The sequence below is a fragment of the Paenibacillus sp. Root52 genome (assembly GCF_001426865.1).
Lineage (GTDB): Bacteria > Bacillota > Bacilli > Paenibacillales > Paenibacillaceae > Paenibacillus.
The window spans coordinates 1-57,671 of the sequence record NZ_LMFO01000002.1; the positions used below are offsets into that span (position 1 = coordinate 1).

Genomic DNA, 57,671 nt, shown 5'->3' on the forward strand with positions numbered 1-57,671 from the left:
TAAACTGTACCCTATAGAGTAGACACTTTAAAAAAGTCTCTCTATGGGGTATTTTTTATGTATGCCACCAAAGAGACCGGAATGGAGATACAACAATGAGTAAAAAAACCTTTACAGCAGGCGAAGTGAAGCAGCTTTCTGCAAACCCATATGTGAAGTCCGTATCTACGAAAGGAATTACGTATACAGACGAGTTCAAACAACTCTTTATTGCATCAAATCAGCAAGGAAAGCTACCTAGAGATATTTTTGAGGCATGTGGATTCGACGTTCAGATCATTGGAATGACTCGCATCAAAGCCGCTGGAACACGGTGGAGAGCCAGCTACAGAGAACAGGGCTCCCTAGGCTTACACGATGCAAGAGCCACACATTCAGGGAGACCTCTAAAGCGGGAATTAACTTTGGAAGAAAAAAATGCGAGGCTCGAAGCACAAATTCACCTGCTTCAAGCAGAGAATGAACTCTTAAAAAAGATTCGCATGGCCGAACGGGGGTGGAAGCACGAGTAAAACAGGCAGCCAGCTGTGTCTACCAAATCATTCGAGCCGTGATTCAGAAATACCATCTAAGGCGGATGGTGAGTGTTCTTTGCGAGGTTGCAGGCGTCTCCAAAAGTGGATACTATCGGTACTGGACGGCTTCGGCCATCCACAGACGCTATCAGAACGAACAAGCCGATGAAGAGCTTCGCGTTCACATCAGCCGAGCCTTCCATTTTAAAAAGCGTAACAAGGGAGCACGCTCCATCAAGATGACACTGGAAGGACAGTTTCAGATCGCCTGGAATCTCAAGCGGATCCGGAGAATCATGAAAAAATATGATATCGTATGTCCWATTCGAAAGGCTAATCCGTACAAGCGAATGATGAAGGCGACCCACGAACATCGAACCGTGCCTAACTTGTTACAACGAAATTTCAAACAGGGAGTGCCTGGGAAAGTGCTTCTAACCGATATTACCTACTTAGAATATGGTAAAGGAAATCGAGCCTATTTGTCCACGATCAAGGATAGCTCCACCAATGAAATTCTGGCTTACCATGTGTCGGAACGAATCACCATGGAGCTCGCGACAAATACCTTGCTTCACTTACAGAAGAATCGAAGATTGAAGAAGACCAAAGATGCCTTCATTCATTCTGATCAGGGAACCCACTATACCCATCCGGATTTTCAGAAGAAAGTGAAACRTATGGGTCTTGGGCAATCCATGTCTAGACGAGGAAACTGCTGGGATAATGCTCCGCAGGAGTCGTTCTTTGGTCATTTTAAGGATGAAGTTTCGCTGAAGAACTGCACTACGTTAGATGAGGTTAAACGAGAAATTAAAGCCTATATGACCTACTACAACCACTACAGATACCAGTGGAACTTAAAAAGGATGACCCCTGTAGAATACAGAGATCACCTTCTTCAAGCCATGTAGGTCTTTTTTAGAAATGTCCTTTACATAGGGTACAGTTTANGGAACTTAAAAAGGATGACCCCTGTAGAATACAGAGATCACCTTCTTCAAGCCATGTAGGTCTTTTTTAGAAATGTCCTTTACATAGGGTACAGTTTAGTGTGGCAACGCTGTTTTTTTCATTTATTTACTTGAATGTTACTTCTAATTACTTGAATGTTACTACGTTACTCGTCTTCGTAATTTTCGTAATTTTCGTTATTTCGTGAGTTGGTTAAGGACCTCCAACAATTCAAGCCTCATACTTTTGGAACACTAATACCGCGTTATGTCCACCAAAACCAAACGAATTAGACATCCCGATGCTCATGTTGGCTTCTCTAGCTTCATTAGGGACATAATCTAAGTCACATTCAGGGTCTGACTGTTCCTGGTTAATTGTTGGTGGAATAACCCCATGTCTCAACGTCTGGATTAGAGAGATCGCTTCCGCACCACCGGCCGCACCGAGCATATGCCCAGTCATCGACTTATTCGCAGTCACAGGAATCCGGTAAGCCGTTTCGCCAAATAGCTTCTTGATCGCCCGGGTCTCGGAAAGATCACCTGCTTCTGTGCTTGTCGCATGTGCATTAATGACATCCACATTCTCAGGCTCGAGCTGAGCATCCTTCAATGCAGCCCTCATCGCCAAAAATGCTCCTCTTCCTTCCGGATGGGTGGCAACCATGTGGTATGCGTCTGAACTCGCGCCATATCCAACAACTTCAGCCAGAATATGAGCACCTCTAGCAAGGGCATGAGACAGCGACTCCACCACAACGATTCCTGCACCCTCAGCCATAACGAAGCCATCTCGACCTGCATCAAACGGACGACTCGCTGCCTTCACCTCTTCATTACGCGTAGATAATGCCGTTGCGTTAGCAAAACTCGCCAAAGCTACCTCAGTCACAGCAGCCTCAGTGCCTCCTGCAAAAATAACATCAGCTCCGCCATGTCGAATTAACCGAAATGCCTCTCCAATCGCGGTATTACCGATAGAGCAAGCGGTCACTGGCGAGAGCGTTGGCCCCCAACAACCAAACCTCATGCTGATCATCGATGCCGCCATGTTCGAGATCATCATGGGCACAAGGGTAGGACTGACTCTTCCCGGACCTCGCGCAGTAAGCAGGTTACTCTGTTCAACCAAGGTTTGAATTCCCCCAATGCCGGAACCAACATACACACCCACTCGCTCTCGCTCTAGCTTCTCCAGATCTAGACCCGATTGCATTAAGGCCTGTTCTGCTGCTGCAACGGCAAATTGGGTGAAGCGATCCATACGGCGAGCCTCTTTACGTCCGAATTGCTGCTCTCCATCAAAATCTCGAACCACACCAGCCATTTTAGATTTATATTGTGTCATGTCATACGTATCAATCATTGAAATTCCTGATTTACCCTGAACGAGGTTATTCCAAAATGGTTCCACATCATTTCCCAAAGGAGAGATAATTCCCATTCCTGTAATTACAACACGCTCCATCTTCTTTCCCTCCAGCATGTATACAAAATTAAGTTCGATTTAATATTGTCATGGGTGTTATCCTATTACAAGTTGTTGTTTATCCTAGTATAATGACCACTAGGATATTGGATTAGATGGAGGGTGAATTCGTGAATCATGACGCCAGGCTTCAAGCACTATCCTCATTTATGAAAACCCAGCGTGCCAAAATATCGCCAGAATCCGTCGGTCTGCCTGCAGGCACGCGGCGAAGAACACCTGGTTTAAGACGGGAAGAAGTAGCTCAACTAGCTGGGGTAAGTACCACTTGGTACACCTGGCTGGAACAGGGACGGGATATCCAGGTATCTCATTCCGTGTTGGATAATATCTCGACGGCTCTCAAGTTAACGCCCGATGAACGCAAATACTTGTTCTCGCTAGCATTGGAACGTCAAGCTGCAGCACATATTGCGGAAGAAGAACCCTTGCAGATCAGTCCACCACTACAACGGATTCTTCGCGATCTGGAGCATTGTCCGAGCATTATCTCTGATCGCCGATGCTACATTGTTGGCTGGAACGATGCAGCGAGACATGTATTTATCGACTTTGACCTCATTCCACTTGAACAACGCAATATGATTCGTCTGTTATTTGAACGTAAGGAGTTCCGCAGACTTGCGGTGAACTGGGAGCATTTTGTTAGCGGTTTTCTGGCGATATTCCGTGCCTACTATGGTCAGTATGTGGAGGATGAATGGTATAATTTGTTTTTGGAGGAGATGATGGATCAATATCCAGACTTTCGCACACTGTGGAAACAGAGTAGTGTCAGCAGCGCCCCTGACGTTCTCATTGAGTTTAGACACTCTAAGGCAGGTAAAATGTTATTTGACCTTACATCCTTGCAGATCCATGGCAGTTCTGACCTGCGCTGTAGCATCTATACACCGGCAGCGGACACAGCAACTGAACAGAAGCTTATGCATCTCATGGAACGTGATCCGAGGAACCTCAGCGGCTCAGTATAACCTGATTTGATGCTACATTTACATCAGCATGGCTCTAGCCAATATCAAAATCAACTAGGATGAAAACTACATTTCGGAAAGCGTCCATCCTATCCTTGACATCATCCCCTCGTAAGTATAGATTATCAGGTAGATTAAGGTGAATTTAGGACAGTTAGCCCACTTCCACATTGTGGATTTTAGAAAGGAACATCATGACCAAAGTGCTTATAATAGAAGACGACAATATGTTAGGTGACACATTATCCCTATATCTTCAAGGGGAAGGATATGACGTAATTCGTGTCGATAACGCAAGAGATGGTCTTCTACAGCTTCAAGCGCTGCCTGATATCATTCTTCTTGATTTAATGCTCCCTGACCTGGGAGGTAAGAACCCTTGTCTACTCATTCGAGAGCATACAACCACACCTATAATCGTCATCTCATCATTAACCGATATCTCTGAACGAATTCGTTCCTTATCGGATGGAGCCGATGACTATGTATGTAAGCCCTTTAGCATGCAAGAGCTCAAAGCACGCATAGAAGCTGTGCTGCGCCGAACGGCAATACATCATAACTCCATCATGTCTAAAGAGCAGCCAGGAATCTCTCTTGATTTGGAACGCAGAACGATTCTGCTCAATCATCGGAAGATTGAAACTACATTTTCTGAATTTGAAATCATGAAATTATTTGTACTTAATCCAGGCAGGGTATACAGTCGCTATGCCTTGATTGAAGCTATTCGGGGTTTGGATGCCTATATTAATGATCGTACCATCGATGTTCACATTGCAAAATTACGCAAAAAAATCGAAATCAACCCAAAAAACCCCCAATACATTCATACCATCTGGGGGGTGGGATATAAGTTCACACCTTAATGTGAACCATCATCTATCGTTTTACTTCACCATGGCAAAGACGTAGTGATCACATCTATTTCTTGTTGCACCTTCTCTAGTTGTGCAGCCACATCGGCTCTAGGTGACAGATTAACTAAACATGTCTCTAGTTCAAGAACAAGCTCCAATAACCTTTCGGCATGCAGGTTTGCAGCAACACCTTTGAGTGAATGAACATTGCGAATGACATCATCCAGCCGATGATATTGAAGCTGCAACTCTACCCTTTTCTGAAACATACTGTACTCCGCCTTAAACTTCGTAAGCGCATATTGTAAGATATGCGGCTTATCGCCCATCTGGTTGATGGCCTGCTCCACATGCATACCCCTGATCTCTTTCATACCTCTCAGGTTGATCCATAGTGATAATTTCTCTGCTATTTGTTGCTCATTGATTGGTTTAAACAAGATGCTATTCATACCCATTTCAAGGCATTTCTCATAATCGCTTTGTAACCCATTTGCCGTTAGTGCAAGGATCGGCGTATGATCATACTGCCTAATCTGACGGATATGACGTACTGTATCGAACCCATTCATTTCAGGCATATACAGATCCAACATAATGAGTTTCCATCTCTGTTCATCCAGCTTCTTCATGACCTCTTGCCCATTAGCTGCCAATGTGACCTCAAACCCCATATGTTCGAGTGTTGCACGTATGGCGAGTTGATTAATTTCATGATCTTCTGCCACAAGAATATGTCCCTTATGATGTATCTTCGAATCAACTAAATCATAGTCGACCCTCTGTTGCTCTATTGACCCATTTCCCTGGAGGGTAAGCAACGCTTCGAACAAGCCTAGACGAGTAATCGGTTTGAACAGCATGAGATCAGGGCGGCTTAAATTTCCCTCTTCCCAGATATCATGATCGCTGAACGGATGGGTATATCCGAGCACCTTAACTTTTGATCGATCGAGACTATCGATAAAGCGGTTCCAATCCGTCCCGTTACCCGTCTCTATGATGTCCATATCAATCATAAATACCGAGTATGTGCCATCATGATCGGAAGTGAACTCACGACCTGCTGCTATCTCAACTAGTTCAGGATATAACACTGCATGGACACCAAAGGAATGCATCATCTGAATCAAGCTTTCACCCAGTCGTTGATTGTCTTCAATGATCGCCGCACCCATCAGAGGCTGCAGTTGAGGATACATGTGAAGGAAGAAGTTCTCTTCCGTATCCGCCAAATCCATTACCAACTCGAAGGAAAAACGACTATATGCTCCTTGTACACTATCCACTTGTAAGATTCCTCCTAATGAGCTCACCAAATGATAACAGATGGTTAAGCCCAGACCGGAACCTCCATATTTACGATACGTTGATGGATCTCCCTGTGTGAAGGGTACAAATAACCGCTCCATATGTTCTGGTGCTATACCGATCCCCGTATCCTCTACAACAAACCGAACAACGGCCTGCTCAGTATCCAGCGATATGAGCTCAGCCGTAACAAGAACATGACCATACTCTGTGAATTTGATTGCATTGCTGAGTAAATTCAGCAGAATCTGTTCAAGTCTCACCGGATCACCGAATACACGCAAAGGCAGATCTGGATCTGTATTGAAGATAACATCAATATTTTTGTAACCCACTGCCGCGCCCGCTTGATCAGCAATACCCTTGAAGAAATTTTCTAGAGAAAAGGGGACTCTCTCAATGGTAAGCTTGCCTGCTTCGATTTTGGAAAAATCGAGGATATCATTCACTAAGGTAAGCAGGGATTGAGATGACGTATTTATTTTATTCAGATATTCCATTTGCATGGTGTTTAAGCCTGTACGTTGAAGCAATAATGTAAAACTGATGATGCCGTTTAGCGGGGTACGAATCTCGTGGCTCATCCATGCGAGAAAATTACTTTTTGCCTGACTAGCCTCGTCAGCCTTCAAGCGTTGAACCTGATCCGTAATATCATGAAATACACCCTTGATACGTTCTGTAGAGTTCACCATCTGAACGGGATGTAAGTGCACCCGATAGTGTTGTAGCTGCCCATCTCCGAGCCTCAGGCTAAGCTCCATCTCTTGAGAAGACTGATTATACAAGGATTGTTGCAATAGTAATGACCAGCTCTCCAACTCCTCAATCGTAATCAAGTGCTCAAGCTGCTGTGCGAAGACCTGCTCCTTGCTGGTCTGAAGCGCGTCGAGAAACCTCTGATTCACCGACACAATGCGTTTATTTGCATCAAATCCAACAAACCAATCCTGTGAGACACGCTCCAACGTTCGATACCGCTCTTCACTCTCTTGAACTCTTCGCTTCACGGCATGATGTTCCGTAATATCAAGCCCGTGACCAATGATATACTTCACTTCACCGTCTTCCAGTAGAGGCTGCATCTTCACAATTGCATAATAACCCCTATATTCAAACTCATAAAATAAGGACTCTCCTTGCCAAGCCCGCTCATATTGTTCCTTTAGAAAATCCATTTTTTCCTTAGGTAGAAGGCTCGTTCCTCCACGTTTGTTATTTTCCATTACGCTTTTCATGTCCAAGCCCATGCGGGAGAGCATTTCTCCTTCTAATACAACATATTCAAAATTAGCATTTCGCTTCTGTATTTTAAAGGCAAAGCCAGTCTGCATACGCAGCATCTCTAGCATTTCCCGATCTTTCTGAATAACGAGTAGTCGATAATTATGGTTCTGATTGAGATAATGCAGAAATAATGAAACTAATAAGATACATGCATTCTGAAATGACAAATGTATGCCTAAAATGGGCAGAGACAGTGACTGTATTTCACCCACAGTGAAGACATACACCGAGTTCAACAGCACGGCTCCACATATCCATTTGAGCACAAAATGCCTAACATACTTAAAGACCAGATATATGACGATGACAAACATGATCTCAACAATTAAATATTCTAAATTACCGAATTCAGGGGTAATGCCTATAACCAATCTAAGGCTTAACATTAAAGCAAAGGTGACAAGTGCAGAAAGACCTCCACCAAAATAAGTGGCTAAAAAATAGACAATGGCCCTAAAATTTAATAATGAGCCATCGTTAATTTGGATACTAAAATAATATAAAGCCGTGCCAAGAATGCTATAAAGGACACCAACAACCACTCGATTAACAATGAAGGAAACACGCTTCGTACTCGTCTGGTGCAGATAGTAATGTGTGAGAAAAACGAAGATCAGAATCAACGTAATATTCAGTACAAGATCGCGCAGCAATAGGTCACCGTCCAAATCGCGGATTCTGGTATGTGCATTCATGAATTTGTCTGGATTCACGTGTGCAGCTTCCAAGTTAAACAAATCATATTATGCCAATCTCTCTTAATCAATTAAACTATTTTTAATCTTACCCAAACGACGCCTTACTCACACAAATCATTGAAGATACTAATATAAAAGAGAGAATCGTCCAGATAAACAGAGGTGATCGTCACTTCAGCTTCCCAAACTTCTTGGTTAGCTCTTGCAATATGGGCAACACCCGACCAAGTCTGATTCCCTCTCCAATGTGTATCAATCTCTAAGCGAGCAGGCTGGCCGATCATATGCTCCCTAATACAACCTGTTTTGGCCTCATAGATCGAGTTCACCTCCAGAATTACACCATGTTCATCAGTAATCATGACCGCATCCTCTAACAATAAAAAAGTTTTAAGTTCCAGTTGCATCGCAACTACCTCCCCTTGATGTAACATGATGTAAACTAACTTATCCCTTCGGAGAACACTCCTATATCCTAATACGGGTTTAATATTTGAATTTCTGAATCATTCCTTGTAAATGCTCCGCCATGGACGTTAAGCTTCGTGCTGAAGATGAAATCTCTTCCATCGCTGCTAGTTGCTCCTCTGACGAGGCCGCAACTTCTTCGGACGTTGCCGCATTAGCCCCAGCAATGCCTGCCAACTCTTTAGAGATCGCTGCTACTTCCTGCACACCTGCTGTAATCTGCTGTGACGTCGCTGCAATCTCTTCAATCTGTGGTGTTGTATCTCTCATGCTATTCAAAATATATTCAAACTTCTGAATCGCTTCTGTTGAGATGGTCATACCATCACCAACCTCTGTTGTTACCTTTGCCATCATACGAACCGAGGCAGCCATATCCTCCTGAACAGCATTCGTGAGAGCCGTAATTTCACTCACAGATTGTTGGGATTGTTCCGCCAATACGCGTACTTCACCCGCTACGACGGCAAAACCATTACCGTGTTCACCTGCACGAGCAGCTTCAATCGATGCATTAAGGGCAAGCAAATTCGTCTGCTTGGCTATGTTACCGATCAGTTCTGTAATTGCAGAAATCTGGTTAGAACGTTCATATAATGCCTGAATCAATTGATTGGTCTCTTCTACGGTGTCCTGGATAGAATGCATTTGGCTGACGGTCTGTTTGACCGCTTCCCCGCCCTCTTCCGCCTGAACGGTTGTATGCTTCGCTAAGTCGGCGACACGCATAGAGCTTTCGGAAATACGAGTAATGCCTACGGTCATTTCACTCATCGCTCCATGATTATGTTCGATGCCATTCGTCTGTCTTTCTGCACCGCTCGCAATTTCCTGGATAGCCCGTGCAACCTGCTCACTAGCGGCACTAGTGGATTCTGCACTCTGTGTCATTTCCTCTGAGGAAGCAACAACCTCACTTGCGCTTTTCTCGACATTTTGAATCAACAATCGCAAATTGCCCTGCATTTTTCCAAATGCATCACTTAGCTCACCGATCTCATCATAACTTGTACTAACAATGGTCTGGGTAAGATCCCCCTCGCTCACTTGGATCGCTTGGTCTTTCAGACGGCGAATCGGTCGAACAATAGAACGCATGACCAACACGATAATGACGCAGCCTACGATAAGACAAGCTGAAATGATAATAATCATCCGATGCAAGATAGGTGCAGCCGCAGTGTCAATTTCAGAGGAATACATCGTTCCAGCCACTTTCCACTCTGTCGATGCGTTAGTATCGAAATACATAATTTTCTCGTCTTGTCCCAGTGTATAGTTGAATTGCCCTGAAGCATTCTCGTACACCTGTGTCCACAGATCCTCTGTCGCATCTGTTCCAGCAGGCTGAGTTGGATGGTAAATATACTTTTTACTGCTATCCAGCAAAATCATATATCCTTCTTCCCCTACCTTAATTCCGCTAACCAAACCACTAATGTCGGTCAAATCCAGATCCAGCTCTACCACACCAGATCTGTCACGAAGCGCCTTCGCAATGGTGATGGTAACATCGTTCGTCTCAACAGAAGTATACGGATCACTTACAATAACTTCATCCGGGTTTCCCATCGCTTCGATATACCATGGTCTTGTTCTTGGATCATAGCCATCCGGCATGTCGCCGTCAGATGACATGAGATACACACCTTCCTCCGTCCCCAAGCCGATGGTTATAATATCTGGATTTTGCCCAGCATAGTCCTTCAATTCATCAACAATCGATGTCTCCGCATCTTCTTGACTCATTACTCCTGTGAGCTTATCTGCATAGAATTCGATGTGGCTACGCTTAGCATGTATCACAATATCAATGGTTGAATTAGCCAGGCTAACATTCTCTATCGCACTATGTAAAATTTGTTTTTCTATTTCGCCTCTCGCATTGTTATATGCTAATATTCCAACCAAGAACGAAGGTATGACCAAAAAAGCGATTAATGACAACGCTAGTTTAGCCTTAAAGTTTTTATGGATTTTTGCAAATGAAATCAACTTCCTCTTTTTTCTCACCAAGTTTCTCTACCTCTTCCGACATATATTTAATTTAAATTATTTCATTCCTTTAGATTTTCGTTCTACTCCTTTCTTCTAACACATGACAATGCTCGGTCTGCTAGACGTACTTCACCCAATCCCCATAAATAGGTCTAACAACTGAAAAACGACACCTTTCTCATCGAAAAATCTCTTGTTTTTCACATTTTCTAATGCTAAAGAACTATTTTTCAAGATAATTATAAGAAAAAGTTATTAAATAAAGTAAATTAGCGATATGACTAAAATGTTAACTTTTTAAACACATATTAAGAAAACTGTCTATTACTCAACAGCCAACAAAAAAAGACCTGAGCATCAGCGCTCAGATCTTCAAGTTTGTTTTATTAAATTTACGTATTCAGGTTCACACCTTATTAAAATGCTGGAATTGCGATATCTGCATAGTTCTCTTCGAAGAATGCTTTTACCTCAGGACCTGCCATACGTTTCGCCAATTTCTGAATTGCTTCAGAGTCCTTATTATCTTCACGAGCAACCAATGTGATGGCAAAATGAGAATCATCCTTCTCCGTGAAAAGTGCATCCTTCTTCGGCGTAAGACCCAGTGGGCTTGCATAAGCAGGTGTCATCGCAACCAGATCTGCATCATCCAACATACGAGCCAACATCAGCAGATCCACTTCCTTAAACTGTAAGTTCTTAGGATTCTCAATAACATCCGATGGTGTAGCATCGAATCCTACGCCCTCTTTCAACTTAATCAAACCATTCTGCTCCATCATGACTAATGAACGTCCTGTGTTCGAAGCATCGTTGGCAATTGCAACCGTCGCTCCGTCTGGCAGTTCGTCAATTGACTTGTATGTTTTGGAATATGCTCCATAGATCGCATTGTAGATTGGTTGAACGCCGACCAGATTGGAGTTATGCGCTTCATTATATTGAGTCATATAAGGCAAATGCTGGAAAAAGTTAGCGTCCACCTCTTTGTTCGCCAGTGCTGTATTCGGCTGCACATTATCGGACAAAACCACAACTTCCAGATTCACGCCATCTTCTTTCAACAATGGTTTTACAATGTCCAACACATCTGTCATTGGTGGAATCAGTGTAGCCACTTTCAATGTAACTTCCTGTGTTGCTTCGTTGTCTGTGTTCGTTCCTTCCGCCGCAGGTGCTGCTTCCTTCTGACCGCAACCGGCCACTACAAGCATCACTGCAAGCAGTGTGAGCATTAATTTCGCTTTCATTTCATCTTTAACCCCTTCATTATGTAGTCTGTGTGTGACATGTTCATTTCGATCTCATTATACGCTCAAGATCGACGATCAAGCCAGCGTGATAACCTGCTGCCTGTATATTGAATCGTCTGTACCAAGATAATCATAATGATAATCGTAAATACCATAATATCCGTTTCATACCGCTGGTAACCATACCGAATCGCAAAATCACCAACACCGCCTCCCCCAACAATCCCCATCACTGTGGAGTAGGAGATAAAACTGATGGTCGCCGTCGTAAGACCCAATACAAGACTTGAACGCGCCTCCACATATAGGAATTTCACGACAAGTTGTATGGTTGATGCTCCCATCGAGGTTGCCGCTTCAACCACGCCTTTGGGTACATCAAGCAACGCCTGTTCAACGAGTCTAGCGTAATACGCAATGGCAATGACCGCTAGTGGAACAGATGCCGCAATCGTACCCATGGAGGTTCCCACGACAAACCGTGTGAACGGAATCATGAATACAACCAGCAGTAGGAAGGGAAACGAACGAATAATATTAACCAAGCTTCCGAGAATCGTAAACAACAGTTTATTTTCGTATCGTTGACCCCTTCTGAACAAATAAAGCAACGTTCCTAGAGGCAACCCGATCAGAAGTGCTGCAGCAATGGAGATGCCAACCATGACAAAGGTATCGCCTATCGCTTGCCATATTTCATCCTGATACTTGATCACGGATTCAGGTATCATGGCGATGTCCCCCTTGTTCCGTGTGATCTGAGGCTGAGACATTCCGGTCTGTCATATCCACCGCCGAATCATGCAGCAATAGCGATGTCAGCATGTCAGGCTGAGGTTCTGGAATGCTACTGACCTCCGCTTCAGATAAAGTTCTGATGATGCGGCCTTCTTTCATGACTGATATTTGATGGCAGAGCCTGCGTGCAACCTCCATCTCATGGGTAACCACAACAATCGTCACACCTAACGTCTGGTTAACATGACGAAGTACATCCAGGATTCCACTCGTCGTCTGTGGGTCGAGTGAGGATGTAGGCTCATCACAGAGGAGAACACTGGGACGACTCGCAAGCGCTCTGGCAATCGCTACACGTTGCTTCTGCCCGCCGCTTAACTGTGCAGGATACTGCTTCGCTTTATCCTCAAGACCGACAAATCTCAAGACTTCCATGCCTCGGGCAGTCCGTTCAGCACGGGATGACCCACCTGCCAGCTCCAAAGGCATACAGACATTACCAATCACGGTACGATTGCTAACCAGATTAAAATGCTGGAAGATCATACCGATCGATTGACGAGCCTGACGAAGATGTTGTTCACTCATCCCCGTGAGGTTCTGTCCATTGACAAGCACGTCGCCTTCATCCGGTTTCTCCAGCCCATTAAGCAGTCGTAGCAGCGTGGATTTGCCGGCACCACTGGCACCGATAATGCCATGGATCTTCCCTTGTCCTATCTCAAGCGAGACAGAGCTTAACGCCTCGAACCCCTGATCTGCACGTTCGCCCCGCTCGTAATAACGTTTGCTTACTCCGTATAATGAAATCATGGAGATTCCTCCCGCGATTAATCGTGCATGGTTCTTCGCGAACACATGAAGAAAGCCCGCACAGCCGATAACCGGAGCGCGAGCAATCCTGTTTATTTATAATAAATCAACATGCACTATGAGACAACCCTTAAGGCGCAACCTCTATGAATGAGAGTTCAAAAGGGACGGTTATTGAACCATCTCTGATAATAAGTCTTGTGATTTATATAAACTGAATCGCCCATTGGAAGAGCCAATATAGACCTCATCTCCAATGCGGTTTATCGCTCCGTTCTTGGCCTGTCGATCTCTATGCTCTGGCTGGCCTGTAACAATATCATTCACCCTGCCTATCAGTTCTCCGTTTTGCGCGTTGAAGACGAGCAGATCTGCCCCCGTAGGCAGCAGTAACTGATCATTAATGAGCGTGTAACTCCCCTGATTGATAAGGTGCCGCACCGTTCCTAACGTCTCTTTAACACTCCAGCGTAATTTTCCCGTCTTATAATCCAGTGCAGCAGGAGAGCCATTCCTGATCACGTATACTTGATCCCCTTCTACCAGACCACGTTCAATCTTAGCGTTCACACTCCAACGTTTCTGGCCACGCTGTGGATCATAGAGTGTTGTTGTGAAATCTTCGTATTCACCATATTGATCTCCATGTTTATTTTCACGAATCAATACCATCCCATCATTCAATACCTCGATCTGTTGTTCTTGTTTAGCAGCAAAATGTTCCCGCTTCTTGCCTGTATTCAAATCGACTAGCGTCCACTGATCTGCAAGCAGCATCCAGCGTTCAGGTTTGGCACTCTGAAACGGATCTTTACGATATATCCCATCAAAGTACGGATTGTTCTCTGGGTGATCTACCGTAGACTTTTTAGCTACGATATTCCAAACGACACGCCCTGTTAAGGGGTCAGCAGCCGTCAATTTACCTTTGTCCCAATAGAGTACATAAGGATCTTCAGCACGCTGGTTCAACAATTGGTAGTCCTTGTTAAGCTTACGTGTCCACAATATCTTGCCATTCTTACTATTAAGTACGGATAGATGCCCACCATTGGATGTTTCGCTCAGACGACTATCCACAACGACCACATTTTTCGCTGCAGTTATATAGTTCACTTCATATCCCCGCTTAGGATTGAAACCCCACATCACCTTACCATCGTTCAGTCTGAGTTGACGGACACGATCGGTATAGCCTTTCTTAACCGGATCATAGTCTGTGAACAAGGTTACATGCTCACGTTCAATATCCATCTGAGCCTGCTGTATACCATAACCGGCATTGACCTCCCACAGTTTCTCTCCAGAGTCTCGATCCAGGGCATACATTGAACTTTCGTAATGGAAACCGCTAAATCCACCATCGTCACCTTCCATTAAAAGCACATCCTCATTCGCCGCCTGTAAGAAGGTATAATTAATTCCGCCCTGGTTCGTCCAGATTGGCTTCCATGGCAACGTAGCTGGCAGCACTTTGGCGTCTGTCTTGTTCGTATGTTCATACTCTTCACCGGTACTAAAATAATACTTATCCCAACTGTAAGTCTGTCCACCCTGTAAAATACGCCACTCTGTTCGAGCAATCTTACCCGCTTGAGTAAAGGTAACAAGAAACTGACTATCCTCACGTTCATACCGCCAAGTCTCGCCAATACTCATCTTCTGGCCTGTATCGGAGAGATTGCTTGAATGCTCTTTCCAATCCGGTTCACCTAGCCATCGCTTCACCTGATTGGAAGTTTCTTCTCTATTGAACTTTAGATAGGTTAGATGCCTTATCGATGTAGTGGTCAGCGAAGAATTCTGCTGCAACCAACCATCCTTTATATTTTCATGTTGGTCAATATCCTCTGCCTTAACCCAGAGCAGAGGAGGAAGGTAATCCAAACTATTCTTCGTCCAGTTGCGCGGCGTTATTGAGACACCATACCATCCATTCCATTCTTTTATTAGAAATGCTTCTTCAGCACCGATTGGCCAGCTTGTTGTGCTCCCTGGAGACAAATATAATTTACGGTCTGGATGCAGCTTAAAAGTCTGTGGAGTGACCGCTTCAATACTACGACTCTCTTTCGATGCATACCACGCCGGGAACCACACCGTTCCCCGATTCTCATCCTGAACCTTAATCCATTCCCCTTCTGCAGACCGCACTTTCCATTTCTCCATATGGGTCGTGTACGATTGCAGTTTCACACTGTCTAGATCTTCACGACGATCTACTCTCTGGATGTACAAAGGTGTATCTGACACAACCGTCACGGCTTCGCCTTGTTTATAAGCAACATTCGCAGGATTAACTTGTTTTACTACACTAGAGCTTGGTTCTACAGTTCCGACATCCGTGCGGTTATCCAATAACGTACAACCTGTGACGAGCATGAACGAAATTCCCATAACGGTAACCCATGCATACCTTGCTTTTCTTCCATTTGGCCCAGTCTTCACCATATTCACTCCACTCAGGTAGAAGTTATTTCCATTAAAGACGTTTGGAACCAGGGAAAGTTACTAACTCATCACAACTTTTTTTTCTCGCGAAACTATCTGACGTCCACCAGATGAGGGTGATAAGGATACAGGATTCCCATAGCAAAGGCGGTGGATAACAGGATAACATAATACAATGTGAACCATAGATCCGCACGCGAGTAACCAACCTGCACGTAATAGGTGCGACTCTGTCCTTCTGCGAACCCTTTTGCCTCCATCGCAATCGCCATTCGTTGTGCGCGACGGATGCTCTGAGCGAGTAGAGGAATGGCGTACCGTTTCAACGTGCCATATAGGTTCCAGCGAGAACTACGCTGCTTCGTACCTCGAATACGAATGGCATAGCGTAACGTCTGAAATTCATCCAATAGAATCGGGATCATACGCATCGCCGCAAGAAAGCTGTACGCGTACTTGGCTGGCAACCGCCATTGCTGCATTAACGAATAAAATAAACGAACAGGTTTGGTCGTAAGTCCAAATAACAAACCCGCTGCTGCCATGCTTAAAGAACGGAACCCCAGATGCATCCCACGATAGAAACTTTCTTCTGTAATATGAATAAGCCCCGAGCGGAACCAAGTGGTTTCCCCCGTACCAAACATCATCATCCCGGTTGAAGTAGAGATGAACACCAGGATGAAGGGCGAGGCGTACAAAAGCAGCCTATACCACGGGTGACCTGACCAGCATAGTAGTAGCAGCATGACAATCGCTACATTAGCCATAACATTCAGATTATGTATGAGAATAACCATAATAAACATCAGTGTCAGAATAACGAGCTTGAGACCCGGGTTAACCGCATGGAGCCAGGTTTCACGGTATGGAAACGAGATCTGCATTGGTCAACCTCCCCTTATCAATCGTCCAGACATGTGTGCAATACCTCTTCACGATTTCTCGATCATGTGTGACCATAATGATTGCTGTTCCTTGGCGACGTAGACGCTCCAGTTGTGATAACATCGCAAACGTATTACGGGCATCCTGACCAAATGTTGGTTCATCCAGCAACAGAATGCGTTGCTCACGTACCAGAGCGGAAGCAACACTTAACCGCCGTTTCTGTCCCATGGATAATTGATACGGATGTCGATCCGTTAAATCCTGCAGGTTAAATTGCTCCAGCATGGCGTACGTCTGCTGATGCCGCTCTTCCGCAGAGAGCGTTCCAGACAGAAGTGAAAATTCCACTTCATCCTTGACGGAATGAGCAACAAATTGAAATTCTGGATTCTGGAATACAAACGCAATATGATCAGCCAATTTCTCTGTTTTACCAGGTAATTGCCCTTCTACGCGATAATAACCTGTTGTTTTCAATATGTTCATGAGAGCTAATAACAAGGAGCTTTTGCCAGCACCGTTAGCTCCAACAACCGCGATCCAATCCCCATGCCACACCTTTGCCTGTTCAATCTCAATAAACGGCGTTTTCCCTCGCCATCCGGTGAAATGCTGTAATTCAAGTGCAGGCTTAGCTTCTGGTGTACTCACCTTCACAGGATCATTTAGTGAATCTGTCTTGCCAGGTTCCGTGTCGGCCATCACTCGGTAATCCTCTAATGCTAATCTATTACTTGATCGATGCAACCCTTGCTCTTGTTTCTGATTTTGCCCATGTTCTTGTTCATGCTCATCCCATACCCCTGAGTACCAAATTCCATAGTCTCGCAGCATTTCACGATGATTCGCAAAGATCTGCGCTGCACGGTCGTCCGCGACAATCTTTCCGTCTGGTGACAGCACGATAATTCGATCAACTAATTCCACAATCTCATTAATTTTATGTTCCACAATAATCAGCGTTTTGTTCTGCATGATCTGCTTCACCGTATCCCACACTTGCGTAGTTCCCTCGTCATCCAGCAATGCTGTCGGTTCATCTAGAAACAGCACATCCGGTTGCATCGCCAGCATGGAGGCCATAGCTAGGCGTTGCTTCATACCCTGGGACATCGAGTGGATCAATTGGCGATTCCTTTCGAACTTTAATCCCACTTGGTTCAGGTATTGGCTAATCAGCTCAGGCATATGTTCTCGCGGTATATTCCGGTTCTCCAGCACAAAGGCAATTTCTTCATCTGTATAGGACATGCAAAACTGGGTGTCCGGATCCTGAAAAACAAACCCGGCTTGCTTCGGCACCTGAATATCATCACATTTCATCGGAATCTCTACTGAATTCGGGATGATGCCACTCAATATTTGCAATAATGTTGACTTGCCAGAGCCACTCGGCCCAAGCAACAGTACCTTTTCCCCCTGGCGTATAGAGAGAGACAAGCCTTGAAATAACAAGGCCTGCTCTCCAGGGAACTTACATCTTAGATTGGTTACCCCTACAACCTGCGAACGCTCTTCTTCATGCATTTAGTCCAATGCCTCGTAATCCTGTTTGGATACAGGTCGGAGTGAACGTGTCACGCCTGTAAGCTCAAGCGCTTTGGCTAAATAATAAGCGAACACACCTGCGATGATAATACTTCCAAGGAAGCGGAAACCGATAAACAAGGTGTAATTCCATGCCGATAATGAATCGATGTAGCCATATTGGTAATCCAGTATAAGTGAAGCCGCTGCTGCACCAACTGCTGCTAGGCAGGTTACCATCAGGTTTGTAAGACGATAGCGAAATGCTGCGAAAAAGACCTCGGCACCTAATCCCTGCAGTAATCCATAGACTAGCGTAGACATGCCCCATTCACTTCCCAGAAAAGCACTTACCGTTGCTGCGGCAACCTCGGCTAAGATCGCTATGCCGGGTTTACGAATCACAATAAATGCAAAGGTGCCCGCCATAAACCACATGCCATAGATCATCTGCTCGGCATGTATTCCGAAAGGCTTCATTAGATCATAAGTAGGCCCCCATATTTTGTAGATCACGCCAAACACAACCGCAATCACAATCGTTACCAAAATATCCGTCAACCTCAACTTATTACTGCGCACTGCATTTCCCATGTAAACAACTTCCTTCCTTTGTCTTGTTTAGGGCGTGCCCGAAAACTCCACGTCCTAGATTGGTAGAACACAAAAAAAGCCTCCCCGGTTTCCAGGCAGACCTACGTATCGTCATGGTGATCAGCAGTAGACAATGTACCAAAAATATAACAAGTGCATTTCATTACGTGATCGGACTCACATCCGTCATTTTATTTTGCATAAGTTTACAGCGACCCTCTTTAAACAGGATCAAAATTGTACATCCATAGATGATTGCAAAATAACTAGGCTTCGAAATGATACTCATTACGCTATTTTCAACGTCTTGTTCACTGTGATTCTATGTTCTCTACGCTGGCATTACCCAGATCAGATATTACGGTCAGCAGCATAAGGCCGCCCTCTCAGCCCAACTTCATTGAGCACCCGGTTCACTTATTTCATTGCCTCTAATGTACACTATATGGGTAATTGTAGCAATGCTATGTTCACTAAAAATACCTTGGTACGCTTACTAGTCTAGTGACCGAATCCACCTGCGAGCATTGTTTCGCTATAGATACGTTAGGTTAATGACAGGATGTGATTTACAACTATATGAAACTTTTGGGATAACTATTCCGTCTGTACACTTAGAAGGGAGATTGATTATGATGAAAAATATCCACTCGGTTTGGCAGCAAAAAAAATGGAAGCTGATTCTTGCCGCTTCGATTCTCACCGCAGGTACGGCACCCGCACTGCTGTCACCCCACGTCGTAGAAGCAGCTACCAACCACAAACCCACAGCGTATATTAATAACATCCCAGCTTCCTATGACGTCGTCATTCGGCAAGGTGTCACCTATGTAGCACTGACCGAACTTCAATTCTTGGGCAACTATACATTCGGCTATAACAACAAAACTAAAGAAATTAGTATCCAGACCGATCGCGACAAATACATTCTTGCGCCTAACACCAAAACGATAACGAAAAATGGTCAAACAGCGACACTTGCAGCAGCTCCTATTCTGGTCAATGGCAAAGCTATGCTTCCACTCCGAGCCATTGGCGATGCCTTTGGCGCCCAGGTTAGTTGGAATCAGGCCGCAAAGGAAGCTTACATCTATCAAACGGATACTGCCCTCGTTAAAGCATATAACGGCAACGATCTCGTGACTGCGCGCGAGGCTGCAATTCATCTACCACGTTTCTCGAAGTTGGGACAACCTCGTCTGGAGCTACGTGAAGAACGTGGTGATGTGGACTCCACCACAGCCTATATATTTGAACAAGGCAAAAAAGATCGCTTCTTCATTAACGAAAACAACAATCTAATCAGTTATTATGAGGTCAAAAACGGTCAGGCCTTACTGAAATGGCAAGCAAACTTAGGTAACGGTTCCGGGACTCTTGGTGATCTGTTCTTCGTCAAAACGAAGCCATATGCTGAAGCTGGAACACGCCCTTCATTAGCTGGTAAAACGATCGTGTCATTCCGGTACTCACTCATGGCCGAGGAAACCTCTTATACGGTCACCAACAAAGCCGGCTCGGTAGCTGAAGGGGCGGCTGTACCATCTAAAGGAAGTATCTTTGTTAACGTGCCGGATGAAAAGTAGAAGTAGGAGCCTTATGGACATGCATGCTACCTCATCTAGCTGAAACTATAGGAAAAGGCATCCCGCGGGATGCCTTTTATCTGTTCGCTGCATTAATACTGCGTATTCCCTGATTGACTTGTATTGCCTGAAGAGAACCCTTTGAATAACGTAGGTACCTTCGAATATCTGGTGTTCGTTATTTTCCCCTTCGTACTGCCGCTGTCTGTTCGCAAAATGGAATCCTTCACATTGGAAATGTTCGAATTATCTACATTCATGGTCACGGCATACGAGGTGCCTCCATTTTGACGAACGAGCTTGCCAATATCATCTGCTCTGAAATTTTTGATGTTAATAGTTCCGGATGCATTCATCTGAAATACTTTGTCATATGCTTTGTAAGCTGCTCCACCCGTAATGTTCACCGTTCCTGACGATTTCAAGGTCAATGCATCCTCTCCAACATCCTTCCAGGTGACATTCTCAATGTTACAGCTACCATAACAGTGCACGCCATCAGCTGCTGGCGCTTCAATGACTACGTTCTTCAATGTGGCGCCTGCCTCAAGGCGAAAGATAGGCTTTTGATTTTCCTTCTGACTGCCATCACCGAGTGTATTCGGATCGGCAGCGACGCTTTTCCCTTTTCCATCATACGTCTTGCCTTTCTCTACAATGATGGTTGTCTTCACAATCTCGGGAGCAGCAGACGCAGGGATTGCCCCAAATACGGAAGCGACCAGACCAACCGACAATAACACCGTTAACAATTTTTTCATCGAACATGTCCTCCTCTATTCATATGAATTGGTGGCGCATAAGCTTAAGCTTGTCCTCACGGTTCCCCCAGATGTGCACTTCTGCTTGGAACGTATCCTGATCCTACCAAATAAGGAATGTAACGAGAATAATCATTAGATGATATGTCTTGGTATTCGCCTTGGAGCCTCCCTTATCAGCACATTTCGTACGCTGAATTATCCGGGCAGTATGCTATTCTGAACTTCATATATGCTCTATTTAGGGCAGATGAACACATGAATATTGTGCAAAAACAGCAAAAAATCACGCCATCTGTAACCAGATAACGTGACTAGCATTTATAAATATTTAAAAGGCATCTCTATCATAGTATTTCATCCTTGAACTCCAAGGAGCTTTGGATATCGAAAAAGATGTGGGGAACATGATGGCAGCGCAACAAAGTATTTATGAAACGGGTCTTAAAAAAAGGTGGCGCCTAAATGCACTACTAAGATAAATGTGAAGAAGAGCCCTATGGTGCTTTTTTCATTTAAAATAATCTTGAATAACCTTCATATCAAAACTACTCAAAATTTCATATTTCATCGATGAATTCTTTTTAGGAGTGGCTTCATAATCATAGACATCAACATACTTATTATCATTTAAAAACATTCCTAGTCTTCTGTTATCAGCAACATAAACAACGATCGTATACGTTTCATTAATTTCTTTAGAAATACTGGATTCTTTCTTCACTTCAATGGCTGACAAACTGCTCATGACTTTATCAATTTCCTCTTTGTTTGTGAGGGTGATTTTTTTATGTATGCCCTTTTCGATCTCTATCGAGCTTATCGTATCTAAGTTAAGATCCTTCCAAGCAGTATCTCTTAATGAAGTTGTTCTGTTCGTTGTTAAGAACCATAATCCAACAGCTAAAAGTATAATAATCGATGCTAGAATGTAGTAATTACGTTTCAGCACATTAATCTCCTTATCATTATCCGTTTTACTTATTGTAACATTTATCCATTTTATAGAGTACCCATAGTCTCCGATGCAACAAAAAATGTAAAATAATATGTCCGCCACTGAATTTGTAATTTCCTATTTCGACGTGAGGTGGGGCATCACACTACGAAAAACCCCCATTTTCACAAATTAGGAAAAGGGAGCTTATCATATCAAGCAGCATTATGGACTTATTGAGCACTTTATCACTGCTGCTAACTATGCACCAAACCGCTGGCGGTACCCACACTTGCGGCACAACTCTTCCACAGCTTGCCTCTTAGAGAATCCATAAAATAAGTTATTGGCTCGTTCCCCGTCAACGATCTCCGAGAATGACTTCTCATGTACGTTGCCTAAGTTAATTACACCTTCGCCATCCAGGCAACACGGTACAACCGTGCCGTCCACCAATACAGCCGCCTGACTCCGAAGAGCATGACAGAAGCCTTTGCCGTCATCCTCTGGTGCATCCAAGCTAGGCCACTGAAATTCATGATCCTGATTGAGGTATACATTCGGAGCAATTTTGACACCGCTACCCGGTACAACCTTTTCTTCAATACGAAAATCGAGGTTGAACTCCCGCTCTAACACCTCTAGCGTTTCCCGATTTCGATTCATTTGAGCATTCGTAAAGTTATCCTGTGTCAGGTTCCAGAGTCGGAACGAAATAATAACATTATGTTTCACCGCTTCACGAACAAAGGTTAATATGTTATTCAAATATCCTTCGCGGTCTGTGGAGCCTTCATGTCCGTCGAAGCTATGCAAGGAAAAGTTCATCTGACGTAACGCTGGCTTGCCTAGCAGCTTATGCTGCGTCTTGGGCAGCAGTGTGCCATTGGTCGTGATGTTGACCTTGAACCCTTTCTCATGTGCAGAATCCAGCAGCAGATCGATTTTGGGATGCAGCAAAGGCTCACCTTTGACATGAAGATATATGTGTTTGGTATGTGGCTTAATCTGATCCAGTATATTGTTAAAGACGTCAGGGTCAATGAAATTTTTGGCACGCTTGGTCTGCGGACAAAAGCTGCACGCCAAGTTACAGATGCTTGTAATTTCGATGTAGACTTTCTTGAATGTTTTCAACTCGGATCCCCATTCTTCTCCGGAGGGAGAGCGTCCCACCTTCATTTCGTAATATAACGATAACAATTTCACTAGTGCGTAATCAAAGTGCTCTTTTGGAACAACCTCTATTATATCGGGTTAGGAAGTAGGGAACAACAACGTTTCATATCAGATTCCTGCTGCTCGTACGAAGCATAATCTGTGGCATCCCTTCTTTACATCCGGCTTGCATGTGATATATGCTGGAGCTATAAATGAATATAGTTGAATAATGCACTGGGGGAGCCTAACGGCTGAGACGAATTCATTTTCGGACCCTTTGAACCTGATCTGGATCATACCAGCGGAGGGAAGTGGAGCGGCCTTTCAATAAACAACATGCGTTTTTTCATACAGAACATGTATGTGAAATACACTTGCCAATTGAATCTACAGCCCCACTCATTTCTCCGGAAATGGGCGGGGCTTTTTGCATTCTTTAGAACAGAGAACATGCACCGGAACAGGTCAAAGTGAAGCCAAGCCCAGCTCCCACTAGAGGTACATACAAGGAGGAAAACAGATGTCTTATTTGGAACGTATACGCACTCTAAATCCGTTAGTGCACAATATCACCAACATTGTGGTTGCTCCCTTTGTAGCCAATGGCTTGCTTGCACTTGGGGCATCGCCTTTTATGGCTTACGCCCACGAGGAGGTTGCCGATGTTGCGAAAATGTCCGGCGCGGTTGTCCTCAACATTGGCACACTTAATAAAGATGTTGTGCAGTCCATCCTGCTCGCTGGTGTATCTGCCAACGCCCATCATGTTCCTGTCGTCCTTGATCCTGTTGGCGCTGGTGCCACATCCTATCGCTCTGAGCAGGTTCAATTACTCGTTCGTGAACTACATCTCACGATCTTGCGTGGGAACGTGGCAGAAGTCGCCAATGTTATTGGCGAGCACTGGAATAGTAAAGGTGTAGATGCTGGACAAGGTGAAGAAGATCGTATCGGAATAGCCGAGCGGGCAGCTCAAAAGTTAAACTGTATCGTCGTGATTACGGGTCGCGAAGATGTCATTACAAATGGACATCAGACCTATCTTGTCAGTAACGGTCATGCCCTCTTAACTCAAGTTACCGGTGCGGGATGTCTGCTCAGTGCTGTGATTGGAGCATTTGCAGCGGTGGCGACTGATGACAATGAACTTCTGGATAGTGTTGTAGAAGCACTCGCCTTCTACGGCATTGCTGCTGAGATTGCTGCAGATCGTACAGAGGGCCAGGGTCCCGGCAGCTTCCAGATCGAGCTATTGAACCAACTCGATCATGTATCCCCGTCAGTACTACAGCAGCGTGCTCTTATTCGTCACATTCATGGAGGTGGAGGTACAACATGCGTATAGCTCAGGCTCTAACGATCGCTGGATCAGATAATGGCGGCGGTGCTGGGATTCAAGCTGATCTCAAAACCTTTCAGGAACTTAGTGTATATGGTATGACCGTCATTACTGCCATTGCGGCACAGAACACAACAGGAGTTCAAGGTGTATTTCCTATTTCATATGAAGGCATAGCCCAACAGCTTGATTCAACTGGAGACGACTTCAAGCCAAATGCGGTGAAAACCGGCATGCTCTACAGCACGGAAATTATCCAATTGGTGGCTGAGAAATGGCGCCATTATGAATGGTCTAATCTAGTCATTGACCCCGTTATGGTAGCCAAGGGCGGCGCACCGTTGCTTCAGCAGCAGGCTATTCAGACACTGATTACGGAGCTGATTCCGCATGCAAGGATCACTACGCCTAACATCCCTGAAGCTGAGCTGCTGACAGGCATGTCCATTCGTAATTTAAGCGATCGGGAAGAGGCAGCCCGACGCCTTGTGCAGATGGGCTCTACGTATGCCCTGATCAAAGGCGGCCATGACACGGGCGGTATGATTGTAGATGTATTCTATGATGGCCGATCCTTTCATTATCTAGAGAATATTCGTATTGTGACCCCACATACTCACGGAACGGGCTGTACGTATTCTGCCGCCATTACGGCTGAACTGGCGAAAGGTTCGTCCGTTCTAGCTGCCGTCACGACTGCGCGAGCATTCATACAGGCAGCCATTGAGGATGAGCTCGGCATTGGAGCCGGGCACGGGCCGACGAATCATTTTGCGTATCAGCGCAGACAGCGGGGTGAGCGATGATGCATGAGCTGAATGCAGACGCGGCGCGACGCACAATGCAGGTGTATTTGGTAATGGGCAGCGTGAATACCACGCAAGACCCTGTGGAGGTGCTGCGCCAGGCGATTGCTGGCGGCATTACGCTGTTCCAGTTCCGCGAAAAAGGAACTGGTGCTCTGGTTGGTGAGGCCCGCCTAGCTCTAGCATGGCGGCTTCGCGAGGTGTGCAGCCAGCACGGGATACCGTTCATCGTGAACGATGATGTGGAGCTGGCTGTAGCTGTGGAGGCCGACGGCGTGCATGTCGGCCAAGAAGATGCGGACGCGGCGCTTGTACGCGCCCGCATTGGAGCTGGGCGGATGCTTGGCGTATCCGCCCACTCCGTGGAGGAAGCCCGCCGTGCGATGCAGGCGGGCGCCGACTATCTTGGCGTCGGGCCAATGTACCCGACGCGCTCCAAAGCGGATGCCCATGCTGTGCTGGGCGCCGCAGGGATCTTGGAACTGCGCGCCGCAGGCATCGCAGTTCCGGTGGTCGGTATCGGCGGCATTACGCCCGATACCACGGCCGCCGTGATGGCGGCTGGAGCCGACGGCGTAGCCGTCATCTCCGCCATTGCGGGCGCGGCCGACGTGCGCGCAGCGACTGCGCAGTTCGCTGCGGCGGTGCGTGGGATGCTGGCGTAGCCATGCGCCCCTGCACCGCGGCAACCCCGCAGGGGCGCAGGGTTTATGCGCTGAGCCTGTGCGTCGCATCTACATCATTTAGCTTTATTGCATTATTAATCATGGATTAAGGATTATGGATCATGAATTATGTAACTTTTACACACGTCAACCTCCGACACAGCTTAGATATACCCCAGAAAACTCCGCATTGAATTTACGCTGAATTCAAAGACTTCATTTGCATCAATATTAGCAGGATTGTCTATACATATAATGTTGAAGACCCCTCATTTATGTTCATAAACCGTCAGTGAATAGTTTGTCTACGAGTACGCTTTTAGTAACAGTTCGCGATCATAGATTAGTTTGGCGTATTCGTTCACAACTCTACATACAAAATATGATGCACCTGTCGGATTGATATCCTGTATGCTTCTTGTTTTCTTCTTGTTTGCTTCCTCTCGGCTTCCTATCATTCACTTCAGTTTCTCCATCCTACTGTGCTTCTCCTTAAAATTTAGTTTAGGTGCTACATTCAAATATAACAGGGTTGACTCTCACGTAACGTGACACTGTACAATCAGTGATGTAAGGAGGTTGGAACCATGGCCATAAAGGTAAAAGAAGTTGCCGAGCTCGCCTCGATCAGTGTGCGCACACTGCATCACTATGATGAGATTGGTTTGTTAACACCGGATGAAGTTACTTCAGCAGGGTATCGACTCTATTCAGATGCCAATCTAGACATGCTGCAGCAGATTTTATTTTTCAAAGAACTCGACTTCTCACTGAAAGATATCAAAGACATCATAAATAGCCCTTCCTTCAATCGGGAGGAAGCACTTCAGATGCACCGCCAGATCCTTATGGAGAAAAGGGAACGATTAGACCGTATGATTGCCACCATTGATAAAAGTGTTCTGCATATGAGAGGAGACATCGATATGACGACGAAGGAACAATTTGAAGGTTTTAACTTCAAGGAGAACCCGTACGAACAGGAGGCGCGTCAGCGCTGGGGGAATAAAGCTGTAGACCAGGCGAATGAAAAGTTACAACGCTCATCACCCAACGAACAAAAGGCAATAGCAGATCAGATGAATAGCATCTTTACTCATTTGGCAACGCTTCGTGACACTTCACCCGCATCGGCTGAATCCCAAGCGGTCATTACGCAGTGGTACACCTATCTGAATCAGATGGGACATTATTCACCTGAGGCTTTTCGAGGATTAGGTCAGATGTATGTGGATGATGAACGCTTCACTCGTAACATTGACCAATTTGGCGAAGGATTAGCTGCCTTTATGAAAGAAGCCATGGCGATCTTTGCAGATCAGCAGCAAACAGACTAAGTACAACCCAGCCCGTTAAACTTAAGGAAGAGCATATGAATTAGGGCATGTCTGAAAACGAATAAATCATGTCGGATAATTTGAAATTAAACGAATGAGGCAACGAGCAAGAGGCGCAGATGGTAAGAAATATACGTTGACCGTAGGAACTGATGAGAGACATATTGTGTTCTACCCATTTACCAGACGTCCATGCAAATGAAATGATTACCTCCTGTTTCATGAATGATTCCCTGTTCGATGTCATTCGCTGGATCGCCAGCAGTGGTGTAGAGGATAAGATGTGCCGGAAGAACGTTAGAGTAGGCTTTAGAGTGGATTTTAAAGTGGGTTTAAGGTGGTTTAGAGTGGGTTTAGAGTAAGTAGGTGAGGGTTACGTTGGAAACGGAGCAAATAAAGGCTATTCATGTGAACGAGCCTCTCCACCTACACCGTCGTTTTGGCGTTAACGAATCTGAGAGACCTTATTCGGCCGGTTCACGACGAATGGAAATGGTAACGAATCTGAGAAACGTTATATTACGAAATACCATGAAATAGGTCTAATCTCCGCACTCCAACGGCGTATTAGCGTGTCATCGATTCGTTAGCATTTCCTGAATTCGATTTTGCCGTCAATAAGGCTGTCTGAGTTCGTTAGAGATGGTGCTTCATCCGAACGTCGTGAATTTAAATCTCACTTTCACTTACAGACATCTCCACCATCTCTTCACCCCACTGTGTCATATTTAAGAGCATCGTCCACCATTTTCTCGCCCTGTTGTGTCACTTTCTCTTGTCCTACCTAAGCTGTCTAGGCCGTCTAGACCGTCTAGGATTGTCTGCGGATAACATCCTTGCTTGGAACAAAAACTTCAAATACTACTTCCTCCAGCGTGTTTTCACAGCATTTTCAGAACAGTTGTAGAGCATTTTCAGACACACCTTGGACTCAGGTTAACTCTAGACGCAGCCACGCCCTAGTGAGGTTCTCTCTAGATTCTCACAGGCCAGATTCACACACGCTGGATTCTCACCTATCTACAAGGTAGATATTAACACCAAAAAAGGGACGCACGCCTTCTGGCGTTACGTCCCTTCGTGCTTGTTTCTCAGCCGCAATGTGAAGGAGCCTTCTCGGCACATTCACTCTGAGATTTTTTTGGAATGAAGAATATAGGATTATGAGAATTGCTGGATTTACTAGCCATGCTTTTATTATTGGCACATGCTATTGATTCGTTCGATTGACCCCAGTGGAAGCATGCTCTCCTGCTCTCCTACTTCATACAACTTTGCCCGATCTTGCCCATCTCTACCCTACTACTTCCCGATCTCAACTGATTATGCTCGTGGAGCGTGGTCTGTGGATGAGGCTTCGGTTGCCATACTGGTTTTCGCCATTCGGCCAGGAATCTGCCATGCGGATACGATCGCAAGACCAATAAACAACAGATCCATCGGTTCACCGAAATAGTCCGAGAACGTTTCAATAAACGCATTGACTATCTCCCCGTCAAATACCAATTGCATAAAACTTTCATCAAACATCTCGGATGCAAAATAAACCACCGTCATGTATTTCCCTAATACAATGCCGACAAGCGCAAAAATGACCGCAATCACTTTATGTACTGTTGCAATCCGTTTGTTGGACAACAACACGACAGCATAACCTGTAAGTGCCCCAATGAGAATTGCAATTAAACCTACCTCATATTCAGTCATTGCTGCGACTGCAGCCCATACGGCACCACCCACAATTGCCGCAATTAACCCGCCGATAATCGGCATACCAATCTTGATTCCTTGCTTTTCTTCCACGATGTCTTTCCCTCCTGAGTCATGCTTAGGCTTATTTTCCAAAATTCACCTAACTAATAAAACCACATTTTATTCGTTAATTCAACCATTTTCTATGATGATGAAGTTGTAAGCGATACCCACGCTAGCTCAATGGCGTGCATTTCATGACCCTCGTAAAATCGTGCAATTCCCCGGGGGAACATCGTCAAACCTCAGCCACACAAACACAAAAAACATAAAAAAAACTCCCCACTATTCAACATGACATAGAGAGAGTCCATTCCATTCTATTTAAACATGCTTTTCTTCTGCTAATTAAGCCTTAGAGCTTCAGCAAGCTGATATGCTTAACGCTGTGCTTCCTTCGCTGGTGTGATCACAGCCGCAATCTGTGCCAGAATCGCATCAACCGATGCCGAATCATGCACATCATATTCATCAATGTTCAAGCGCAATACCGGACAAGCTGTGAATTGATCAATCCATACGGAGTAGCGCTCATGCATATGCTCCCAATACGAGCGATCTGTCTGAATCTCCATCTCACGTCCACGCTCGGTAATCCGGTTTAGAATGGATGGCAAGCTGCCTTCCAGGTAGATCAGTACATCCGGGTGCGGGAAATATGGCGTCATGACCATAGCCTCGAACAAGCTGCTGTAGGTTTCGAAATCCGTTGCAGACATTGTACCTTGATCCGCGTGCATCTGTGCAAAGATCCCCGTATCTTCATAGATCGAACGATCCTGTACGAAGCCTCCACCCATTTCAAAAATTTTCTTCTGCTCCTTAAAGCGTTCTGCCAAGAAGTAGATCTGCAGATGGAAGCTCCACCGTTCAAAATCATGATAAAACTTCTCCAGATACGGATTATGATCCACCTGTTCCAGTGAGGTTTTGAAATTCAAACGCTCCGCAAGCGCTGCTGTCAGTGTGGATTTCCCCACACCAACCGTACCTGCAACGGTAATTAATGCATTGTTCGGAATGCCATAGTTATTCATGTGATATACTCCTTTACCTGATTAACGATCTGCCTGAAATGTTCTGGATGCTCTACAAAATCGAGTGCTTCTGCATCCACTTTAATAATGATCGGAGGATTAGGGCTGTCTGCTAAATAGGCCATGCCTGTTTTGTAATCAGCAATAAGCTGTTCCATATACGCTGGATCCATGTCCTGCTCAAAAGATCTTCCTCGCTTGTTGATCCGATACATCAAGGTATCGAGCTCTGCCTCAATATACAGCACCAGATTAGGTTTCGGCAGGTCATCGGTTAACAAATGATAGATTTGACGATACTTGTCCCGCTTCGAGCCTTTCAAAGTGCGTTCGGCAAAAATCATATTTTTGTAGATATGATAATCTGAAATGACGGGTGTATGCTGCTTCACATAGTGAGCGCCGGTGTCTTCCAATTGCTTAAATCGATTACATAGGAAAAACATCTCAAGCTGGAAGCTCCACTCATCTATATCCTGATAAAAGGAAGCCAGAAATGGATTCTCTTCTACGATCTCTTTCACTAGTGGAAGATTCAACTCCTGAGAAAGCATCGTTGCGAGCGTTGTTTTCCCAGCACCAATTGGACCCTCCACAGCAATAAACGGGGCTGATTTCATCGTGTTCCTGTTCCTCCTCGTGCTTATGCGTGTTTCCGTTTCTCTATAGACCTCACCTATTGTATCACAGCTTCGTAGCGTCGAAGGCCAGTATTTTATGTATAAAATGAATATTATGCATATTCACGTAACAGAGCTAAACATTCATCGGATAAAAGACCTTATCCCCACTTTTGGAACTTTAAGTCTAAAGTTATATATTCAAATGATTTAATAAATGGTAAAATAACCCTATTACTATTATTATAGCATTTAATTACAGTTACAAGACTATCGAGCCTACATACCACTACATATCATGATGCTCTAAGGAGAGAATTAGATTGCTGAACAATATTCACCAATTCATGAAGACAACACGTTCGCTTCCACGTACGATAACGATCGCGGCTGCCCTGACCCTTACGCTAACCGGTTGTGCCACCCAAGCTAGTACCTCTAGCCCAGCACCTGTAACTACGGAAACAGCAACAAAGAACGAAGAAAAAAATCATGTTCTAGCTTCGACAAAGAATGAAGTTGAAATCACCGCCCCACTTGAGTGGAATACTTTTGACTATGCTGGGTTGCCAGCCCTGTTTACTGCAATGAACAAAAAAGGCGATGGAATGATTATGATCAATCGTTCAAGTCGAGCAGATACAACGGCTGATGCATCTATTGAAGATTTTATGAAAAATTGGGAGGACGAGTTCTCCTTCGGTGAAGGCAGTACGTTTGAATCAAAACGGACAGGAAGTATGACGATCGATACAGAAGAAGCCTATCTTACTGAAGGGACAATGACTTTGCCTGAAACGACAGGGCACTTTATCAGTGCTTCACTAGAGAAGGAGAATCACTTCTATCGTCTACTCTTCTCCCTACAGCGTGAAATGAATGATGAAGATCGAGAATTGTTCAACCAGATAGCCCAATCGCTGCGAATTCTGGACGACCAACCTACTGTAGTGGAGACCGCTCCAGCGTCTAGTTTTACTAAAGTGATCAAATCAGATGACGAGAAAACCTCGATCCGTGTTCCTTCTATTTGGCTCAGTGAATTAAAAATGATTCCCGATGCCGATCTAGAAGCCACTTCGCCAAACGGTGAAGAATATATGATGCACCTGAAGCATTTGAAGTCTGAATTCGACCCAGGAACAACACTGGATCAGTATTTCGACGCGTATATGGAATATGAGATGGAATTCCTGAGTGATATCGCGGAGTCAGATCTGTTGGCTGTAGAGATTGATGGCAGACCAGGTATTCAGCTTGAACTTCATGCCTCTGTGGACAAAGCCAAATACGGCTACTTATATACGATTCTTGAATATCCCGATCACTTTGCGGTCATTAGTTTCGCCGCGGCGAGCAGTCGATATGACCAAACGAAGGAAGCGTACATAGAATATACGGAGAGCTACCGCGAGGAGCAGTAAGTAAGTTATTGCATTAACAAATGAAGATTGACTTCCGTTTGTGATGCAAAGCAAAGCTTCTCCTTTACTTCTCCAGTGAACAGACTTTTTTGTTCCATACGCTGGAATTAGAAATAAGAATAACCTTCTTGTGATCTGACCTGACCTTAGGTAATCGTAAGAAGGTTATTTTGTGTGTTTCATATTGTGCTGTTGGGTTGTAACCTTATTTTGGGACAATATCCTTCAGCCCTTTTAGAAACCGACTGGAGGCATAGCAGATTTGTCCATTAACCATTCGGATTTCCCGCTTAGCAATGTCAATTTCAGCGATATTATCTTTGTTTACCACATAAGAATTGTGGCAGCGATAGAAGCGATTATCCATCTCAGGTAACGCCTTTAACTTCCCGTAGAATTCAACCTGACGATTGTGGGCATGCAGGATGATTTTATGAAGTTGGGAGGAGGTTTCAAAAAACAGAATGTCATTGTACTCAATGCTGATAACCTTATCCCCCATCTTGGTTTGAAACAATTTCCGATGATTATGCTTGTTTTGCATGTAGCGATGATACGCCGTATCAATGCAGTCAATAACCCGTTTCTGAATGTCGGTAAACTGATCTTTCGTAATATAGTCCATCGCTTCCACTTTATATGTAAATGTCAGATACGTTAATTCTGGATGTGTGGTTATGAATACGATCGCGCCTTGCGTATCATATTGCCGAATCTCCGCGCCTAGCGCTATTCCACTCTTTTCTTCCTGTAGATCAACATCTAGAAAATATAAACCGGTTGTATCATTCTGCTGTAGATAATTAATAATGTCTTTGGAGTGTGCAGTAGAGATCACAACCTTCATGTCCAGATTCTCAATCATGATGTAATCGGACACATATTGGGTTAGACGTTTACGTTGCTCCTCGTCGTCCTCGCAGATAAAAATCTCTAACATATGCCTCATCTCCTCTGTGCTTTAATTCTCGAACACTTCCAAGAGCTGAATAAACGTGCTCTCTCTACGCTGAGTGTCCAGTACAACTCCTTTATATTGCGCAACCATCTCTCTTAAATTGTTGAGTCCTAGCCCGCGATTATTACCTTTAGTTGAAAAGCCCTTCTCAAACAATTGGTACAACTCAGGTGTCTCTTCGCGGCAACTGTTGCTGACCACAATTAATGTACCAAGTTCTTGGCGAATCAACGCCATATGCACAGTTGGTGCCTCACAATGAATTGCCTCTTCGATAGCATTATCCAGTAGAATTCCTACACAGCGGCATAATGGTACGGCATCCATATGGATACGTTCGATCGGCTCGGCAACTTCAATGATGGCATCGATGTTAAGCTCCTGTGCCTTAATCATCTTTGCAGAGATAATGCCTTTTAGCTCTTGTACTTTTAGAAGATGTAAGGCTCCCAGTTTATATGTATTGGACTGCATCCCTTGACTGATCGGCATAATTTTGTGTTCAAAATAGGCCTGTAATTGATCCATATTCTTATGACGAATGTATTCAGACATACTCAGAAGAATATTAATATAATCGTGCCTAAATTTCTGCATATCGGTATATAAATGTTCCAGATTCTCTGTGTATTCCGTTAATTGCTCGTACTGCTCCCGCTGGTTCTGCATAGCCGCTTCCCTCCTGACCGTTCGCGACAATATTACAAATACTCCAATCAGTAGGGCAAAATAAAACAGAAACAAAATACTATTAGCTTGGATGTTATCGTCCGAGAAGCCTTGCCGCTCTCCAATCCATATATTGATGTAAAAAATGATTAAGGTAAAGATACAGACTACGCTAAATAATACACTGTATCTCTTCAAGATCAGTTTGCCTCTAAATCGTTTAACGAAGTAAAGCCCGGTAAGTAACATAGTCATGGATAACAATCCACTGCCTATTAAATTTACAACGGTTAGCATCAAACTCGAAGTGTTAGCATTCATTGAATGGTGAAACATGTTTATTTTGATGAGACCAAACAGATACTCACCTAATACTGATACGAGTACAGAAATAACAGGGAAAATGATACTCCACAACATGTCTTTTGTTTTCCAATGTAAACACGCATAGAAATAGATTACGACGCCGAATATGGCGGATGCTCCAATCCAAGGAAACAGCATCATTCCAATCATAGTCCCACCCACCAAAAGCAAACCACAAAAACGTATATTCATCGTTCGAACTGACATGAAAGACAGAAATAAGATAAGAAACAAGACTTGAACGATAATACCTAGTAAAACTTCCATTGGCTGCTCTCCTTATCTACACCTTAACCTATTCTGTCCTCAGTTCCTCTCACCGAAGAATCAAATACTTCCAATAGCTGAATAAACGTTCCCTCTTTACGCTGGGTATCCAATATAACTTGCTTGTATTGCGACACAATTTCTCTTAGATTGCTAAGGCCTAGACCACGATTACTGCCTTTGGTTGAAAAGCCCTTCTCAAACAATTGGTACAATTCAGGTGTCTCTTCGCGGCAACTGTTGCTGACCACAATTAATGTGCCATGTTCTTGGCGAATCAACGCCATATGCACAGTTGGCGCCTCACAATGAATTGCCTCTTCAATGGCATTATCCAATAAGATTCCTACACAGCGGCATAATGGCACGGCATCCATATGGATATGTTCGATTGGCTCAGTAACCTCAATAATAGCATCGATGTGAAGCTCCTGTGCCTTGATCATCTTCGCAGAGATAATGCCTTTTAATTCTTGTACTTTTAGATGATGTAAGGCTCCCAGTTTATATGTATTGGACTGCATTCCTTGACTGATCGGCATAATTTTCTGCTCAAAATAAGCTTGTAATTGATTCATATCCTTATGACGAATATATTCAGACATACTAAGAAGAATATTAATATAATCGTGCCTAAACTTTTGCATATCGGTGTATAAATGTTCTAGATTCTCTGTGTATTCCTTTAATTGCTCGTACTGTTCCCGCTGGTTCTGCATCGCTGCTTCCTTCATAATCGTTCGGCTTAATATCACAAATACACCAATGAGTAAGGCAAAATAAAACAGGAACAAAATACTATTCGCTTGAATGTTATCATCGGAGAAACCTTGGCTTTGGCCGATCCATATATTGATGTAGAAAATTACAACAGTGAAGAAGGTCAGAATCGTAAGAAATAGACCATATCTTCTGAAAAATGCATCGTGGTTCTTCAGCTTCGTAAGCAGTATTCTGACAAGTGCACTCAATAGAAATGTCATGATCATAATGCCTGTTACATAGATCACCGTATAGAACATATTCGTATGAATGGATGCACTCGAACCACCAAACACATTAATATTGATTATCCCGCACATATAATCACTGATGACCATGAAAATCAGCGTTATTGTTGGAAATAAAATACTGAGAAGGATCTTTCTCAGCTTAAAATATAAACTGATGACCAAGAAGAATAAGACGACAAAACTACTTGCTGAGCCCATCACTCCAAACAGTGAGTAGCCAATGATGATTGAGCCAACGAACATAAAAGCAATCGAACTCTTGCTAAGTTGATGCTTCAACATGATCGGGATGGACAGGCTAAACGTTGCCATCTGTATGATAGCAGCCAAAAACAATAACATAATCAAAATCCTTCTTTCAACGTTATACTGAATCTCTCTATGTGATAATGACTATATGGAACAATATAACATTTATCAATGAAACAGACTATCTTACCTTCATCAGTCTTTAACTGAGAATACGATAAGATAGCCTATTATAGAATTCCGAATCTATTATATATCTTCTGTCCTCACTCTTGTCAGCAATAAGAAAATTATCGCAGCACAGGCGAACAGACTGATGATATGCACAGCAATCATACTACTGTTACCTGTAAAACCACTGAACATATCATTGTTCAGTTCAGTAATCCACTGCGTTGGCAGAATCCGCGCCAGCTTCTGCATACCTTCAGGCATAATTGAACTTGGCCATAAGGTACCTCCTAGCATCGCCAGAGGTAGCGATACAACAGTAATAAGCAACCGTCCCGTAGACATTTTGGATGTACGACTTATGAGTAGCAACCCAAGTCCTGCTGCAATCATGTTTAATAGTCCATAGGCTAGCACGAGCAACAGAAGTTCCCCCACAGATAGGGAAAGATCTATTTGGAAAACGCCTGTCATCAAGGCAACCATAAGTATAAATTGTCCCACACCAATCACCGCAAACACACTAACGGTCTGTAGATAGTAACTTAATTTGCTCCCCGCAGCCAGTAATAGGCGTTGGGTTGTTGTATGCACTTTATCACCTAGGAATAATAGTGTGTTCGTCATCGTAAGAAACATAATAATAAACACGATCATATTAAATGAACTCGTCAAGACAACTGCATTAGGGTTTCCTAGAATCTTTTGTTCCACTTGAATTGGAGCGCTCGCTGCAGCGGCTTCTTGCATACTTGTGGTTAAAGATTGTTCGCTTGTTGTATTTTTGGCGAGTGTTTTCAACACAGAAAACACACTGTTCAGTTTAACCTGCAATGAATTCGAATTCACGCTTGGTTCATTCACATAGCTACTCACATTCAGTGTATCCGGATCAGCGGTGATATCCGCAATCGTTGGCGTAAACACGATACCCAGATTAGTACGATGATGAATGGCATCATCTGCGGATGAGGCCTGTGTAATGGTGACATTTTGCTTCTTCAGCATGTCTGATACGTATGAATTCACCGTTGCGTCCTCTATATACATTGTAAGTGTAACCTTCGTCGCTTCCTCATACTGTGCAACTACCGAGTACGTAAATACAATGGGCAACAATAAAATCAGGATAAACGTTAGCTTTCGTTTGAAAATACGCTTGAGATATAGTTCGAATACCCGCACCTTATCGAACCACCTTTCTAGTCAGGGAGTACACCGAAACGAGGACAAAACCCATTGCGGTAATAAGCGCTGTAAATACAGGCATCAGATCTATGACACCCTGCTGAATATAATCAAACATTGGACGTTGGAACACTTCATTGATACTTAATGAACTCAACTCTCCCATATCCAGTTTAACGAATCCACCACCCACAAACGTCATCACTGGAATCAATACAGTAACTAGACCATCCACTTGCTTGATTCGACGGGCAATCACACCGAGCAGCAATCCCAGTGCATTGAAGAAGATTGCACCTGCAAGGATAATGAACAACACAAACATAATGCTGTTTCCATAGCTAACATCGAAAAACAATTTGGCACATACGACGATGACTACCCCTTGCATGATGGATATCGTCACACCCGTCAGAAATTGTCCCATAATTAACGCTGTCTTGGAGATTGGAGTAACCAGATAACGATCCCCCAACGCTTCACTGTATTCTTCCTGTACAAAGTTCATCATGTTAGCCAGACCATATACCAGGATTAGAACGAGCATGGTCACACCGTAATAACTCATTGCTGAAATACTGGAGCCATTTGATGAGACAGATGCCTGATCGGTTTCTCCAGATGCAATTAACATATTGCTGTACTGATGAGAATAAACGATGTTCTGATTGTTTGCACTTGCGATTTCCATCGCCATATATCCATCCCCGTAGGCAGATAACGCCAAATCGGTTATATTTACTTTTTCAATATGATTGTCTTTTCCATATACGGTGATGTTACCAATCTGATGTGCTTCATAGTCCAGCGTTAGATCACTAGGCAGATAGATATATTGTTCTACTTGACCAGACTCGAGCATCTCCATAGCCATCTCACTACTCGTCTGCATCTGGATATTGAACATCTCTTCATTCGCTGAACTAGTCAAGAAGGCAACTACATTTTTGCCGACCTCCCCATCATCTTCATTCACAACAACAGTAGAGATCTGGGGGATAAGAGAATGCTTCGCTTCCTGATCCTCTGACTGAAATACCCCTGACAATGCGTTTCCCAGAATCAGAATTAACAACAGGGGCAGCAGAATATAATTTACAAACACGACAGGGTTCTGAAGCTTGCGCTTCATACTGGTAGCAAATATCGTCCACATCGCTCTAATCCCTCAAGTTCTTTCTTGTTAATCGAAAAAAAACTTGCTCTAGATTCGGTGTTACATATTGAAAACTCTTCATGTCTTCGCCAAAAGATTCTCTGATCTGACTTAATGTGTTTATATCATTTTTGGGAACACCAAGCTCTACACGGTTGCCATCTGACAGTAGTACAACGTAATCTTCAAGCTGCTTGGCATACGCTGTACTTTTCTGCTGTAACTCCAATCGAATGATCGCCTGATCGGTATACTCCTGTATAACGTCATCTAATTTGCCTTGGCATAACAATTGTCCATCATCCATAATACCGACATGAGAGCAGATTTTCTCAACCTCTTCCATATAGTGCGAGATATAAATAACCGTCGTTCCGAGCTGATTCAGTTCTATAATGGCATCTAAGATTCGGTTGCGGGATTGTGGATCAACTCCCACCGTTGGTTCATCGAGTATAATGACATCGGGATTGTGGACAATTCCACATGCGATGTTTAGCCTTCTTTTCATACCGCCGGAGAATTTTTTAGGTTTTTGTTTGCGTTCTTCCCACAGTCCGACGAATTCAAGCGCGAAGCGAACTTGTTTTTTCAAGCGTTCTCCTTTTAAGCCATACAACTTACCGAAAAACAACACATTCTCATAGGCAGACAAATCATAGATCAACGCTAGATCCTGTGGAACGTATCCTACACGTTTGTTTGTACTTGCATTGAGATATTCATTGAACCACTGAATCTTCCCACTTTGGGGCTTATCCAGTCCCAACATCACTCTGGTTAAGGTGGATTTACCTGCACCATTGGGGCCAAGCAATCCATAAATTTGACGATCCCCTACCGACAATGTCAGTTGCTTTAATACAGGTTTCTTCTTGTTATAACTGAACTGAATATTCTCTCCTGCGAATACGGTTTGCATTAATACTACCTCCCAATCACTTCATGCCTTGTATGTAAATTGAGTGTAGCATCCCGCTAAACTACCTACGTTATATGGTCATAACATGCAGATATGATGTCATAACTGTACCTCCAAGGACACAGAATGATGACTTAACTGTTAAAGCAAATACATATTCGTATGTCATACACAAAACAGCGATCCCCTAGATACGACGTACCGTATCCTAAGAACCGCTGTAATATTATAGTTTGAGCTATTTATTGTGAACTATTCTGATACAAATTCAAGTTCACACCGATTGTGAATCTTACTTTTCAGGCTCCTCATACGTGCTTGTGTACATTTCATAGTCTTTTTTCACCCGGTCAAATCGACTCTCTGTGGTATAGAACACAATCTCTACAAAATGATTTTGGGACTCTAGTATAGTTCGTAACTCAGCGGTTTGGCGTTCATTATCGACGTAATGTCCTTCCAGCTGTATGCCTTTCAGACCGTTAATCTCAACAGGTTTCAGATCTGGTATGGGAGTATCTTTGCCATCCGCGTAGACTTCGGCGACGTATCGTCCGTAATCCTCCAATGTTAGGTCTGAATCGAACTCATCCTTGGATGCAAGGTATACCGACAACTGCTCATTATTCTCTGCCAAAGATATATCCAGCGCTGAGTCCGATAGTTCAAATGCATGAACCTGCCAGTTGGAAGGTGTGCTAATTTGGAACTGAGCATATTTACCTTGATGGGGGATCAGCTCTTCCGAAGATGTACTATAGTCCGTTGGCTTGTCATTCAAAATGCGGAAATGCTGAGCCATTTGTTCAAAAAACTCTTGGTCCGCTGCTGTAAATTGATACATCTTCGTATATGTAATGATATAGAAATGCTGATTCGTCTCTAGAAATGCTGTAATGTATCCGAATTGATGTTTGCCATAATTCGTCCGTCCTTCTTTTACATAAGCTTCTTTTTGGTCAATCATCAGCTGACTTGTTCTAATCACCTCATCATTTGTATCTACAGATTCTCGTGCTGCATTTATGTTTTCCTGATGCCGAACCATATAATCCGTCAATGACATATCTGGAATATAGTCTTCACGGTTCACTCGGTCAATTCGAAGTGATCTCGTTTGATCCTTTGTAGCTAATTTTAAAAGGGACGGGCTGATTTCCTCCGTGACAACTTCCCATTCGGAAGGGAGGCTGACTGATAGTTCTTTCTGCTGAGGATAGAACGTTACGAGCTTTTCCACAGCATCCTTTGAAGAAACGATGGACTCAGAGTCGATGGTAGACTCAGATACATAGGACGGTGCAGAAGGTGTGCTGCATCCGGTAACGGTAACAATCGCGGACAAGCTCAGTATAGTGGTACATACAATGCCTTTGATAACATGCTTAGCCAATGGAAAAACTCCTTTGATAAAATCAATGATTACATCCTACAAATTAGAGGTTTATTTTACCATTTATATCGGCAATTTGGATGTAATAATAAAGGGGGATCAACATAAAAAAGAGACCTGCCCTTGTCTTTAGGTCAGATCTCTTCATCATGAACACCTCTCGCTTCGCCATTGCCCATTTACTGGGACTTGTCATCTGAGGTTTCGTTATCATCCTTTTTCTTCGTACCCTTACTCTTATAGGGTTTCGGTGCACTTTTGGCACGGTTGGCACTCGCTTGCCAGCGATTCCAGCCTTTTTTGCCTGTACCGCGGCCTGTTCCGCCACCTTTAGATTTACTCATCGTATCACTCCAATAATCCTGTATATGCTTAAAAATGACCATCCTAGATAACGTTCATCGTGACCCAGCCCAATTATTCACTTCCAGCATATATTATTATAACAAAATATCACTTCAAATATCGTTAATCGTTACATTTCAGCTTTCAATTGTCCAGCCTGTTTGCCTCCTCGAAGCACCCACATGGATAATAGGAAACAAATCCCCAGTACAATTGAAGCAGAAACGTACGGATAGTTAATATTCACATCAAATAATGCCCCAGCAACAATCGGTCCTGCAATATTGCCTAGACTTGTGTACGCTGAATTCAATCCCGCCACAAAACCTTGCTGCTCCTCCGCCAATTTCGACATTTGCGTACTGATTGCCGGGCGTAAGATATCCATTCCGAGGAACACAATAAAGGTAACGACCAGAATCAGCCAATACGTATGCACGAATAAGGTCAGCAAGACAAACAACGCTACAAAGAACAGACATACCGAAATGACCTTCTTCTCCCCAAACCGGTTCAGCAACCAGCCGATGAGAGCGACCTGCACTACAGCCCCTGCAATGGAGCCAAACGTAATGATGAATGCAATGTCTTGTGTTGTAAATCCGAATTTTTTATATACAAATAGCGAAAATACCGTCTCATAGTTTGCAAGTCCAAATGCCATCACGAATACGATAATTAAACTGAAAAAGTAAGGCGCTTGATATGATCGTAGCAGTTGGGATGCCAAACTCTGCGTTTTAACCTTCGCTTGGGCTGCTCCCATATCAGGTTTACTCGTTGCGGGACTACGTGTCGACTCTGGCAAAATGGTCAGTGTGATGATTGCAGCTAACAAACCGGCAACACCTGCAGCATAGAACGGAATCCGAATACCGAACTCAGCTAGATAGCCGCCGATACCAGGTCCAATGATGAACCCGGTGGAGATCGCAGCATTGATTAATCCCATTCCTCGACCGCGTTCTTCCTCTGTCGTAATATCTGCAGTGTAGGCCATAACTGCCGGGAAGATCAGCGCAGCGCCAATTCCTCCAAGCATACGTGCAGCGAAGAGCAGCACAGGTGCATTAACCGCACCAAACATAAATTCGGATACAGCAAAAATTAACATGCCGACAACGATAATCCTTTTACGCCCCAAGGCATCGGACCAGCGACCCGCCACCGGGGAGAACAGAAACTGTGTGAAGGAAAATGCCGCTACCAGCAGCCCCACCGTGAAACCGGTAATATGCAGTAGCTCCATGTACGCAGGCATAATGGGCACAACAAGACCTATACCTGTAAAGACGATAAAAATATTAACCATTAATAGTAGTAATGCGCCCCTATTGCGCGTTAGTAAAGCCATGATTACATCCTCCGTAGTTGTCAAAATGTTGCCTTCTCATATACTCCGCTCAAGTGGCAACCTATGTTTAATCCTTATCTTTTGCAATGCCGTGCAAGAATACACTTGCAGCGTGACGATATAAGGCAAGAGCCTGTTCTGGCTCCATACTGCGCGACATGTGACTCAGTCCGATAATGGTACTTTCCAATATAAGCGCAAGGTTGTCTATGTTGTCAGCCTTGAACTCCCCACTCTCGATCCCCTCTTGTACCAACTGTCTGTTAAATTGAATATGCCGCTCAAACATCACGGTGATGCGTTCTTCGATATCGTTCTCTTTCTTCTCCTTTGTAAAAAATTCATCGGCTGCCTTGGTCAGTGGGTGATTCATCTCATCCAGGACAAGCTGTTCGGCCAAACCGTAAATTTTCTCGGTAGAGGTGCGATAGAGATGTTCTTTGGCTGTCCAATTCTCTTCCCATTCCCGATCCCATTCATCAATCAAGTATAGAAAGAGACCCTCTTTACTTTTGAAATGGTAATAAATATTGCCCTTGCTGCTCCCTGTTGCCGCCACGATATCTTCAATGGATGTTGCCTTATAGCCTTTTTGTACAAAAAGAGCTCTGGAGGCATCCGCTAGTTTCTTCTTCGTCTGCTCTGTTTGTAGTTGCTTTTTGTTCATTCTTTCACTCCATTTCTTACATGCTGCTTGCATACTGAACATTCGTTCTATATTTTAACGGATGAATGTTTAATAAGCAATATCCTATCGAGGTTGTTTTCGTGACAAAAATTACATACCAGGTTCGCCTCTTCGGGATCCTTCCTTCTTCCCCAGCGTCAACGACAGTGTGATATACAATAAAGAAGGTGCCAGATGGCACCTTCTTAGCTACTTTTATTTACTTCATACCATTTATTGTTGTCCTGCACGTACCCGAATATTCCCGAGTTCATTGGCATTGATGGCAAATGCATTACCGCCTTGGCCCACCGAAGCCTTCGCAGATTGTCTCGCATTAAACTTCAGACGACTTTTGTCTACCTCTACCCGGTTGACGTGTTTAGCATGTTTTGGTTTTTTAGCCATACCGATCCGCCTCCCTTTCTTATTATTCTTCTCTACAGAAATAGATGCATTATGGATATTTCACGATTATTGCTTCGTTAATTAGACCAGTAGACTAGCGTTTACGCGAAGATCGGCGTCCCTTCTTCTTCTCTTTCATAATCTGAACGTTAACAGCATTACTCGCGAGCACATTCCCTGACTCCGCATAGCCTTTGGCGGTTTGGTGAATCTGAATGACAATATACTGATTCTTGCCGACACGATACCGGTAACTTTTCACGTTGGAACGGTTCATATCCATCTCCCTGTACATTGTTGTGGGTCATGCATGTTTTATGTTATTCATGTCCATACCTGAGGAGTTGTGTGAATGCTGGATTTATAGTGGATTTCCAAAAAAAATAACCTTCCTATTTGAATAGGAAGGCTATCTCAATTTAAGTTATACAATTGAATGTTAACTTGCTTAATTTCCAATTATTCCGCTGTCGGGAATGCACTCAGATCCATATAGGATACTTCCCACAGGTGATCGTCCAGATCTTGAAAGCTCCAGCCATACATAAATCCATGATCCTGCGGATCATTGTAATGCTTGCCGCCTGCATCCAGAGCAGCTTGTACAATCTGATCGACCTGTTCACGGCTATCTACGGATAGCGCAACGATGACTTCGGCTGTCTCGGCAGCATTAGAGATTTTCTTAGGAATGAACGATAGGAAACGCTCTTCCACCAGCAGCATAGCATAAATGTTGTCCCCAATGATCATACAGGTAGCTGAATCATCCGTAAAATTAGCATTAAACTCAAACCCAATCTTGGTGAAAAACTCCACCGATTTATTCAAATCTTTGACGGGTAGGTTAACAAAAATCTGCTTAGCACTTACAGCCACCATCGATCACCTCGATCTATTGGATTAGTTTCCCAAATCAAAATAACATTTCGCATATAGGCTGTCAAATGAATTATACTAGTTATATTCCAAATGGTGAGGTGACAAGCATGTTATTCCAATTCGTTCGAAGTAATTAGTTATCGGGCTGGGTCAAAACGCGTACCAGCTATGCAGGGATACGTCTGTCTTCTTGACCTAACTCGGTAGATTATTGTATCGAACGTGAATAACAACTACTCATTGTATCCACACAAGTTTGGAGGAATAACGAATGAAACAAACCATACAATACGAAGCTTTTTATGAACAGATCGGGGCAATCAACGGTTGGAATTTCAGTACCATACAGGTTGTATCCGAAGGAGTCCTATGGGATCTATATACTGAAGTTATGCACCATACCCTTCCCTCTGACCTCTTACTCGATATTGGCACAGGTGGCGGAGAAGCACTGCTCTCCCATGCCGGGGCTGCATCATTACTTGTAGGGATCGACCTTTCCCACGGCATGATACAGACTGCACAGCGTAATCTTCTTGCGTCAGGGCGCTCCAACGTCCGATTCATACAGATGAATGCAGAGCAGCTTCAATTCCCCAATCAATTTTTCAATATGATTTCTAGCAGACATGCCCCCTTCTGCGCATCAGAAGCATATCGTGTACTTGCTGATGGAGGTATGTTCCTGACCCAGCAGGTTCGGGAAAATGATAAATATAACATTAAAAAAGCTTTTGGCTTGGAGGCAACCGAAGACTTGCCAACAAGTACACTAGCAGAGAAATATCTGAACGAACTGCGTGAGGCTGGATTCCGTGATATTTACCTCAAGGAATATAATGCGACCGAGTATTATGCTCGCCCAGAAGATCTGCTCTTCCTGCTGACTCATGCGCCAATCATTCCCGATTTCGGAGAACGGGCTACAGATGTGCAGACACTCCAGCGTTTTATTCAGCAATATCAGTGTGATCAGGGAATTCGCACGAACGCCGCACGTTTCCTGATAACAGCTCGCAAATAAAGCACTATCGACCAATTGAGAATGAACAAAATAACAGCCCACCAGACCTTTGGCAACGCAATCAGGTCTAGTGGGCTGTTATATATTATCATGATGCGTGTACGTTCAATTTCTCCAGAAACGGCTCTAGTTTATCCACAACATAATGGCTTCCGCCACGGCCGTTCACTTGTTCAATGACCGCAGATATGAGGAAGGAAGGGGATTCGGTATCGAACACTACGACAAATCCGTTCTCTTGTCCTTTCTCTCCCTTCTTCGCTTTTAATTCAGCGGTTCCCGTCTTAGCGGCTAATGCACCTGGAAGCGAATTAAGGGAGTGAGCTGTTCCACCTGAACGGGTGACAACTTGACCGAGTGCATCCTTAACCGTAGCTGCGACATCAGGTGTGATGATCACCTCGGGTTCAGACGTTTCTTTGCCTACAATCAGTACAGGCTTCACCATTTTCCCTTCATTAATAAAGGGCGTAAACGAAGTCGCTAGATGGATCGGAGACATTAACATCTCTCCTTGACCGTAGGACGTATCAGCGAGAAGTACCTCTGATGCGAGATCGAGATGTGCCTCATTCGCATACTGACTTGGCTTCAAATACAATTCGTCCAATCCGAAGTTATCACCGAATCCAAACTTTTGAATACCTTCAATAAATTTGGCACTGCCCATCTCAATGGCTTCTTGGGCAAAATAGATATTGTCTGAATATACCAAGGCATCGACCATATTCACCGGTGATACACTCTTCACACGTTTCACATAATAACCGCCCCAGCTCTCATCCTTACGCCATTGTAAACCAGGGATATCATGTTCTTTATCCGCAGTAGTTACGTTCTCCATGAGTCCTGCTGCTGCTGTGATTGCTTTGAAGGTTGACCCTGGTGCATAACGATTCGTGAAGCGATTAATAAAAGGTAGCCTTTCATCAGCGGAATACGCATCCCACTCTGCCTGCGTAAGACCTGTAACCATTTTATTCGGATCGTAGGCTGGTGCACTAACCATAGCAAGTAGATGACCATCTGTCGGATTCATAAGCACCATCGCTCCGGCATCTCCACCGCTGGAAAGGGTCTGATACAATTTTTGCTGTGTTTGCGCATCAATGGTCAACTGCACATCTTGTCCATCAACCGCGTCATGACGAATCAGCTCAGATTGGACATTTCCTAGTTCATCCGTAATCTCAATCAAGCCACCTCGCTCGCCGCGAAGTTGTTTCTCCATGGATTGCTCCAGACCGGCTTTACCAATCCAGTCCTCAGCCCGGTAATAACCTTCGGTATCTTTCTCCAGATCCTCTTTCGTCACTTTACGCACATAACCAACCAGATGAGCAGCCGCTTCACCCAGCGGGTAGTATCGAATCGTCTTGGATTGCAGCTTCACGCCATTTAGCCCGTCAGGCACCTTGGATTCATCGGTCGTAGCAATCGGTACAAAATATTCTGGCTTCACCCACTTTTGCTCTAACGCCTTCGTAATAACGTCTGATGATACCTTGTAATGCTGAGCAATCTGGGCAATCTTAGCCTCCGGGCTCTCGTCTAGCTCCCCTGGTACGATGCCCCATTCATTGATCGTACCTTTTGTCGCAAGAGGCATTCCTCCATGATCTACAATGTTGCCACGTTCCGGAAATAGTGTCCGGACTCTCACCTTACTGCCTTTAACCATATCTTTGAGAATCATCGACGGCTGCCAATCAATCCGCCAGACTTTGGTGCCATCCTCAAGCTCTTGTCTGACAAGCTTCAAGGACTGGGTCTCGTTCACGTCGCCAAGCAAGGTTGTCAACTGCAGATTATAGTCCACTTCGTAGATGTCAGGGTTGGGTGCGTCGGCACTTGCTTCTCCACTTGCTCCTGATTCTGATTCATTGGAATCCGCTGTCGTTTCGGTGGCCTGTGGCTTCACTTCTGCCTTGACCTCGGATACCTCCATGCCGGAGTAGATTGCGTTATACTTTTCCACGAACTGTTCTCTACTCAGTCCAGACTCATCCAGTGAAGCAGGCGTCATCATCGTATATAGCTGATCGAATTCCTTCTTCTGCAAATGGTCTATGTACTGTGTTACAGTGGCCTCTGGCTTCGCTTCTTCAGCTTTGCTGTTCTGCATATATAAGTACATTCCGACTCCACCCGCAAATAAGATTGGGAGTAGTCCGTACAAAATTTTATGTTTCTTTTTCATGGTCATATCACCTCTACAATATACTATAGATTTCCAAGCTCATTTAAACAATGGCACAAATCTGACGATTTTATCATAAAAAATAGCCGAATACTCACATAATATGTTTAAATAAGGAGAGTGAAATTACTGCAAAGGAGCCCGATGATGGAAATCAGCTATTTTTTACTCCCCAAAGCCGAAGTGGCCTATATCAAGTCCTCCGCTTCCATGAAGGATGCGATCGAGCAGCTTGAAGCGCAGCATTATACTGCCATACCCGTAATTGATCAGGATGGAAAATATGTTGCTACCCTGTCCGAAGGTGACTTGTTATGGAAAATGCGAAGTACACCTGGATTGACTTTTGATAATATGGATCAGGTAGAGGTACATGAGATTAACAACCGTGTGTACAATGAATGCGTATACATTGAGGCCGAGATGGAGGATATGCTGACATTGGCAGCCGATCAAAATTTCGTACCTGTTGTTGATGTAGATCGTGTGTTCCTCGGCATCATCCGTCGCAAAGACATTATCGAATACTATACGCGCAACATCTCTGATTAGAGCAATACCACTTGCCCGCTGCACACTACATAGCACCAAGCTAAGCCGTTGTACAGAGGTGAAACAAATAAGGCGAGCCGCGGCTCGTCTTTTTGCATGATTTTTGGCTATGACACTTGGGTATGTCACCAGGCTAGGTCGTAACTTGCTCTCCGCTGAAATTCACTTCAATTTTACTTCAATGTAACCGTTCCTTCATTGCGTAGGTTCCTCATTGAGCTTGAAATACCATTCTAGAAATAAGTTAAAATTCGACCATTGCGGTGTACTCTCTCCCCGAAGGAAACGCTCAATCGATTCGCCTAGCTCAACCAAAATGACTTCACCCGTCACTCGATTATAAAAGAACCCACCTTCACCCTCGAAGCTATCCAGCGGGATATAAGCATCCGGCAGCCCTAACGTGAGCTGCGCCACAGTAATATCTTCCATATAAACGGTATTCACCATAAACCAACAAATCTGATAAAGCTCCTGATTTCTACTATAGAATGTAGGACCATCCTCAGCATGCAAATAAAATTGCGCAAAATCAGACTCCCGAGCAATCCCCAGTTTCCGTAACGCTTCTTCATAATCTGCCGGGACATCTTCATGCCACCAGCCTTGATCCTCACAATACTCCATCACCCGAGTTGATAACATGATACGCCTCCTAATGATTGAACCTTCTAGAAATTAACCCATCTACGACTTTACGGGAATCCACACTTGAGGCGGAGCACCCTCACCACTATATACTTCAAGCTCTGGAATGCCTGCATGCTCATAAGAGCCTGCTGCTCAATAACGTTATACTTTACATTCATCACCAATTCCCCTCTCCAATTCGCGCGCTCGCGTCTTCCTTCAGGATGACCTATAACTACTCTATCAAAAGAATCTATCGAATGGAAATATGCAACCTTTCCTGCCGACGTTCGTCTAATCACTAATTACGGAATAAGGAGATGACTATGCGGATAACTTGCGAAGCTGGTACTGGATTTACGATTGGAATGATTGCACTTCAACCAGAGGCACTGGACGTAGACTGCTCCAGCAGCCAGATCACTAATGTGGTTGATCCTGAACGGATCGCTATTCCCTATGTGGAAGATGAAGAATACGGCGCGTGCTTCGACACGATGAGCATGATGGAGGGCACATATCAAGAGGAATTTGGAAAGAGTTATGATGTTGAATTTACCATTGATGTGGACAAGAATGGGTACATTACAGAGTTTGAGCATACGTTCCCACTGGAGCGTTATATTGACCTTGTGCAGACACAATCCTATCAAGTAATCCGTACGAATTGGCGTGGTCGGACATTTCACGTAATGACGTACGGATACCCTGAAGAAGTGCGCAATCCGAACAATGTCATTTATCGATGCACGAGTGAAGAAGACGTATTTGTAGTAGGTGAAATTGTTCCTTACTCCACTATATCATCCACAGGTCAACGCTACGGTATGCTCCATTTCCGTGCCTTAATCTCTGCCAGGGATGATCTCTATCCCCTTAGCTACATGTGCAAACCCGATTTCGATCTAACTATTCATGCTTCGGAATCATAGTTTGGCGATACATAATATGAAAGAGCGCTAGGTTTCCCCATGACGTGGGTTCACCTGCGCTCTTTGATGATAGTGAAGCATAAAGTCCCTTTGGCATGTTGCTTATGAGTGCTGCTTGTGGGGATTATCTGGTGCTATTTGCACGATTTGAACTCTGATAGGTTACGTCATACTACGCATTGCAGCTCCTACAATTCTAAGACAGCGGTTGACCGAATAGCTTCGCTTTTTCTACCAATGCCTTCTCCAACCTCTCCCGCAATCCACACATCCACTCAGGCTCATGCGCCCATTGCTGCGCGGCAGATCGAAGTATTCGTACATAGCCGTACAGGTTGGCGAAGCGGCGACATACCGGAAACATCATCTCCATATCAACCGTTTCTTCGGATACAGACCAGTATCCTTGCATAAAGGATTGTTTCATACGCTCCCAGTGCTCTGGCTCAATCTCCTCCTGTAAACTATCCAATGATTGCTGCACATCCATCGCATACCAGTGAACCATAGCATCATCGAAATCAATGGCATAAAAGGCATGATTCGCCTGATCATAAAATACATTATCCAGTTCAAAATCATAATGAATGAGACCAAAGTTCTGCTTCGTAACAGGCCAGGATGCTAACACCGTCCGCACAGCATTGACCTCATTCAAAGCCTCTGTCTCATCCGAAAACTCCTCTAACACACCTTGCATCCAATCCAGCACTTCTGTATAAGTCCAGCGCCCCGTATGCTCTGGCACATATTGACGGGACACAATGTGCAGCTCGCCTAACGCCTGACCATAACCGTTAACAATCGTCTCATCCAGATCGACACGAGCCAGTGCTATCCCTGGAACCCGCTTGAACACCGATGCATAATAGGCTCCCCACGGTGTATGAACCTGAACAAGCTGCTCCCCGTTATGTGATGGAACAGCCTCTAGCGCTCCATATTGATGTCGATGAAGTTCATGCAGGAATGCTAATTCGGCTTCTATATTCAATTTATCCTTTTCGTCCACAGATGCAAAACGAAGCAACCGAACTTCATCTTGAAATCGGAACGGGTATACCGCATTCGACGATATTCGGTAATGTTGGAACATATCCAGCGACTCTGCATCATAGTCCCATTGCTTCAATATCATCTCGGCGAGATCGTGATTGTGGAATAAATATTTTAGTTTTAACATGGGCATCTAGCTCCTCATTATTTGATGTCGTTAATACTGCTCGGGCGAGCCTAATAGAAGAAATGATTCCCAGCAGCTATTGCCTGCAATAGATCGTTCCATTGACCCGCCACCGGGTTAAATGGCTATTTTGGCGCGCAAAAAACCGCAGGCTATGCCTGCGGTTTTTAAAATTCGTGGTGTACGAGAAGAAGCGCATAAACAAATAAACCTCGTGATCACCAGGAAAAAAATGCAGTTATATCCCTATGGTCAGCAGTCATCCGATGGTATTCTGAGCAGTATATTGCCGCACCTAATCCCCGATGTCTGCTGTATCTATTCAGTTCATAATCACCTTAATGGTTGTAGTCATTGCGTTCATCTTAGCCCGTCGTTTCATGACGCTCACTCCCTTCGAGAAACCAAGTTATTTCTATATTAATCCATATATTTCATGTAAGCAATTACAAAATTGCCTCACCAATTCATCACTTACCATATAACATCCACAATAATTAGAAAGGATTGATGATCGTAATCCGCTCTACCTTCTCTGTATGTTCTTGGTACCAGATCGTGATCATATCCCCTTGCTTGAGGTCAGATAACTGTAAGGCGGAAGCAAAGCTGGACTTGTTATCCTGACTTCCCATCGCCATTCCTCGGGTGATGACCACATCATCATTCACCGTCCATTTCATTTCCTCACCTGTTTCATTGATTTCCATATTGGCTCCTGGAAAACTCCCCTGCTGACTGTTGTTGCTGGAACTGGAGGGTTGACCCTTCTGCACCTGCTCCAACAATGCCACGTTAATTACATTGCCATCGACAGAGATCACTTTGCCCATGGAATCTGCATTCATCATGCCTCCGCGTATAGCCTCTCGGCTACCTGTACGTACATCTGAATCTGTTCCGCCAGCACCACCTCGATTAAAACCTCCGTTAGAATTAGGCGCACCGTTCATACTTCCATCGCCGCCATTCATATTAGGAAATCCAGTCATACTTGGATTTGAACTTGGCATTGCAATCTGCTGAGACGTGATGGCATCACAGGATACCAACAGGACAGAGCATACAAGCATCATCCATATCAAAGATGTAGATCCATTACGTTTTTGCATACGGTCACCCTTTTCCTAGGAAAGTCTGTGAATTTGGTTTCCAGTCGATTTTCCTTCGAAATACGTAGTCATAAGTATCCTTGAAACCCATGTAGGACAGTACAATGAATAGTGGATATACCGGATAAATGTATCTTGACTTGATCTCCCACAAGATATAGAATCCGATAAACCCTAGAATCACCAATATCAGCGATACCTCATCGTATCTCTTCGCACGTATTGCACCGATCACCCGAATCAGGATGAAACAATACATCAAAAAGTTCATGACATATACGACCCAGAGCATACCAACTCGGTACGGCGAATCTCCTGCAAATAATTCTGTCATTGGATTCGTATAACTGTAGGAACCTGCAATCCATGCACCCCCACCTCTACCTCTTCCCATATCCGTTCGACTTTCATTACCGATGCCATATCGATCCATCTGATAGGTACCCTCAGTCCACGTCCATATGACCTTCTTATAGTACATTTCCGCCAGTTCAGCTAAGCTTGCCTCGGATAACTTTCTCTCAATCTCTTGTTTGAATAACGCTGTACTTGTCGCTTGGTTATAATTCGCCTCTCTCTGATAGATTCGATAACTCTCCATATTGTCCCAGAAGCCGAATCGCTCCAGATTAATCCCCATATTGAGCCACATATAGATCGGTGCCGAGTTCTCGTTCACGGATCCTTCAACGGTATCCGTTGATTGCAGCACTGCATTCTGCGTCCAGCTTGGAACATTAAATAGAATCGCCAGTATGCCGATGGATGCTATTGCTTTCTTTACGCCGACATTCCGCCAATTCATCAGGATATACAGAATAGCAGCAATCAGAATGACCGCACCAACACTTCGGAAATAGTTACCTATCGCCAATAGAACAGCAGCTATAATCAACGTGCTCCACGACTTTTTGTTCATAAATCGAATCAAGCAGTATAAGGAGGATGTAAAAAAAGCGGTCGCAATCACATCGTTATAGATCAGATTGTTCATAAATAACGACGGAAGATACGTCGCTGCAAAGATTAAAATGCCATAATCCCGCGCTGTAGATCTGCGATTCAATTGTTTATAGATCAGATAAATCATGTAGGTCGTTACGAGTGAAAAGAAAATATTAAATAGCTTAATAACTAGATAGTTGTCTGGAAACAAGGACAGCAAGGTTTTTAAATAGAGCACAATTGAGAAATTGAATGGAAACATATGCAGATATCCACCTGTCTCAAACGAGGAATAGTCCTGATCATAGAGCATATTCATCGCCAGAGAGAGCACGGTCTGTGAATCATCTGTAGGCACACGAGGGAACAGAAAAATAATGCCCACCTGCACGATAAACGAACAAAGTAACACCACAGGAATAACCACCTTGGGGCGGAATTTATCCAGTGTCAGACAGATTCTGTAGAGCAGGATGCTAGATACGAGCAGCACGATAATGATTGGAATGAATATGCCCCATTGCTGCACTTCTAATATGGGATTATCTCCATACATGGCGTAATTGTATTGCGCCCTGAGAAAGAAGGACGAAGCGATAAACAGCCCAATACATAACGCCATAATGAGATAGAGCGTCTGATGAATTACTTTAAACATGTCACAACTCCTTTTCCATTACAGGATTCGAACAGTATTATAAGGTCTCTAACTGAAAAATCGCTGAATTCAAGGAGAGCAAAGCTAACGAAAGATACCTCTACTGTCGATAATAACCATTGGATACATAATATTAAAATTTATAATTAAAAAAGGAGATTGAAACATGTTTAATCGTAAACGCTACATCCGTTCGTTATTAGCAGTACCTTTAGCTGGTCTACTACTCGTTTTGCTTGCATCCCAGCAGGCTTCGGCAGCTCCCATCGACAGTTTGTTACCTGAGCGGAGCGAGCAAGAAATTACTCAGAAATGGAATGAATGGATGAGTGAGAAAGATAAATCAGTTACGTTCACCGAGACAGCTTCCGCTATGGCTCCTTATATTGCGGGGAAAATTAGTGATTCTTCCTTAGAGCACGCCCTGAATGCAGCTAACTTTTATCGTTTCCTGTCAGGACTCGAGGGGGATCTCGTTCTAGATGCTGCGCTCAATCAACAAGCACAACATGGCGCAGTCGTTATTTCTACATCGGCGCTGTCGCATTACCCACCTCAACCGGCGGACATGCCAAAGGACTTTTACGACTTAGGTGCCAAGTCGGCATCAAGTTCCAACCTGTTTGCAGCCTACAGCTCCAGAGGGAACGTCGCGGTCAACAGTGTTGAAGCTTATATGGATGATTCAGATGCAAGCAACATTGCTGCACTAGGTCATCGGCGCTGGATTTTGAGCACACAATTGAAGAAAACTGGATTCGGTGTTGCGTACCGTGATAACAAGTCGTATGCCAACCAGTTCAGTACCATGCAGGTTCTCGATACCAGCCGTGCGGAAAAGGTAAACTATAATTACAGCTTGTATCCGAATAAAGGGGATTTCCCGATTGAAGCATTCAAAAGCTCTCAAGCTTGGTCCGTACAACTGAATCCCGATGTCTTCGCGAAGCCTTCCCAATCGAATGTGCGAGTTGAGGTTGTTCGTTCATCAGATCAACGGACGTGGGTATTAGGAGCCAATCATAAGAACAGCACTGACCCTTCAGGGGCATACTTTAATGTAAATAACGATTCTTATGCATACAATTACGCTATCATTTTCCGTCCAGATCAGATCCAGTCTTTGAAAGAAAATGACACGTTTAACATCCGAATCACAGGTCTGAAGAAGAAAGACGGCTCCAATGCCGAGATTTCGTATCAAACCCGATTCTTCTCTGTAAATAAGACACAACCGAATCCGGGAGTAGACCCCGGTACACAGGAACCAGATCCCCAAGATATCTTGGATAATTTCCTAGTTAAATTTCAATACACAGCAGACCGTACGTTAAAGATTAATGGGACACTGTTGAAATACGCTAACCAAAGCTTCACCTTCCAGATTTATGGACCATCACCCGATGAGAGCCATATCAGAACAGTCACTGTAAATGTAGATGCACGTGGTAGATTCGGTCTTACACTGCCTAACCTGTCCGCTTCCGATCTCAACATTTACATGAAGGTCAGCGATGATATTACCTATCTCATTACAGCGGCTGGCAACTCAAACGTGACCTACTATATTAATTAACTAGAAAGATTAAATAGTATCCACAACAACAAAAACAGTCGGAAAGCCTTGAAAGGCATTTCCGACTGTTTTCTTGTACAGATTTATTTCCAGTCTGTCAGGGAACAGGAATCTGTGGCAGAAATCTTTTTATAAATAAACTTAGGTGTATATTTCCTTGAACTCATCGACATATAACACTTCAATACACCCAGACCAATTGAGAATCGAGCCGACAAAGTCCTGAATGTCTAATCCCTTCATCTCATACGTCTCCTCAGTGTTGACAGTACCTGTCGCATCCTCGATCAAGGTCACCTGGAAACCCTCATGCTCCGCTGTAATTGCTGTGAACAGACAACAGTATTCCGTATTGAACCCTACAATAAATACATGCTCAATGTGCCGCTCTACCATCCATGTCTTTAACTCCGAGTTGCTGAAGGCACTTGGCTTGCTCTTCTCCAGCACAGGATGCAGCTTCGTATCGAGCACAATCTCTAGATTGGCACGCTCCTTATAGTACAGAGACGAATCCTCTTGCTCGTAATCTACATGCTTCATATATACAATTGGCCAGTCCCGTTCCTCAAAATCGGCAATGACAGATTGAATCTTGGCCACTGGTTCTGATACGTCACGCAAACGTACAATCCCCTGCTGTACATCCAGCACAATTAAAGCCTTATTCATCTAAACTCTCCTTTGATCAGGTCGGTTTATTTCTTCTTCTGCTTCTTCGTTGCTGCCTTCTCCACGTTCTCTTTCACCCGGAATTCGACGATTCGCCGGATCAACTCTTCGGGTAACGGCTGATTGTGCGGGAACTGAACCGATCCCTTCGCTCCCTTGAATGTGGAGAGTTCCTCTTGAAATGCCGTGATCCCACTAGGAGCTGGGTAGAATCCAATATGATTCTGGTATGCAGCAAAATGAACCAAATTCCCATGCTGCGCATACGTGGGCATCTTGTAACTGATCTTCTCTTCCGCATTCGGGGCTGCTTCCCGAATCATCTGCCTTAACGCTTGAAGTCGTGCCTGCACCTCAGGTGCAAAACCCATAATATATTCGTCCACCTGTACAGAAAAGGGGTTGCTATCTGGCATCATTAACTCCTTCCACCACAGAGTAAACCTCGTGGTACGGGTATTTGGATTCATTGTAATTCACAACGTCATCGCTCGTCCATGTCTCATCAGGTAGTCTTCCTTCGATTTGTAATCAGGCATAATGCTGCCGACACGACGCCAGAACGAGCGGTCATGATTCATATGATGAATGTGGCAGAGCTCATGGATAATGACATAGTCAATAACTTCATACGGTGCCATAGCTAAGCGATAGTTAAAGGTAAGCTTTTTGTCCCAGCTACAGCTCCCCCACTTCGTGGCTGATTCCACAATGTCTACAGACTTTGGCTTCACCTTAAGCTCTCGTTGATAGCGACCGATGCGCTCCCCAATTACCCGTTTACACTCGGCAAAGTAGAACTTCTTCAGGGTCGCTCTCAGCTCATCCTCCCCTAATCCTTCGACAGGAATTAGTTCATGCAGAGCATACTCTTTACCAAAATGTAAAAATGCTCCCTTGCCCTCTTGCTCGTACTCCTTAGCCTGAGGGCCTTCCAGTGCCTGCTGCATAAGCGCGGACTTTGTGAGGATGACCTCTCCGTGCTGCCGCACGAGTGCCGTTAACGCCTCTTCACTAGTGCCATTAGGTGCCTTTATCGTGACCATGTAGGGCAAGTCCATCGTGATGGAAGCTTTTTTTCGTTTGCCATATTCGATATGACATGTAATGGTCTGTCCCTGGATCTCTATAGTAATCATGTTGTACTCCATTTCTGCAACTTGAGCTGTATGCTAATGCTTGTTTACTGATATAAATTCTTATTTATCCTTACTTATTAATTGCTGCATTGTACTCTATCCTACAAATTGTATACCAATAATCAAATGTTTAACATCCGAATAACTCCAATTGAATTTTTATTCATTTATATGTATTATTATTAAATTAAAATCTTACATATACTTGATCATTACACTGGGAGGATGAACAAAATGTATGCAACAGAGTATACGCATCGGCATATTGAAGAATTAACGCTCAACCACTGGCAGCCTTTATCAACCTCACTGTATGACGGATGGGTGCTGCGTTTTGCCAAAGGGTATACGAAGCGAGCGAACTCGGTTCAAGCAATCTACCCTTCTACCCTGGATGTACATGAGAAAATCACGGCCTGTGAGCAATTCTATACGTCTAACCAGTTAAGTACTATTTTCAAAATTACACCGTTTGTTCAGCCAGAAGAATTGGATCAGCTTTTGCAGGATAAGGGTTATGTCGTCATGGATCGGACCCTCGTTCAGCTTCGACGTCTTGAGGATCTGAAAGCTCCTGAGCATCTGGAGGCACACATCAACGAACAGTTAACTGACGAATGGTTACATCATTTCTGTCGTTTGAATGCGGTCAACGAAGAGTGCCGGGAAACCATGACAGAGATGCTCTCAAATGTCCGTGCAAAGACAGCATTCATCACGCTGTCTGTTGATGGGCTCGTGGCTGCCTGCGGACTTGGCGTAGTTGAGCGGGGAGTCATTGGACTACAT

The 57,671-nt window shown here is 44.2% G+C and carries 52 protein-coding genes and 1 riboswitch (1 of these 53 running past the window's edge); of the genes, 14 read left to right on the forward strand and 38 right to left on the reverse strand.

Annotation, left to right across the window (positions count from 1 at the left end; all coding sequences use genetic code 11):
- Window positions 1-95 precede the first annotated feature (95 nt).
- A protein-coding gene (locus ASD24_RS29855; protein ID WP_235540391.1) for an IS3 family transposase occupies window positions 96-1,429 on the forward strand; the annotation gives its coding sequence in 2 pieces (ribosomal slippage) (window positions 96-503 and window positions 506-1,429; 1,332 coding nt in all).
- Window positions 1,430-1,700: 271 nt separating this feature from the next.
- Here ASD24_RS29855 and fabF read toward each other — a convergent pair.
- Window positions 1,701-2,939, reverse strand: coding sequence for a beta-ketoacyl-ACP synthase II (fabF, locus tag ASD24_RS05205; RefSeq protein WP_056692641.1), 1,239 nt, complete (start codon window positions 2,937-2,939; stop codon window positions 1,701-1,703).
- 131 nt (window positions 2,940-3,070) lie between these two features.
- Here fabF and ASD24_RS05210 point away from each other — a divergent pair, with 131 nt between their 5' ends.
- Both ASD24_RS05210 and ASD24_RS05215 read left to right on the forward strand, forming a co-directional pair.
- Window positions 3,071-3,934: a helix-turn-helix transcriptional regulator gene (locus ASD24_RS05210; RefSeq protein ID WP_056693015.1), complete on the forward strand. Its 864-nt coding sequence runs from the start codon at window positions 3,071-3,073 to the stop codon at window positions 3,932-3,934.
- A gap of 194 nt (window positions 3,935-4,128) precedes the next feature.
- Window positions 4,129-4,803: a response regulator transcription factor gene (locus ASD24_RS05215; protein ID WP_056692644.1), complete on the forward strand. Its 675-nt coding sequence runs from the start codon at window positions 4,129-4,131 to the stop codon at window positions 4,801-4,803.
- A 26-nt stretch (window positions 4,804-4,829) separates the two neighbouring features.
- Here ASD24_RS05215 and ASD24_RS05220 read toward each other — a convergent pair whose 3' ends face one another.
- The 10 genes from ASD24_RS05220 to ASD24_RS05265 form a co-directional block, all read right to left on the reverse strand.
- Window positions 4,830-8,105 (reverse strand): response regulator, encoded by a 3,276-nt coding sequence (locus ASD24_RS05220; RefSeq protein ID WP_056692646.1) that lies wholly within the window; start codon window positions 8,103-8,105, stop codon window positions 4,830-4,832.
- A gap of 86 nt (window positions 8,106-8,191) precedes the next feature.
- Window positions 8,192-8,497 carry a hypothetical protein gene (locus tag ASD24_RS05225; protein WP_056692649.1) on the reverse strand — a complete coding sequence of 102 codons (306 nt, stop codon included), beginning with the start codon at window positions 8,495-8,497 and terminating at the stop codon, window positions 8,192-8,194.
- 79 nt (window positions 8,498-8,576) lie between these two features.
- A complete protein-coding gene (locus ASD24_RS05230; protein WP_235540393.1) occupies window positions 8,577-10,364 on the reverse strand; it encodes a methyl-accepting chemotaxis protein in 1,788 nt (595 codons plus the stop codon).
- Between the two features lie 608 nt (window positions 10,365-10,972).
- On the reverse strand, window positions 10,973-11,809 hold the full coding sequence (locus ASD24_RS05235; protein WP_056692652.1) for a MetQ/NlpA family ABC transporter substrate-binding protein: 837 nt from the start codon (window positions 11,807-11,809) through the stop codon (window positions 10,973-10,975).
- A gap of 65 nt (window positions 11,810-11,874) precedes the next feature.
- On the reverse strand, window positions 11,875-12,543 hold the full coding sequence (locus tag ASD24_RS05240) for a methionine ABC transporter permease (RefSeq protein WP_056692655.1): 669 nt from the start codon (window positions 12,541-12,543) through the stop codon (window positions 11,875-11,877).
- Window positions 12,533-13,363 (reverse strand): methionine ABC transporter ATP-binding protein, encoded by an 831-nt coding sequence (locus tag ASD24_RS05245; protein ID WP_056692658.1) that lies wholly within the window; start codon window positions 13,361-13,363, stop codon window positions 12,533-12,535. The genes ASD24_RS05240 and ASD24_RS05245 overlap by 11 nt, the downstream gene beginning before the upstream one ends.
- Before the next feature lie 171 nt (window positions 13,364-13,534).
- Complete coding sequence (locus tag ASD24_RS05250; RefSeq protein ID WP_056692661.1) at window positions 13,535-15,814, reverse strand: outer membrane protein assembly factor BamB family protein; 2,280 nt, start codon at window positions 15,812-15,814, stop codon at window positions 13,535-13,537.
- A 92-nt stretch (window positions 15,815-15,906) separates the two neighbouring features.
- On the reverse strand, window positions 15,907-16,701 hold the full coding sequence (locus ASD24_RS05255; RefSeq protein ID WP_056692664.1) for an energy-coupling factor transporter transmembrane component T family protein: 795 nt from the start codon (window positions 16,699-16,701) through the stop codon (window positions 15,907-15,909).
- A complete protein-coding gene (locus ASD24_RS05260; RefSeq protein WP_056692667.1) occupies window positions 16,676-18,232 on the reverse strand; it encodes an ABC transporter ATP-binding protein in 1,557 nt (518 codons plus the stop codon). Before ASD24_RS05260 ends, ASD24_RS05255 begins: the two co-directional genes overlap by 26 nt.
- Complete coding sequence (locus ASD24_RS05265; RefSeq protein ID WP_056692669.1) at window positions 18,233-18,826, reverse strand: ECF transporter S component; 594 nt, start codon at window positions 18,824-18,826, stop codon at window positions 18,233-18,235.
- A 632-nt stretch (window positions 18,827-19,458) separates the two neighbouring features.
- Between ASD24_RS05265 and ASD24_RS05270 the strand changes: the two genes are divergently transcribed.
- The gene (locus ASD24_RS05270) at window positions 19,459-20,412 is read left to right on the forward strand and encodes a copper amine oxidase N-terminal domain-containing protein (protein WP_056692672.1); all 954 of its coding nucleotides are present in this window, start codon (window positions 19,459-19,461) and stop codon (window positions 20,410-20,412) included.
- 92 nt (window positions 20,413-20,504) lie between these two features.
- Here the strand turns inward: ASD24_RS05270 and ASD24_RS05275 are convergent, their stop codons facing one another.
- From ASD24_RS05275 to ASD24_RS05285, 3 genes are all read right to left on the reverse strand, one after another.
- Window positions 20,505-21,173 carry a pectate lyase gene (locus ASD24_RS05275; RefSeq protein WP_056692675.1) on the reverse strand — a complete coding sequence of 223 codons (669 nt, stop codon included), beginning with the start codon at window positions 21,171-21,173 and terminating at the stop codon, window positions 20,505-20,507.
- Between the two features lie 511 nt (window positions 21,174-21,684).
- Complete coding sequence (locus tag ASD24_RS05280) at window positions 21,685-22,125, reverse strand: hypothetical protein (protein ID WP_156395344.1); 441 nt, start codon at window positions 22,123-22,125, stop codon at window positions 21,685-21,687.
- Between the two features lie 246 nt (window positions 22,126-22,371).
- Window positions 22,372-23,247, reverse strand: coding sequence for a radical SAM/SPASM domain-containing protein (locus tag ASD24_RS05285; RefSeq protein ID WP_200956131.1), 876 nt, complete (start codon window positions 23,245-23,247; stop codon window positions 22,372-22,374).
- 250 nt (window positions 23,248-23,497) lie between these two features.
- A riboswitch (TPP riboswitch) is annotated at window positions 23,498-23,598 on the forward strand.
- 193 nt (window positions 23,599-23,791) lie between these two features.
- Here ASD24_RS05285 and thiM point away from each other — a divergent pair.
- The 4 genes from thiM (at window position 23,792) to ASD24_RS05305 (ending at window position 27,418) form a co-directional block, all read left to right on the forward strand.
- Window positions 23,792-24,616 (forward strand): hydroxyethylthiazole kinase, encoded by an 825-nt coding sequence (gene thiM, locus ASD24_RS05290; protein WP_056692681.1) that lies wholly within the window; start codon window positions 23,792-23,794, stop codon window positions 24,614-24,616.
- Window positions 24,607-25,416, forward strand: a complete 810-nt coding sequence (gene thiD / locus ASD24_RS05295; protein WP_056692684.1) for a bifunctional hydroxymethylpyrimidine kinase/phosphomethylpyrimidine kinase — start codon at window positions 24,607-24,609, stop codon at window positions 25,414-25,416. Before thiM ends, thiD begins: the two co-directional genes overlap by 10 nt.
- Entirely contained in the window at window positions 25,416-26,081 is a 666-nt protein-coding gene (thiE, locus tag ASD24_RS05300; protein WP_056692687.1) for a thiamine phosphate synthase, read from the forward strand. Before thiD ends, thiE begins: the two co-directional genes overlap by 1 nt.
- 587 nt (window positions 26,082-26,668) lie before the next feature.
- Window positions 26,669-27,418 carry a MerR family transcriptional regulator gene (locus tag ASD24_RS05305; RefSeq protein WP_056692690.1) on the forward strand — a complete coding sequence of 250 codons (750 nt, stop codon included), beginning with the start codon at window positions 26,669-26,671 and terminating at the stop codon, window positions 27,416-27,418.
- A gap of 1,323 nt (window positions 27,419-28,741) precedes the next feature.
- Here ASD24_RS05305 and ASD24_RS05310 read toward each other — a convergent pair.
- The 3 genes from ASD24_RS05310 to ASD24_RS05320 form a co-directional block, all read right to left on the reverse strand.
- On the reverse strand, window positions 28,742-29,221 hold the full coding sequence (locus ASD24_RS05310; RefSeq protein WP_056692692.1) for a hypothetical protein: 480 nt from the start codon (window positions 29,219-29,221) through the stop codon (window positions 28,742-28,744).
- A 329-nt stretch (window positions 29,222-29,550) separates the two neighbouring features.
- On the reverse strand, window positions 29,551-30,207 hold the full coding sequence (locus ASD24_RS05315; RefSeq protein ID WP_056692695.1) for a deoxynucleoside kinase: 657 nt from the start codon (window positions 30,205-30,207) through the stop codon (window positions 29,551-29,553).
- Window positions 30,204-30,827, reverse strand: coding sequence for a deoxynucleoside kinase (locus tag ASD24_RS05320; RefSeq protein ID WP_056692698.1), 624 nt, complete (start codon window positions 30,825-30,827; stop codon window positions 30,204-30,206). The genes ASD24_RS05315 and ASD24_RS05320 overlap by 4 nt, the downstream gene beginning before the upstream one ends.
- A 347-nt stretch (window positions 30,828-31,174) precedes the next feature.
- Here ASD24_RS05320 and ASD24_RS05325 point away from each other — a divergent pair, with 347 nt between their 5' ends.
- Window positions 31,175-32,251, forward strand: coding sequence for a hypothetical protein (locus ASD24_RS05325; RefSeq protein ID WP_235540395.1), 1,077 nt, complete (start codon window positions 31,175-31,177; stop codon window positions 32,249-32,251).
- Window positions 32,252-32,456: 205 nt separating this feature from the next.
- Here ASD24_RS05325 and ASD24_RS05330 read toward each other — a convergent pair whose 3' ends face one another.
- The 13 genes from ASD24_RS05330 to ASD24_RS05385 form a co-directional block, all read right to left on the reverse strand.
- Window positions 32,457-33,191 carry a LytR/AlgR family response regulator transcription factor gene (locus ASD24_RS05330; protein WP_056692704.1) on the reverse strand — a complete coding sequence of 245 codons (735 nt, stop codon included), beginning with the start codon at window positions 33,189-33,191 and terminating at the stop codon, window positions 32,457-32,459.
- Between the two features lie 21 nt (window positions 33,192-33,212).
- On the reverse strand, window positions 33,213-34,436 hold the full coding sequence (locus tag ASD24_RS05335) for a sensor histidine kinase (protein ID WP_235540397.1): 1,224 nt from the start codon (window positions 34,434-34,436) through the stop codon (window positions 33,213-33,215).
- 98 nt (window positions 34,437-34,534) lie between these two features.
- Window positions 34,535-35,866 carry a sensor histidine kinase gene (locus ASD24_RS05340; RefSeq protein ID WP_056692710.1) on the reverse strand — a complete coding sequence of 444 codons (1,332 nt, stop codon included), beginning with the start codon at window positions 35,864-35,866 and terminating at the stop codon, window positions 34,535-34,537.
- A gap of 156 nt (window positions 35,867-36,022) precedes the next feature.
- The gene (locus ASD24_RS05345; protein ID WP_056692713.1) at window positions 36,023-37,129 is read right to left on the reverse strand and encodes an ABC transporter permease; all 1,107 of its coding nucleotides are present in this window, start codon (window positions 37,127-37,129) and stop codon (window positions 36,023-36,025) included.
- Window position 37,130: 1 nt separating this feature from the next.
- Window positions 37,131-38,288 (reverse strand): ABC transporter permease, encoded by a 1,158-nt coding sequence (locus ASD24_RS05350; RefSeq protein ID WP_056692716.1) that lies wholly within the window; start codon window positions 38,286-38,288, stop codon window positions 37,131-37,133.
- A gap of 4 nt (window positions 38,289-38,292) precedes the next feature.
- Window positions 38,293-39,210: an ABC transporter ATP-binding protein gene (locus ASD24_RS05355; protein WP_056692718.1), complete on the reverse strand. Its 918-nt coding sequence runs from the start codon at window positions 39,208-39,210 to the stop codon at window positions 38,293-38,295.
- A 292-nt stretch (window positions 39,211-39,502) separates the two neighbouring features.
- Window positions 39,503-40,603 (reverse strand): PsbP-related protein, encoded by a 1,101-nt coding sequence (locus ASD24_RS05360; RefSeq protein WP_056692721.1) that lies wholly within the window; start codon window positions 40,601-40,603, stop codon window positions 39,503-39,505.
- Between the two features lie 179 nt (window positions 40,604-40,782).
- Entirely contained in the window at window positions 40,783-40,947 is a 165-nt protein-coding gene (locus tag ASD24_RS29860; protein ID WP_082560289.1) for a DUF3934 family protein, read from the reverse strand.
- Window positions 40,948-41,078: 131 nt separating this feature from the next.
- The gene (locus tag ASD24_RS05365; protein WP_056692723.1) at window positions 41,079-42,302 is read right to left on the reverse strand and encodes an MFS transporter; all 1,224 of its coding nucleotides are present in this window, start codon (window positions 42,300-42,302) and stop codon (window positions 41,079-41,081) included.
- Between the two features lie 67 nt (window positions 42,303-42,369).
- Window positions 42,370-42,969, reverse strand: a complete 600-nt coding sequence (locus ASD24_RS05370; protein WP_056692726.1) for a TetR/AcrR family transcriptional regulator — start codon at window positions 42,967-42,969, stop codon at window positions 42,370-42,372.
- Between the two features lie 234 nt (window positions 42,970-43,203).
- A complete protein-coding gene (locus ASD24_RS05375; RefSeq protein WP_156395345.1) occupies window positions 43,204-43,377 on the reverse strand; it encodes a hypothetical protein in 174 nt (57 codons plus the stop codon).
- Between the two features lie 94 nt (window positions 43,378-43,471).
- Window positions 43,472-43,654 carry a hypothetical protein gene (locus tag ASD24_RS05380; protein ID WP_056692732.1) on the reverse strand — a complete coding sequence of 61 codons (183 nt, stop codon included), beginning with the start codon at window positions 43,652-43,654 and terminating at the stop codon, window positions 43,472-43,474.
- 182 nt (window positions 43,655-43,836) lie between these two features.
- Window positions 43,837-44,256 carry a VOC family protein gene (locus tag ASD24_RS05385; protein WP_056692734.1) on the reverse strand — a complete coding sequence of 140 codons (420 nt, stop codon included), beginning with the start codon at window positions 44,254-44,256 and terminating at the stop codon, window positions 43,837-43,839.
- 274 nt (window positions 44,257-44,530) lie between these two features.
- On the opposite strand from ASD24_RS05385, the gene ASD24_RS05390 reads away from it, so the two are divergent.
- Complete coding sequence (locus ASD24_RS05390; protein ID WP_056692737.1) at window positions 44,531-45,283, forward strand: class I SAM-dependent methyltransferase; 753 nt, start codon at window positions 44,531-44,533, stop codon at window positions 45,281-45,283.
- An 88-nt stretch (window positions 45,284-45,371) separates the two neighbouring features.
- Here the strand turns inward: ASD24_RS05390 and pbp4 are convergent, their stop codons facing one another.
- Complete coding sequence (gene pbp4 / locus ASD24_RS05395; RefSeq protein WP_056692740.1) at window positions 45,372-47,483, reverse strand: penicillin-binding protein PBP4(5); 2,112 nt, start codon at window positions 47,481-47,483, stop codon at window positions 45,372-45,374.
- A gap of 147 nt (window positions 47,484-47,630) precedes the next feature.
- On the opposite strand from pbp4, the gene ASD24_RS05400 reads away from it, so the two are divergent.
- Complete coding sequence (locus tag ASD24_RS05400) at window positions 47,631-48,035, forward strand: CBS domain-containing protein (protein ID WP_056692743.1); 405 nt, start codon at window positions 47,631-47,633, stop codon at window positions 48,033-48,035.
- Window positions 48,036-48,230: 195 nt separating this feature from the next.
- Here ASD24_RS05400 and ASD24_RS05405 read toward each other — a convergent pair whose 3' ends face one another.
- Window positions 48,231-48,680 carry a hypothetical protein gene (locus ASD24_RS05405; RefSeq protein ID WP_056692746.1) on the reverse strand — a complete coding sequence of 150 codons (450 nt, stop codon included), beginning with the start codon at window positions 48,678-48,680 and terminating at the stop codon, window positions 48,231-48,233.
- A 311-nt stretch (window positions 48,681-48,991) separates the two neighbouring features.
- Between ASD24_RS05405 and ASD24_RS05410 the strand changes: the two genes are divergently transcribed.
- Complete coding sequence (locus ASD24_RS05410) at window positions 48,992-49,597, forward strand: hypothetical protein (protein WP_056692750.1); 606 nt, start codon at window positions 48,992-48,994, stop codon at window positions 49,595-49,597.
- A gap of 196 nt (window positions 49,598-49,793) precedes the next feature.
- On the opposite strand, the gene ASD24_RS05415 is transcribed toward ASD24_RS05410, so the two are convergent.
- The 3 genes from ASD24_RS05415 to ASD24_RS05425 all read right to left on the reverse strand — a co-directional run bounded on the left by ASD24_RS05415 (window position 49,794) and on the right by ASD24_RS05425 (window position 53,495).
- Window positions 49,794-50,780 (reverse strand): phosphotransferase enzyme family protein, encoded by a 987-nt coding sequence (locus ASD24_RS05415; protein WP_056692752.1) that lies wholly within the window; start codon window positions 50,778-50,780, stop codon window positions 49,794-49,796.
- 497 nt (window positions 50,781-51,277) lie between these two features.
- Window positions 51,278-51,856, reverse strand: coding sequence for a hypothetical protein (locus ASD24_RS05420; RefSeq protein WP_235540398.1), 579 nt, complete (start codon window positions 51,854-51,856; stop codon window positions 51,278-51,280).
- A 40-nt stretch (window positions 51,857-51,896) separates the two neighbouring features.
- Window positions 51,897-53,495: a glycosyltransferase family 39 protein gene (locus tag ASD24_RS05425; RefSeq protein ID WP_056692758.1), complete on the reverse strand. Its 1,599-nt coding sequence runs from the start codon at window positions 53,493-53,495 to the stop codon at window positions 51,897-51,899.
- 166 nt (window positions 53,496-53,661) lie between these two features.
- On the opposite strand from ASD24_RS05425, the gene ASD24_RS05430 reads away from it, so the two are divergent.
- A complete protein-coding gene (locus ASD24_RS05430; protein WP_056692762.1) occupies window positions 53,662-55,071 on the forward strand; it encodes a CAP domain-containing protein in 1,410 nt (469 codons plus the stop codon).
- Between the two features lie 141 nt (window positions 55,072-55,212).
- Here ASD24_RS05430 and ASD24_RS05435 read toward each other — a convergent pair whose 3' ends face one another.
- From ASD24_RS05435 to ASD24_RS05445, 3 genes are read right to left on the reverse strand one after another with little or no spacing between them, the layout of a single operon-like run.
- Window positions 55,213-55,743 (reverse strand): isochorismatase family protein, encoded by a 531-nt coding sequence (locus ASD24_RS05435; RefSeq protein WP_056692765.1) that lies wholly within the window; start codon window positions 55,741-55,743, stop codon window positions 55,213-55,215.
- 26 nt (window positions 55,744-55,769) lie between these two features.
- Window positions 55,770-56,159: an iron chaperone gene (locus ASD24_RS05440; protein WP_056692767.1), complete on the reverse strand. Its 390-nt coding sequence runs from the start codon at window positions 56,157-56,159 to the stop codon at window positions 55,770-55,772.
- Window positions 56,160-56,219: 60 nt separating this feature from the next.
- Window positions 56,220-56,894, reverse strand: a complete 675-nt coding sequence (locus ASD24_RS05445) for a M48 family metallopeptidase (RefSeq protein ID WP_156395346.1) — start codon at window positions 56,892-56,894, stop codon at window positions 56,220-56,222.
- Window positions 56,895-57,116: 222 nt separating this feature from the next.
- On the opposite strand from ASD24_RS05445, the gene ASD24_RS05450 reads away from it, so the two are divergent.
- Window positions 57,117-57,671, forward strand: partial view of a GNAT family N-acetyltransferase gene (locus ASD24_RS05450; RefSeq protein WP_056692771.1) — the 5' portion only. The gene runs 207 nt beyond the window's last position; 555 of the gene's 762 nt are visible here — the first part of the coding sequence; the start codon lies at window positions 57,117-57,119; its stop codon lies beyond the right edge, outside the window.

What these genes read in the sequence shown, in the direction of transcription:
- ASD24_RS05420 (WP_235540398.1), bottom strand. Translation starts at nt 51,856, where the DNA reads ATGATGCTTGTATGCTCTGTCCTGTTGGTATCCTGTGATGCCATCACG.
- ASD24_RS29860 (WP_082560289.1), bottom strand. Translation starts at nt 40,947, where the DNA reads ATGAGTAAATCTAAAGGTGGCGGAACAGGCCGCGGTACAGGCAAAAAA.
- thiM (WP_056692681.1), top strand. Translation starts at nt 23,792, where the DNA reads ATGTCTTATTTGGAACGTATACGCACTCTAAATCCGTTAGTGCACAAT.
- ASD24_RS05350 (WP_056692716.1), bottom strand. Translation starts at nt 38,288, where the DNA reads ATGTGGACGATATTTGCTACCAGTATGAAGCGCAAGCTTCAGAACCCT.
- thiD (WP_056692684.1), top strand. Translation starts at nt 24,607, where the DNA reads ATGCGTATAGCTCAGGCTCTAACGATCGCTGGATCAGATAATGGCGGC.
- ASD24_RS05265 (WP_056692669.1), bottom strand. Translation starts at nt 18,826, where the DNA reads ATGGGAAATGCAGTGCGCAGTAATAAGTTGAGGTTGACGGATATTTTG.
- ASD24_RS05245 (WP_056692658.1), bottom strand. Translation starts at nt 13,363, where the DNA reads ATGATTTCATTATACGGAGTAAGCAAACGTTATTACGAGCGGGGCGAA.
- ASD24_RS05270 (WP_056692672.1), top strand. Translation starts at nt 19,459, where the DNA reads ATGATGAAAAATATCCACTCGGTTTGGCAGCAAAAAAAATGGAAGCTG.
- ASD24_RS05400 (WP_056692743.1), top strand. Translation starts at nt 47,631, where the DNA reads ATGGAAATCAGCTATTTTTTACTCCCCAAAGCCGAAGTGGCCTATATC.
- thiE (WP_056692687.1), top strand. Translation starts at nt 25,416, where the DNA reads ATGCATGAGCTGAATGCAGACGCGGCGCGACGCACAATGCAGGTGTAT.
- ASD24_RS05435 (WP_056692765.1), bottom strand. Translation starts at nt 55,743, where the DNA reads ATGAATAAGGCTTTAATTGTGCTGGATGTACAGCAGGGGATTGTACGT.
- ASD24_RS05235 (WP_056692652.1), bottom strand. Translation starts at nt 11,809, where the DNA reads ATGAAAGCGAAATTAATGCTCACACTGCTTGCAGTGATGCTTGTAGTG.
- ASD24_RS05375 (WP_156395345.1), bottom strand. Translation starts at nt 43,377, where the DNA reads ATGGCTAAAAAACCAAAACATGCTAAACACGTCAACCGGGTAGAGGTA.
- fabF (WP_056692641.1), bottom strand. Translation starts at nt 2,939, where the DNA reads ATGGAGCGTGTTGTAATTACAGGAATGGGAATTATCTCTCCTTTGGGA.
- ASD24_RS05425 (WP_056692758.1), bottom strand. Translation starts at nt 53,495, where the DNA reads ATGTTTAAAGTAATTCATCAGACGCTCTATCTCATTATGGCGTTATGT.
- ASD24_RS05380 (WP_056692732.1), bottom strand. Translation starts at nt 43,654, where the DNA reads ATGAACCGTTCCAACGTGAAAAGTTACCGGTATCGTGTCGGCAAGAAT.
- ASD24_RS05335 (WP_235540397.1), bottom strand. Translation starts at nt 34,436, where the DNA reads ATGAATATACGTTTTTGTGGTTTGCTTTTGGTGGGTGGGACTATGATT.
- ASD24_RS05410 (WP_056692750.1), top strand. Translation starts at nt 48,992, where the DNA reads ATGCGGATAACTTGCGAAGCTGGTACTGGATTTACGATTGGAATGATT.
- ASD24_RS05440 (WP_056692767.1), bottom strand. Translation starts at nt 56,159, where the DNA reads ATGCCAGATAGCAACCCCTTTTCTGTACAGGTGGACGAATATATTATG.
- ASD24_RS05250 (WP_056692661.1), bottom strand. Translation starts at nt 15,814, where the DNA reads ATGGTGAAGACTGGGCCAAATGGAAGAAAAGCAAGGTATGCATGGGTT.
- ASD24_RS05370 (WP_056692726.1), bottom strand. Translation starts at nt 42,969, where the DNA reads ATGAACAAAAAGCAACTACAAACAGAGCAGACGAAGAAGAAACTAGCG.
- ASD24_RS05390 (WP_056692737.1), top strand. Translation starts at nt 44,531, where the DNA reads ATGAAACAAACCATACAATACGAAGCTTTTTATGAACAGATCGGGGCA.
- ASD24_RS05365 (WP_056692723.1), bottom strand. Translation starts at nt 42,302, where the DNA reads ATGGCTTTACTAACGCGCAATAGGGGCGCATTACTACTATTAATGGTT.
- ASD24_RS05325 (WP_235540395.1), top strand. Translation starts at nt 31,175, where the DNA reads ATGAAGACAACACGTTCGCTTCCACGTACGATAACGATCGCGGCTGCC.
- ASD24_RS05240 (WP_056692655.1), bottom strand. Translation starts at nt 12,543, where the DNA reads ATGATACCTGAATCCGTGATCAAGTATCAGGATGAAATATGGCAAGCG.
- ASD24_RS05405 (WP_056692746.1), bottom strand. Translation starts at nt 48,680, where the DNA reads ATGTTATCAACTCGGGTGATGGAGTATTGTGAGGATCAAGGCTGGTGG.
- ASD24_RS05340 (WP_056692710.1), bottom strand. Translation starts at nt 35,866, where the DNA reads ATGTTATTGTTTTTGGCTGCTATCATACAGATGGCAACGTTTAGCCTG.
- ASD24_RS05445 (WP_156395346.1), bottom strand. Translation starts at nt 56,894, where the DNA reads ATGGAGTACAACATGATTACTATAGAGATCCAGGGACAGACCATTACA.
- ASD24_RS05275 (WP_056692675.1), bottom strand. Translation starts at nt 21,173, where the DNA reads ATGAAAAAATTGTTAACGGTGTTATTGTCGGTTGGTCTGGTCGCTTCC.
- ASD24_RS05355 (WP_056692718.1), bottom strand. Translation starts at nt 39,210, where the DNA reads ATGCAAACCGTATTCGCAGGAGAGAATATTCAGTTCAGTTATAACAAG.
- ASD24_RS05305 (WP_056692690.1), top strand. Translation starts at nt 26,669, where the DNA reads ATGGCCATAAAGGTAAAAGAAGTTGCCGAGCTCGCCTCGATCAGTGTG.
- ASD24_RS05255 (WP_056692664.1), bottom strand. Translation starts at nt 16,701, where the DNA reads ATGCAGATCTCGTTTCCATACCGTGAAACCTGGCTCCATGCGGTTAAC.
- ASD24_RS05315 (WP_056692695.1), bottom strand. Translation starts at nt 30,207, where the DNA reads ATGAATAACTATGGCATTCCGAACAATGCATTAATTACCGTTGCAGGT.
- ASD24_RS05320 (WP_056692698.1), bottom strand. Translation starts at nt 30,827, where the DNA reads ATGAAATCAGCCCCGTTTATTGCTGTGGAGGGTCCAATTGGTGCTGGG.
- ASD24_RS05260 (WP_056692667.1), bottom strand. Translation starts at nt 18,232, where the DNA reads ATGCATGAAGAAGAGCGTTCGCAGGTTGTAGGGGTAACCAATCTAAGA.
- ASD24_RS05415 (WP_056692752.1), bottom strand. Translation starts at nt 50,780, where the DNA reads ATGTTAAAACTAAAATATTTATTCCACAATCACGATCTCGCCGAGATG.
- pbp4 (WP_056692740.1), bottom strand. Translation starts at nt 47,483, where the DNA reads ATGAAAAAGAAACATAAAATTTTGTACGGACTACTCCCAATCTTATTT.
- ASD24_RS05215 (WP_056692644.1), top strand. Translation starts at nt 4,129, where the DNA reads ATGACCAAAGTGCTTATAATAGAAGACGACAATATGTTAGGTGACACA.
- ASD24_RS05430 (WP_056692762.1), top strand. Translation starts at nt 53,662, where the DNA reads ATGTTTAATCGTAAACGCTACATCCGTTCGTTATTAGCAGTACCTTTA.
- ASD24_RS05225 (WP_056692649.1), bottom strand. Translation starts at nt 8,497, where the DNA reads ATGCAACTGGAACTTAAAACTTTTTTATTGTTAGAGGATGCGGTCATG.
- ASD24_RS05330 (WP_056692704.1), bottom strand. Translation starts at nt 33,191, where the DNA reads ATGTTAGAGATTTTTATCTGCGAGGACGACGAGGAGCAACGTAAACGT.